Here is a 56819-nt window from a genome sequence, read left to right as displayed (position 1 = left end):
TGTTGCCGAGCCACTCATGAAAACGGATCTTGCCTTCACTGGAATCCTGTTCGAAATCGGGGGCGATATCGCCGAGTTTGAGGCTCATGGGGTGCGGCTCCTGTGCTGTGTTCTGGCCTGGTGAAATTCAATGTGCCTGCATTCGGTTAAAAACAAAAAGAATAAATACTGATTTATTTATAACCTAATAGCATACGAAATCGCAGACACAAAAAAGCCTCGCACTAGGCGAGGCTCCTTGTTCAGCTACGGCTTACAGGAAGTTGTAAGTGTAGTTGAAGATCAGACGGGTCTGATCCTGGTCAGCCAGGGAGCTGGTGCCAGTACCACGGTAGACACCGTGACGCAGGCTGGCGCCCAGGCCCTTGAAGGTGCCTTCCTGGATGACGTAGTCGACGCGGGCGTCACGTTCCCATTCACTGAAGGTACCGTTGCCGTTGGCGTTCTTGCCGTCTTCACCTTTCAGGTAGGAGACCGAGGCTTTCAGGCCTGGCACGCCCAGACGCGCGAAGTCATACGAGTACTGACCGAAGGTGGTGTTTTCACCGGCCTTGGCGAACTGGTTGATCATGCTGTCGGTGAACAGGTAGAAGCTCGAACCACCGGCGCCTTCGTTGCGGCCATTGCCGTCAACCACGTTGCCTTGGTTCAGCCAGACGAAGCCACCGTCGTCATTGACGCGCTGGTGGCCCAGCATCAATGCATGGCCACCCAGGGTGTAGGTGAACATGGCGGTCCAGGTCTTGTTGTCGACCTCGCCAGCGTTCTTGGCATAACCGCCGTTGTTGCTGAAGCGGTAGCCGGCTTCACCGTTCTTGCCGTCGCTGCTGCTGTCGAAGTAGCGCAGGTCGGTCTTGAACGACTGGTCGTCAGCGATCTTGAACACGTGGGTCGCGCCCAGGAAGTGCTGCTTGTAGAAGTCTTCCAGGTTCGAGTAGTAGTACTGCAGGGTCAGGTCTGGAGTGAGCTTGTAGTCCAGGCCGCCGTAGCGGAACTTGTTGCTGTCCTGGGTAGCGCCCGCCACGGACAGGCCGGTACGGTTGCTCGAAGCACGGCCCATGGCGTGGGTCAGCTGACCGGCATTGACGGTCAGGTTGTCGATTTCCTTCGACTGGATGGTGCCACCCTCGAAGGTCTGCGGCAGCAGACGACCATCGTTGGCAACCAGGATCGGCAGGTTCGGCGCCAGGGCGCTTCCGTAGTGAACCTCGGTCTTGGAGAAGCGAGCCTTGGCGTTACCGCCCACGCGCGCCCACTGGCTCACAGCAGAGCCGTCGGTATCGCTGGGGAAGAAGCTGCTGTTGTCAGGGTGCTTGCCGCGGCCGCCATCCAGGTGAATCCCCCACAGGGCCTGGACATCGACGCCGAAACCAACGGTGCCTTCGGTGAAACCGGACAGGTAGTCGAGCTTGAAGCCCTGACCAGACTCGCGGTTGTCAGCACCGCCGTCACGGTTGTCGTTGTTGAAGTACATGGTGCGCGAGCTGAGCGACAGTTTGCTGTCTTCAACGAAACCGGCAGCGCCTGCTTGTTGGGCGAGAACCCCCAGTGCCACGGCCAGAGCCAGGCTGGACTTGTACATGTTTTGCTCCTCTACGTTCTAATTCTTGTGTATCTCTGGCGGCGGGATCTGCTGCCCTGCTCACCGTGGATTGGCGATTTAGTCCCAAAGCGTGACCATAAAGTCAATCGTTTCTAAACGTTTCGCGACTTTGGTCTAAGGCCACCTGCGCTACAGGATAATGACAATCCTATAAATCCAAAATGACCGTTTTATGAATTTGTAAGATTATTCCGGAATATATTAGGAACCTTTACTACCATTTGTTGTAGCCAGGCGTATCAATCATAACTTTCAGTTATTTGCAAACGTTTGCTCATAACCTAATTCCAGCCGGGTCTAAGGGGCAAAGAGCCTAGCAGTCCTCTCGGTTTTCGCCATTGAGACAGGTCACCGGCGATTCCCTGCTCTTGCCGCTCCTGCCTTACAGCAATTGGCTCCTAAGCTAATTCTAAAAAGTTATTTATTTTCTATTTTTTAGATCATTTAGTCTTCTCGCCATCCATCACATCGATTGCCTGACGAGAGGTTCACCATGATCCCGCACGCTCCGCTGCGCCTGTTCGCCGCCCTGACTCTCGCCAGCACCAGCTGGTTGGCCCAGGCTGCTGACCTGACCGTGGCTTACCAGACCACAGTCGACCCGGCCAAAGTGGCCCAGGTTGATGGCGACTACGAAAAAGCCAGCAAGGCCAGCATCGACTGGCGCAAATTCGACAACGGCGCCGATGTGATCACCGCCGTGGCCAGCGGTGACGTGCAAATTGGCTACCTCGGCTCCAGCCCCCTGGCCGCCGCCGCCACCCGCAAGCTGCCGGTCGAAACCTTCCTGATCGCCACCCAGATTGGTGCTGGCGAAGCGCTGGTGGCGCGCGACACCATCAAGACGCCACAAGACCTGATCGGCAAGAAAGTCGCCGTGCCCTTCGTCTCCACCGGCCACTACAGCCTGTTGGCGGCGCTCAAGGCGTGGAACATCGACCCCACCAAGGTGCAGATCCTCAACCTCGCACCACCGGCCATCATTGCGGCCTGGAAGCGCGGTGACATCGACGCCACCTACGTCTGGGACCCGGCCCTGGGCGTGGCCAAGGAAAACGGCAAAGTGCTGATCACCTCGGGTGAACTGGCCGCAAAAGGCGCACCTACCTTCGACGCCTGGATCGTGCGCAAGGACTTCGCCGACAAGCACCCCGACGTGGTCAAGGCCTTCGCCAAGGTCACCCTCGACGCCTACGCCGACTACCGCAAAGACCCGCAAGCCTGGCTGGCCGACAAAGACAACGTGGCCAAGCTGGTCAAGCTGTCCGGCGCCAAGGCCAGCGATATCCCGGTACTGCTGGAAGGCAACGTCTACCCCTTGGCCGCAGACCAGGCCAACGCCCTGGGTGCGCCAACCACCAAAGCACTGACCGACACGGCTAACTTCCTCAAGCAGCAAGGCAAGGTCGACGCCGTGCTGCCGGACTACTCGCCGTACGTCAGCGCCAAGTTCCTGCCTAATTGACCCGGAGCCAGCCATGGCCTTGCTTGAACTGGAGCGCATCAGCGCACAGTACCCCGGCGCCAGCACCCCGGTGCTGGCCGACATCAACCTGAGCCTGGGGCCACGCCAACTGCTGGTGGCCTTGGGGCCGTCCGGCAGCGGCAAGACTTCGCTGCTCAACCTGATCGCCGGCTTCGTGGCCCCCAGCGGCGGGCGCATCAGCCTGGACGGCGTGCCGGTCAAAGGCCCAGGCGCCGAACGCGGCGTGGTGTTCCAGGACGACGCCTTGCTGCCCTGGCAGAACGTGCTGGGCAACGTCGCCTTCGGCCTTGAGCTGGCCGGCGTGCCGCGCGCGCAACGTGAAACCAAGGCCCGCGAGATGCTGGCCCTGGTCGACCTGGAAGGGTTCGCCGAGCGGCGCATCTGGCAATTGTCCGGTGGCCAGAAGCAGCGTGTGGGCCTTGCCCGCGCGCTGGCGGCCGACCCACGGGTACTGCTGATGGACGAACCGTTCGGCGCACTCGACGCGTTCACCCGCGAGCAGATGCAAGAGCTGCTGCTGCAGGTCTGGCAGCGCACCGCCAAGCCGGTGTTCCTGATTACTCACGACATCGAAGAAGCCGTATTCCTCGCCAGCGAGCTGGTGTTGCTGGCCCCCAACCCCGGCCGTGTGGTCGAGCGCCTGCAACTGGACTTCGGCCAGCGCTATGCCGCTGGCGAGTCGGCCCGGGCGATCAAGTCCGACCCACGCTTCATCGAAACCCGCGAGCATGTGCTGGCGCGGGTCTTCTCCCAACGCCAAAGCCTGCAGGAGCGCGCATGAGCAGCCTGGACCTGCCGGTCAACGGCAAGCACGATAGCCACACCCGACCTGGCGAAAAGACACGCCGCCCGCTTTCCACCCGCTGGATCAGCACCCTGACCCTGGCCAGCCTGCTGCTGGTCTGGTGGCTGGTGACGGCAGCTGGCTGGATCGAGCCGCTGTTCCTGCCCTCGCCCGGCGACATCCTGGCCAGGGCCTGGACCCTGCTGACCCAAGGCTACATGGATGCCAGCCTGTGGCAGCACCTGGGCGCCAGCCTGGGCCGCATCGGCCTGGCCCTGGTGGCCGCGACCCTGACCGCCATTCCGGTCGGTATCGCCATCGGTTACAACCGCGTGGCGCGGGGCATTCTCGACCCGCTGATCGAGTTCTACCGCCCTATCCCGCCGCTGGCCTATCTGCCGCTCATCGTCATCTGGTGCGGCATTGGCGAGCTGTCGAAAGTGCTGCTGATCTACCTGGCGATCTTCGCCCCGATTGCCATCGCCACCGCTACCGGCGTGCGCACTGTCGACCCGACCAAGCTGCGCGCTGCGCAGTCGCTGGGCGCCAGCAAGGCGCAGTTGATCCGTCACGTGATCCTGCCCAGCGCATTGCCCGACATCCTCACCGGCATCCGTATCGGCCTGGGCGTGGGCTGGTCGACCCTGGTGGCCGCAGAACTGATCGCCGCCACCAGCGGCCTGGGCTTCATGGTGCAGTCGGCGGCGCAGTTCCTGGTCACCGACGTGGTGGTGCTGGGCATCCTGCTGATCGCCCTGATCGCCTTTGCCCTGGAGATGAGCTTGCGCGCCCTGCAACGCAAACTGGTGCCCTGGCACGGGCAAAGCCACTGACCACGCCGGCATTTCGGCGCCCACAGAACAGATCGAGACCGACATGAGCCTGACCATCACCCCTCTCAGCCCGGCGCTCGGCGCGCAGATCAGCGGCGTGGACATCAGCCGCGCTATCACCGCCGAGCAGCGCGATGCCATCGAACAGGCGTTGCTCAAGCATCAGGTGCTGTTTTTCCGCGAGCAACCGCTCAACCCGGAGCAGCAGGCCAGCTTCGCTGCCCGCTTTGGTGACCTGCACATCCACCCGATCTACCCCAACGTGCCCGAAACCCCGCAGGTGCTGGTACTCGACACGGCGGTCACCGACGTGCGCGACAATGCGGTATGGCACACCGACGTGACCTTTCTGCCGACCCCGGCCCTGGGCGCGGTACTCAGCGCCAAGCAGCTGCCGGCGTATGGCGGCGACACCCTGTGGGCCAGTGGTATTGCCGCGCTGGAAGCCTTGTCGGCGCCGTTGCGCGCGATGCTCGACGGGCTCACCGCTACCCACGACTTCACCAAGTCATTCCCGCTCGAACGGTTTGGCACAACGCCCGAACACCTGGCGCGCTGGGAGGCGACACGGCGCAACAACCCGCCGCTGTCGCACCCGGTGATACGCACCCACCCGGTGAGCGGGCGCAAGGCGCTGTTCGTCAACGAGGGGTTCACCACGCGCATCAACGCGTTGAACGAGTATGAAAGCGAAGCGTTGCTCAAGCTGCTGTTCGCCCATGCGACACGGCCGGAGTTCAGCATTCGCTGGCGCTGGCAGGAAAATGATGTGGCGTTCTGGGACAACCGCGTGACCCAGCATTTTGCGGTGGATGATTACCGGCCTGAGCGGCGGGTGATGCACCGGGCGACGATCCTGGGGGATGCGCCGTTCTGAAAATTGATGGGGCCTGCACCGGCCTCTTCGCGGGGCAAGTCGGATCGCCGCACCGCCGCTCCCACAAGTACCCCGCTGCTCTCAGGCATTGTGCGGAATCTGTGGGAGCGGCCGTTAGGGTCTAGCGGACCAGGTGCAGGTACTGCATGTGCCGCTCGTACTGGTCGAGGATGTCGTTGATGATCTGCTCCTTGCTGTAGCCCACCAGGTCGTAGTTCTGGCTGCCTTCGCTCAGGTGCACCTCCGCCCGGTAATAGCGGCGGTTTTTCAACTCCTGCGTACCCAGCCCACCCAATGCAAACGACGGCGTGAAATAGCCACGCATCTGCACCTGGTAGATGAACGGTTGCTCCTCACCATGGCCGATCTTCAGGCTGACGTTGTCATGGCTGGGGTCGTCCTGGGTAATCAGCACCAGGCCCTTCTGCTCGAACACTTCACGCACATCGGCAATCGCCGGGCGCACCACGTCGTCCATGAAGCGGTACACCTCATCACGCGACGGAAAGTGCACCGCCTGGCTCAGGCGCTGGCGCCAGCCACCACGCCCGCGGCGTGACTGGGCGAACGGGGCCAGCGAATGCATCTGCGCGATCTGCCGCTGGGACTCCAGGTAGAACGCCTTGTGCAGCCCCCACATCATGCACAGCAAGATCAGCGAGAACGGCAGCGAGGTCAGCACCACCGCCGACTTCAGCGAATCGATGCTGCCGGCAAACAGCAGCGCGCTGGTGATCAGCGCGGTCATCGCACCCCAGAAGATCCGCAACCAGTTAGGCCCGTCTTCATCCGGGTCACCGCCCTTGGCCGACAAGGTCGACAACACCACGGTGCCCGAGTCGGCCGAAGTGACGAAGAACACGAAACTGATGAACACCGTCGTCGCGATCACCGCCTTGCTCCAGGGATACGTTTCCAGCAGCAGGTACAGGCTCATCGACGGGTTATCCAGGGCAGACTGGCCAAGCGCGGTCATGCCGTGGTTGATGACCTGGTCCAGGGCGCTGTTGCCGAAGATCGACATCCACGCCAGGGTGAAGCCCAGGGGGATCAGCAACACGCCGAAGACGAATTCGCGGATGGTGCGGCCACGCGAGATGCGCGCAATGAACAAGCCCACGAAGGGCGCCCAGGCAATCCACCAGGCCCAGTAGAACACCGTCCAGCCGCCCAGCCAGTCGCGGTTTTCACCGTAGGCATAGACGTCGAAGCTCTTGCGTGGCAAGGCGCCGAGGTAATCACCCAGGTTTTGGATCAGCGTATTGAACAGGTGCTGGGTGGGGCCGGCGAACAGCACGAACAGCAGCAGGGCGCAGGCCAGGAACAGGTTGATGTCGCTCATCACCCGCACGCCCTTCTCCACCCCGGCGACCGCCACGGCCACCGCCGCCCCCATCATCAAGGTGATCAGGGCCACCTGCACCCACTGGCTGTGGCTGATACCGAACAGGTAGTCGAGGCCGGCGTTCAGGTGCAACACGCCAAAGCCCATGTCGGCGCCCAGGCCAAACACCGTGGCAATGATGCCGAAGCCGTCCACCGCGTAGCCGATCGGCCCGTTGATACGTTTGCCGATCAGCGGGTACAGCGCCGAGCGCAGGGCCAGTGGCAGGTTATGCCGGTAGGCGAAGTAGGCCAGTGCCATGCCGACGAAGGCAAACACACCCCAGCCGTGCAGGCCCCAGTGCAGGAACAGGATCTGCATCGCCTGGCGCCCGGCCTCTGCCGTGCCCGCTTCGCCCTGGGGCGGCTGCAGCATGTGGGTCAGGGGTTCGGACACGCAGAAGAAGAACAGCGTGATGCTGATGCCGGCGGCAAACAGCATGCCGGCCCAGGACAGGTAGCTGAACTCGGGTTCGTCGTGGTCGGCACCGAGTTTGATCTTGCCGTAGCCGGACAAGGCGGTGACCACCACGAAGACCAGGTACAGCGTCATCGCCAGCATGTAGTACCAGCCGACCGTGTTGGCCGCCCAGTTCTGCGCCGCCAGCAACCAGTCGCCGGCAGCTTGAGGGTTGATGATGACCACCAAGCCGAAGAGAAGGATGAAGCTTGCCGCGAAATAGAACACCGGGGGGTTCATGCGGATCTTGCCATTGGCAAGGGATGGGTTCGGTGCACTCATCGGGCATGCACCTCGTCGAGTGACGAAAGGTTCGGAATGAACGGGTTCAGCAAAGGAATCCTCCTGTTGAACACCGGCAGCGGACCAGCGTTTATCATTGAACAAGCGTTCAAGTTAAACATGGATCGGGATTTGATGCGAACCGCGGTGCTGATCGGCACATGGCAGGCCCGGCCCTTTCGCGGGGCCAGGCTGCAAATAGCTTAGGTCAGTTCTTGTCCTGGCAATCGAGCTGCAGGTTCGCCTGGGTAATGTTGCTCTCGGCCGGCACGCTGCGGGTCAGCCACACGTTACCGCCAATGGTCGAGCCCTTGCCGATGGTAATGCGCCCCAGGATCGTCGCCCCCGCATAGATCACCACATCGTCCTCGACGATGGGGTGGCGCGGCAGGCCTTTGTGCAGCGTTCCCGACTCATCGCTGGGGAAGCGCTTGGCGCCCAGGGTCACGGCCTGGTAGATACGCACACGCTCGCCGATGATGGCCGTCTCGCCAATCACCACCCCGGTGCCATGGTCGATGAAGAAGCTCGGCCCGATCTGCGCCCCGGGGTGGATGTCGATACCGGTTGCCGAATGCGCCAGCTCCGAACTGATACGGGCCAGCAGCGGCAGGCCCGCCTGGTACAGATGGTGCGCCAAACGGTGATGGATGATCGCCAGAATGCCGGGGTAGCACAGCAGCACTTCGTCAACACTGCGCGCCGCCGGGTCGCCGTGGTAGGCGGCCAGCACGTCGGTGTCGAGCAGCACGCGCAAGTTGGGCAACGCCGCGGCAAAGGCCTGGATCAGGCGCAGGGCCTGGGCATCGACGGCTGCCAGGTCGCCCTGGCTGTGCCGGGCGGCGTAGCGCAGCTCCAGGCGGGCCTGGGCCAGTAACGCGGTCAAGGCGGCGTCCAGGGTGTGGCCTACGTAGAAATCCTCGCTCTCTTCACGCAGGTCGACCGGCCCCAGCCGCATGGGGAACAGCGCCCCGCACAACTGTTCGAGGACTTGCCGCATGGCCTCGCGAGAAGGCAGTTCGCGCCCACCCTGCTCGCCAATGCTGCGGCCATTGCGGCTGCGCCACTGCTCGCGGGCGCTGCGCAAACCACTGACGATGCTGTGCAGCTGCCAATGGGCGGATGTTGGTTGTTCGCTCACGGTGTTCTCCTGCCTGGGGCCAATCTGTCGTTATGCAATCCACTCTACGGCAAATCCATCCCTTGGAAAAAACAACGCTTTATTCCATCCTGCGCTAAGTAGGGCATAAGCCGCGATGACGGCGCCAGCATCCTGGCCTAACCTCAAAGCTGACCTACCTCGACAGAAAAACAAAAAAGGAATAATAAGATAATTTTTTATTATTTCCTGGCCTAAGCGGCCAACTCTATAGTCGCCACCCACCACTTCCACAACAAGCGCGGGGCCTGACATGTCGAAATTCGCCAAACCGCTACTCAACGCCAGCCTGGCCATCCTGCTGGGTGCCGGCCTGCTCAGCCAGGCGTTCGCCGGCGAGCAATTGAAAACCATCCAGGAAAAGGGCGTGATCAACGTCGGTCTGGAGGGCACCTACCCGCCCTTCAGCTTCCAGGACGAAAACGGCAAGCTGAGCGGCTTCGAAGTCGAGCTTTCCGAGCTGCTGGCCAAGGAGCTGGGGGTCAAGGCCAAGGTTCAACCGACCAAATGGGATGGCATCCTCGCGGCACTGGAGTCCAAGCGGCTGGATGTGGTGATCAACCAGGTGACCATTTCCGAAGAGCGCAAGAAGAAGTACGACTTCTCCGAGCCCTACACCGTCTCTGGCATTCAGGCGCTGATCCTGAAGAAGAAGGCCGAACAGCTGAACATCAAGACCGCGCAGGACCTGGCAGGCAAGAAGGTCGGCGTGGGCCTGGGCACCAACTACGAACAATGGGTGAAGCAGGACGTGCCGAAAGCGGACGTGCGCACCTACGAGGATGACCCGAGCAAGTTCGCCGACCTGCGCAACGGCCGCATCGACGCCATCCTGATCGACCGCCTGGCCGCGTTGGAATACGCGCAAAAAGCCAAGGACACGGAACTGGCCGGTGACGCCTTCTCGCGTCTGGAAAGCGGCGTGGCCCTGCGCAAGGGCGAGCCTGAACTGCTGGCGGCCATCAACAAGGCCATCGACAAGCTCAAAGCCGACGGCACGTTGGCCAAGCTGTCGGAAAAATACTTCGGTGCCGATGTCACCAAATGATCGCTGAAAGCCTGCAACTCGTTGTCGATTCCACGCCCTTCCTGCTGAAGGGCGCGGGTTATACGGTGCTGCTCAGTGTCGGCGGCATGTTCTTCGGCCTGGTGCTGGGCTTTGCCCTGGCCCTGATGCGGCTGTCGAAGATCCTGCCGCTGGACTGGCTGGCACGCATCTACGTGTCGTTCTTCCGGGGCACGCCGCTGCTGGTGCAGCTGTTCGTGATCTACTTCGGCATGCCGCAGATCGGTATCGAACTCGACCCGATCCCGGCCTCGCTGATCGGCCTGTCGCTGAACATGGCCGCCTATATCTGCGAAATCCTGCGGGCGGCGATTTCCTCGATCGACCGTGGCCAGTGGGAGGCCGCCGCCAGCATTGGCATGACCCGCACCCAGGCCATGCGCCGGGCAATCTTGCCGCAGGCTTTGCGCACAGCCTTGCCGCCGCTGGGCAACAGCTTCATCTCGCTAGTCAAGGACACCGCCCTGGCGGCGACCATTCAGGTGCCCGAGCTGTTCCGCCAGGCCCAGCTGATTACTGCGCGCACCTTCGAAGTCTTCACCATGTACCTGGCTGTGGCCGTTATCTACTGGATACTCTGCAGTATCCTCGCGCACTTCCAGAACCGCATGGAAGCGCGGGTCAACCAACATGACCAGGAGCACTGAGCATGATCGTAGTCAAGGGCCTGTCCAAGCAGTTCAAGGGCCAGACCGTGCTCAACGGCATCGACCTTACCGTGCAGCCGGGCGAAGTGGTCGCCATCATCGGCCCCAGCGGCTCTGGCAAGACCACCTTCCTGCGCTGCCTGAACCTGCTGGAAACCCCCGACGCGGGGCAGATCCAGATCGGCGCCATCAGCATCGATGCCAATCGCCCGCTGGGCGGTCAGCAAAGTGCGATCCGCCGGTTGCGCCAGCAGGCCGGGTTCGTGTTCCAGAACTTCAACCTGTTCCCGCACCGCACTGCCCTGGAGAACGTGATCGAGGGGCCGGTGATCGTCAAGAAAACGCCCCGCGACCAAGCCGTGGCACTGGGGCGCAAGCTGTTGGCCAAGGTCGGCCTGGCGGGCAAGGAAGACGCCTACCCCCGGCGCCTGTCCGGTGGCCAGCAGCAGCGGGTAGCCATTGCCCGTGCCCTGGCCATGGAGCCTGAGGTGATCCTGTTCGACGAACCCACCTCGGCGCTCGACCCCGAGCTGGTCGGTGAAGTGCTCGCCACCATCCGCGGCCTCGCCGAAGAGAAGCGCACCATGATCATCGTCACCCACGAGATGAGCTTTGCGCGGGATGTGGCGAACCGGGTGATCTTCTTCGACAAGGGGGTGATCGTCGAGCAGGGCGAGGCCAAGGCGTTGTTTGCCGCGCCCAAGGAAGAACGTACTCGGCAGTTCTTGCGCAAGTTTCTCGGTACTGCGGCTTCCGAGTAAGCCTGCACCGACCTCTTCGCGGGTTTGCCCGCGATAGGGGCCGGCACACCCTGTGTACCTCTCAACTTCTATATATATTCCAAAAGGTTAGTTCATAATCTTTTAATAAGCCATTAGGGTATATACACCGGACCACCGGACCAGCAAACGTCTGTCGCCATCAGCTGAAGCGACACAACTACTTTTGTGAGGTTAGGAATGGTCAGGATCACAATCACCCCAGTGCGTATCGCCAGGGCATTGAGTGCAGCCAAGGAGCGGTACTGATGTCCAGCCAGCCAAATACCCTTTTCCACAGCGACCTCGACAGCTCGCCCCTGCTGCTGCCAGCCAAGGTGCTGCGCAACGACGCCGAAGCCCTGCAAGCTGCTCGCGAGCTGGCCGATGTGGCCCGTGAGCAGGCCGCGCGCCGCGACCAGCAACGCAAGCTGCCATGGGCAGAGATCGAGCAGTTCACCCGCAGCGGCTTGGGCAGCATCAGCGTACCCAAGGCCCACGGCGGACCTGATGTCTCGTTCGAAACCGTCGCCGAAGTATTCCGCCTGATCAGTGCCGCCGACCCGGCCCTGGGGCAGATCCCGCAGAATCAGTTCGGCATGCTGCAGTTGCTGCGCCTGACGGCCACCGAGGCACAGCAGGCGGTGATCTTCCGCAGCGTGCTGGACGGCTGGCGCATCGGCAACGCCGGCCCCGAGCGCGGCACCAAAGACACCCTGAGCCTGAAGGCGAAGATCACCCTCACGGGCGACGGCTATCGCATCAGTGGCGAAAAGTTCTACTCCACCGGTGCCCTGTTCGCCCACTGGGTGGCGGTCAAGGCGCTGGATGACGAGGGCCGCCAGCGCCTGGCCTTCGTCCGCCGTGGCAGCCCGGGCCTGCGCATCGTCGATGACTGGTCCGGGTTCGGCCAACGCACCACTGCCAGCGGCACCGTGCTGCTTGACCAGGTGCCGGTGGACGCGGAACTGGTGATCGACAACTGGCGCCAGCGTGACATCCCCAATATCCAGGGGGCAGCCTCGCAGTTGATCCAGGCCGCCATCGACGCCGGCATCGCCGAAGCAGCCATCGAAGAGGCCATCCGCTTTGTGCGGGAGAAGTCGCGGCCGTGGATCGAGGCCAAGGTCGAGCGCGCCAGCGACGACCCGTATGTGATTGCCGATATCGGCCGCCTCAAGCTTGAGCTGCACGCTGCCGAGGCGCTGCTGCGCAAGGCGGCGCGGGTACTCGATGAGGTCAATGCAGCGCCAGTGGACGCAACCGCTGCGGCCCGCGCTTCGATCGCCGTGGCCGAGGCCAAGGTGTTGACCACCGAAATCAGCCTGCAGGCCAGCGAGAAGCTGTTCGAGCTGGCCGGCAGCCGCGCCACCCTTGCTGAGTTCAACCTCGACCGCCACTGGCGCAATGCCCGGGTGCACACCCTGCATGACCCGGTGCGCTGGAAGTACCACGCGGTGGGGGCCTACCACCTCAACGGCACCCTGCCTGCTCGGCATTCCTGGATCTGATTTTTTGGCCCTGGGGGCTGCTGTGCAGCCCTTTCGCGACGCAAGGCCGCTCCTACAGACAGCCCCCGATCCCTGTAGGAGCGGCCTTGCGTCGCGAAAGGGCCGCGAAGCGGCCCCAAAGGCCCCGGAGAAACACCATGACCACAAACATCATCACCCACGACACCCAAGCCCTGGCCATCGCCGAAGACATCGCCCAGCAACTGCGCCGCGACAGCGCCCTGCGCGACCGCGAGCGCCGCCTGCCCCTCGCCGAGCTCGACCTGTTCACCCGCTCTGGCCTGTGGGCCATCAGCGTACCCAAGGCCTTTGGCGGCGCCGGTGTCTCCAACGTTACCCTGGCCAAGGTCATCGCCCGCATTGCCCAGGCCGACGCCTCGCTCGGGCAAATACCGCAAAACCATTTCTACGCCCTGGAAGTGCTGCGCGTAAACGGCAGCCCCGAGCAGCAACAGCGCCTGTACGCCGAAGTGCTGGCGGGCCGGCGCTTCGGCAATGCCTTGGCCGAGCTGGGCACGAAAACCGCCAACGACCGCACCACCCGCCTGACCCGAGATGGCGACGGCTTTCGTATCAATGGCCGCAAGTTCTACGCCACCGGCGCCCTTTACGCCCAGCGCATCCCCACCTCGGTGATCGACGAAGACGGCGTGCAGCAACTGGCCTTCGTCCCCGCCGACAGCCAGGGCCTGCAGGTGATCGACGACTGGAGCGGTTTTGGCCAGCGCACCACCGGCAGTGGCTCGGTGGTATTCGACAACGTGTGGGTGCGCACCGAAGACGTCGTGCCGTTCCAGAGCGCCTTCGAACGCCCGACCCCGGTCGGCCCACTGGCACAGATCCTCCACGCTGCCATCGACACCGGCATCGCCCGCGCCGCCTACGAGGATGCCCTGCACTTCGTGCGCACCCGCAGCCGCCCCTGGGTCGACTCGGGCCTGGACAAGGCCAGCGAAGACCCACTGACCCTGAAAAGCTTCGGCCAGCTCGCAATCCGCCTGCACGCCACCGAAGCCCTGCTGGAACGCGCGGGCGAATACCTCGACCACGCCCAGCAGGACAGCAGCGCCGACAACGTCGCCGCCGCCTCCATCGCCGTGGCCGAAGCACGCGCCATCAGCACCGAAATCTCCCTTGCCGCCGGTACCACGCTGTTCGAACTGGCCGGCAGCCAGGCCACCCTGGCCGAGCACAACCTCGACCGCCACTGGCGCAACGCCCGGGTGCACACCCTGCACGACCCGGTGCGCTGGAAGTACCACGCCATCGGCAACTACTACCTCAACAACGAAAACCCGCCGCGCCGGGGGACCATCTGATGGCCAAGCAGATGCTGCTCAATGCCTTCAACATGAACTGCATCGGGCATATCAACCATGGCCTGTGGACCCACCCGCGGGACACCTCGACCCAGTACAAGACCCTCGCGTACTGGACCGACCTGGCCCGCCTGCTGGAACGGGGGCTGTTCGACGGGCTGTTCATCGCCGACATCGTCGGCACCTACGATATTTATGGCCAGTCGCTGGAGGTGACCCTCAAGGAGTCGATCCAGCTGCCGGTCAACGACCCCTTGCTGCTGGTTTCGGCCATGGCCGCAGTCACCCGCCACCTGGGCTTCGGCCTTACCGCCAACCTCACGTACGAAGCGCCCTACCTGTTCGCCCGCCGCCTCTCCACCCTCGACCACCTGAGTAATGGCCGGGTCGGCTGGAACATCGTCACCGGCTACCTCGACAGCGCTGCCCGCGCCATGGGCCTGGCGCAGCAACCCGAGCACGACCGCCGCTACGACCAGGCCGACGAATACCTGCAGGTGCTGTACAAACTGCTCGAAGGTAGCTGGGCCGACGATGCCGTGGTCGCCGACCGCGAGCAGCGCATCTACGCCCAGCCCGACAAGGTGCGCAAGGTCAGCCACCACGGCGAGTTCTACAACGTCGAGGGCTACCACCTGAGCGAGCCGTCACCGCAGCGCACACCGGTGCTGTTCCAGGCGGGCAGCTCCACGCGTGGCCTGGCGTTCGCCGGCAACCATGCCGAATGCGTGTTCATCAGCGGCCAGGACAAAACCGCCACCCGCGCCCAGGTCGACAAGGTACGCGCCGCCGCCCAGGCAGCCGGCCGCGACCCGCAGGCCATCAAGGTGTTCATGGGCATCACGGTGATCGTTGCCGCCACCGAGCAACAGGCCCAGGCCAAGCATGCCGAGTACCTGCGTCATGCCAGCCCAGAGGCTGGCGTTGCGCACTTCGCCGCCTCCACCGGCATCGATTTTGCGGCCTTTGGGCTGGACGAGCCGATCGGTTTCAGCAAGGGCAACGCCATTCAGTCGGCCACCCGCCAGCTGCAGGAAAACGCCTGGACCCGCCGCCGTCTGCTTGAGCAACACGCCCTGGGCGGCCGCTACGTGACCTTGGTCGGCACACCCGAGCAGGTCGCCGATGCGTTGATCGCCTGGCTCGACGAAACCGGGCTGGACGGCTTCAACCTGACCCGCACCGTCACCCCGGAAAGCTTTGAAGACTTCATCGACCTGGTCATCCCGCAACTGCAACAGCGTGGCCGTTACAAGACCGCCTACGCCGAAGGCACCCTGCGCGCGAAGCTGTTCGACACCGACCACCCGCACCTGCCCGCCAGCCACCCCGGCTCGGCCTACCGCTTCACCCCAACCCCTGCCCCGATTGGAGCCTTGCACCATGCTTGAGAAACTGTTCCGGCCCGTCGCGGCCATGGCCTTCACCCTCGGCCTGTACGCCAGCGCGATCGCCGCCGAGCCCTTGAAGATCGGCACCACCTCAGCCTTCGCCATCCCACTGGAAGCCGCCGTGGAAGAGGCTCACAAGCAGGGCCTGGAGGTGAAGCTGATCGAGTTCAGCGACTGGATCGCACCCAATGTCAGCCTCAACAGCGGCGACATCGACGTGAACTACTTCCAGCACATCCCGTTCCTGGAAAACGCCAAGGCCGCCGCAGGCTTCAACCTGGTGCCTTACGCGCCGGGCATCATCAACAACGTCGGCTTGTACGCCAAGCGATACAAAAGCTTCGCCGAGCTTCCCGAAGGCGCCAGCGTGGCCATCGCCAACGACCCGATCAACAGCGGCCGTGGCCTGCAGCTGCTGGCCAAGGCCGGGCTGATCACGCTCAAGCCGGGGGTCGGCTACAAGGCCACCGAGGACGACATCGTCGCCAACCCCAAGAAACTGAAGATTCTGCAGGTCGAGGCGGTGCAACTGGTGCGCGCCTATGACGACGCCGACCTGGTCCAGGGCTACCCGGCCTACATCCGCCTGGCCAACACCTTCGACGCCACCTCGGCGCTGCTGTTCGACGGCCTGGAAAACAAGGAGTACGTGATCCAGTTCGTCATCCGTCCGCAAAACAAGGACGACCCCCGCCTGGCCAAGTTCGTCGACATCTACCAGCACTCGCCCGCCGTGCGCGCGGCGTTGAACAAAGCCCACGGCAACCTCTACCAGGCCGGTTGGGAGGGCTGACATGAGCCAGGCCAGCGCACTCAGGGCGCCGACACCACAACCATTGCCGCCAACGGCCAAGGAACAGGCCCTGCGCCCCGACGTCAATGAAGCCCATGTGCGCTTCATCGGCCTGGGCAAGACCTACCCTGGCCAGGCGCAGCCCGCCTTGCACGGCATCGACCTGAACATTCGCCGGGGTGAGATCTTCGGCATCATCGGCCGCAGCGGCGCCGGCAAGTCATCGCTGCTGCGTACCATCAACCGCCTGGAGCAGCCCAGCCAAGGCCGCGTGCTGATCGACCAGGTGGACATCGCGCCATTGGACGAGGACCGCCTGGTCACGCTGCGCCGTCGCATCGGCATGATCTTTCAGCACTTCAACCTGATGTCGGCCAAGACCGTGTGGCAGAACGTCGAGCTGCCGCTGAAGGTGGCCGGGGTGCCCAAGGCCGAACGCCAACGCAAGGTCCGCGAACTGCTGGAGCTGGTTGGCCTGCAGGAAAAGCACCAGGTCTACCCGGCGCAGCTTTCCGGCGGGCAGAAACAGCGGGTCGGTATTGCCCGGGCACTGGTGCACGACCCCGAGATCCTCTTGTGCGACGAGGCCACATCGGCACTGGACCCCGAAACCACGGCCTCGATCCTGGAGCTGCTGCGCGACATCAACCAGCGCCTGGGCCTGACCATCGTACTGATCACCCATGAGATGGCGGTGATCCGCGATATCTGCCACCGCGTGGTAGTACTGGAGCGTGGCGAAGTGGTCGAACAGGGCGAGGTCTGGCGGGTATTCGGGGCGCCACGTCACGAGGTGACCCGCACCTTGCTCGCGCCGTTGCAGGCCAAGCTGCCGGCTAGCTTGCAGGCCAGCCTCAAAGCCAGCCCGGTGAGCTGCGACAGCGCCGTGGTACTCAAGCTGACCCTGCTCGGCGAGCCGGAGCTATCGGCCCTGTTCAACGACCTGGGCGGGCGTGTACGCCTGCTGCAAGGGGGTGTTGAAACCATCGGTGAGCATGCGCTCGGGCAGTTGATCCTGTCGGTGCAGCACTCGCCACACGAAACCCACCAGTTGCTGGCGCGCGCCCGCCGTTGGGCCGAAGACGTGGAGGTATTGGGCCATGTGGTTTGATCGCCTGCTTGAAGGCTTGCTCGATACCCTGCTGATGGTCGGCGTGTCTTCGCTGATCGCCCTGTTGGTCGGGGTACCGATGGCGGTGCTGCTGGTCACCAGCGACAAAGGCGGGATATTCGAGGCGCGCCTGCTTAACCGGGTGTTGGGCGCGTTCGTCAACCTGTTCCGCTCGATCCCGTTTCTGATCCTGATGGTCGCGCTGATACCCTTCACCCGCCTGCTGGTCGGTACTACCTACGGCGTGTGGGCGGCCGTGGTACCGCTGACCATCGCCGCCACACCCTTCTTTGCACGCATTGCCGAAGTGAGCTTGCGCGAAGTCGACCATGGCTTGGTCGAAGCCGCGCAAGCCATGGGCTGCCGGCGCTGGCACATCGTCTGGCATGTGCTGTTGCCCGAAGCGCTGCCGGGCATCGTCGGCGGGTTCACCATCACCCTGGTGACCTTGATCAACTCGTCGGCCATGGCCGGGGCGATTGGCGCCGGTGGGCTGGGGGATATTGCCTATCGCTATGGGTACCAGCGCTTTGACAGCCAGGTCATGCTGACCGTGATTGCCATGCTGGTCGCGCTGGTGGCGGTGATTCAGCTGGGTGGGGATCGGTTGGCGAAGGGGTTGAACAAGCGGTGAGCCATTTGGGGGCCGCTGTGCGGCCCCAAGATCATACGGGCACCACCTCACTCCCAATCCAAATCCCCAGCCGGCATCGGCCGCCCAAACCAGTACCCCTGCCCCAACTGACACTGTTCCTGCAGCAAAAAGCTGGCCTGCTCCTGCTGCTCGATGCCCTCGGCATGCACCTGCATGCCCATGCTGCGGGCCAGGGCGATGATCACCCGCACAATCGCAATGTCATCGTCGTCATGCGGCAACCCGGCGACAAAACCCTGGTCGATCTTCAACTTCTGCACCGGCAAGCGCTTGAGGCGCAGCAGCGACGAATAGCCTGTACCGAAATCGTCGATAGCCAAGGTGACCCCCAGCTCACGCAAGCGATGCAGTTGCTCCAGCGCCACTTCCGGGTCTTCCATCACTGCGCTTTCGGTCACTTCCAGTTCGAGCAACGCCGGGTCAAGGCCGGTTTCGTGCAACACCTCGGCCACCTGCCGATACAGCGCGTGCTGGCCAAACAGGCGGCTTGAGATATTCACCGCCACAAAGGCCATTTGCCGGCCTTCACGCTGCCACTGCACCATCTGCCGACACGCCTGGCGCAGCACCCAGGCGTCGATCTCGGCAATCAGCCCGGTGCGTTCGGCGATCGGGATGAATTCGCTCGGGGGCACAAGGCCGCGTTGCGGATGCTGCCAGCGTACCAGCGTCTCGACCCCAACCCGCTTCGCCGTGGCCAGGTCGTGCACCGGCTGGAAGTACGCCCGCAGTTCGTCCTGCTCCAGCGCCCGGCGCAGCTCCCCGGCGGTTTCCACCCGGTGCTGGGCGTGCGCGGTCAGCTCCTCGGTGTACAGCGCATAGCAGGCGCGCCCGCTGCTCTTGGCCTTGAACAGCGCCGAGTCGGCGTTACGCAGCAGCTGCTCGGCGCTCAAGGCATCGCTGGGGAACAGGCCGATGCCCACGCTGACACTGATGAACAGGCGATGCCCATCAAACACGAACGGCTCGCGCATACGCTCGATGATGCGCTGCGCCAGCTTGCCGGCCTGGCCGACCTGCTGGCAGTTCTCGGCCAGCACACCGAACTCGTCGCCGCCCAGGCGCGCCAGGGTCACACCGCTGCCCACCACCTCACCCAGGCGCTCGCCCACCAGCTTGAGCAACTGATCGCCAATGGTGTGGCCAAGCCCGTCGTTGATGCTCTGGAAATGGTCCAGGTCGAGCAGCAGCAAGCCGCAACCGCGCTTGTTGGCTTGCGCCGTCACCAGTGCCTGTTCGACGCGGTCGGTGAACAGCAAGCGGTTGGGCAGGCCGGTCAGCGGGTCGTGATGCGCCAGGTAGGCCAGCTCTTGCTCGGTATGCTTGATCGCGCTGATGTCGCTGAACACCGCCACGTAATGGCTCAGCTCGCCGGCGTCATCGTGTATGGCACGGATGGTTTGCCATTGCGGGTAGATCTCGCCACTTTTGCGGCGGTTCCAGATCTCGCCGCTCCACTCGCCCTTCTCGGCCAGGGTGGCGAAGATCTGCTGATAGAACGCCACGCCATGGCGGCCCGACTTGAACTTGTTCGGGCGCTGGCCAACGACCTCGTCCTGCTGGTAGCCGGTGATGCGCATGAAGGCGCGGTTGACGTGCACGATCAAGCCTTGGCGGTCGGTCACCAGTACGCCTTCGAGGGTACTGTCGAACACCGCCGCCGCCATGCGCAGCCGCTCGCGGTCCTCGCCGCGCAGACGCACGCCGATGCCGATGAAATTCAGCAGCCGCGCGCGCGAAACGAAGATCAGCACCGCGCTGAACATCACCCAGATAACCACATTGATCTGCTGCCCCACGGTCAGCGCCAGCGGGTCGTCAGTCATCCCCTGCAGCAGCACTTGGGCCAGCACCAGCCAGAGGATCGACAGCACCACGTAGAGCGCTGCCATGCGCAAGGCGTCGCGAACGGAAACAGACATGTCGGGGGGAGTGGCCCTTGAACGAAGATCAGGCATTATAAAGGTTGAAACATGTCGTGACGTCCTATCTGAATGGGTGACTGGTTTTATTTCCCTGCCAAGGGATAATCATGCCCTTCCCCTGTGTTCTCGAGGGTTTTAACACCTATGTGGTACAACGGCCTGCTCGACTTGTCGGCCTGGCAACTGGTCGGCATCACACTGCTGATGACCCATGTGACCATCGTCAGCGTCACGGTTTACCTGCATCGCTACTCCGCGCACCGGGCCTTGGAGCTCAATGGCGCGCTCAAGCACTTCTTCCGCTTCTGGCTGTGGCTGACCACGGCGCAGAACACCCGCGAGTGGACTGCCGTCCACCGCAAGCACCACGCCAAGTGCGAAACCCCGGACGACCCGCACAGCCCGGTACACAAGGGCTTGAGCACGGTCCTGCGCAAAGGCGCCGAACTCTACCGCGAAGAGGCGCGCAACCCCGAAACCTTGCGCATCTACGGCAAGAACTGCCCGGACGACTGGATCGAGCGCAACCTCTACTCGCGCTACAAGCTGGGCGGCATTGCCCTGCTGGCAGTGATCGACCTGCTGCTGTTCGGCACCCTCGGCATCACCGTCTGGGCGGTGCAGATGATGTGGATTCCGTTCTGGGCTGCCGGTGTGGTCAACGGCCTTGGCCATGCGGTGGGCTACCGCAATTTCGAATGCCGTGACGCTGCCACCAACCTGGTGCCGTGGGGCATCGTCATCGGTGGCGAAGAGCTGCACAACAACCACCACACCTACCCCAACTCGGCCAAGCTCTCGGTCAAGCGCTGGGAGTTCGACATGGGCTGGGCCTGGATCCGCCTGTTCTGCATGTTGCGCCTGGCCAAGGTGCAGCGCGTGGCACCGATCGCCCACCGGGTAGAAGGCAAGGCCAACCTGGACATGGACACCGCCATGGCCATCCTCAACAACCGCTTCCAGATCATGGCCCAGTACCGCAAGCTGGTGATCGGCCCGCTGGTCCAGCAGGAACTGGCCAAGGTCGATGCGTCGGTACGCCACCGCTTCCGCCGCGCCAAGCGCCTGCTGTCGCGCGAGACCAGCCTGCTGGAAGACCGCCACCACGTACGCATCGAGTCGCTGCTCGCACACAGCCAGGCACTCAAGGTCATCTACGAAAAGCGCCTGGCCTTGCAGCAAATCTGGGCGCGCACCAGCGCAAATGGCCACGACATGCTCGCCGCCATGAAGGACTGGGTGCACGAGGCCGAAGCCAGCGGTATTCACGCCCTGCACGACTTCGCCGCACAGCTCAAGACCTACTCCCTGCGCCCGACTGGCGCCTGAAGGCCGTTGATCGGCACGCTCTTCTGGCAGGGCGTGCCGCTCGGAACTTCCCCCTCTGGTTTCGACTCCAACCCGGCACATCGCCCGCGTGGCGGGCCTGATGCTGGCCGCACGCTTCCTTGTCGAGACTCGCTCCGTGCACATGGCCAAAAAACTCCCAACATCCCTGCCCGGCACCCCACCTCCAGAAGCCGCCCAAACCTTGCTGGCCTTGCTTCACGCCCAAGGCGAAGTCGCGCGCCTGAGTGAGCGCGAACAGCTGTTCAGTTCATTGCTCGACAGCGTCAACGCCGTGCTTTGGGCGTTCGACTGGGAAGCCCGCCAGGTGCTGTACGTCAGCCCTGCCTACGAACGCATCTTTGGCCGCCCGGCCAGCCTGGTGCTGGCCGACTACAACGAGTGGCGCGACAGCATCTACCCCGACGACCTCGAATACGCCGAGCGCAGCCTGGCCCAGGTGCTGCTCAAAGGTTCGGTGGAAGACCGCGAGTACCGCATCCTCAATGCCGAAGGCCAGGTGCGCTGGCTGAGCGACAAGTGCTACATCAACCAGCAGCGCGAGGGCGAGCAGCGGGTGATCGTTGTCGGCATCGCCGAGGACATCACCGAGAAGAAGCAGCTTGAAGGCGAACTGCATCGCCTGGCCACCACCGACGTGCTGACCCAAAGCAGCAACCGCCGGCACTTCTTCGAATGCGCCCAACAGGCGTTCGACAGCGCCCGCGAGGACGGCACGCCCCTGGCATTCCTGCTGCTGGACATCGACGACTTCAAGCAGGTCAATGACAGTTACGGCCACCAGGAAGGCGACCAGGTACTGCAACGCATCGCTGACAGCGGCAAAGCCGTGCTACGCCGGGGCGACCAGTTCGGGCGTATTGGTGGCGAGGAGTTTGCGGCAGTGTTCCCTGGCTGCAATGCGCAGGTGGCAGAGCAGATTGCCGAGCGTTTGCAACGCGAGATCCAACGGCTGAGCTTCAGCCATGGCGATCACGAATATGGTGTGACCGTGAGCCAGGGGCTGACGGCGTTGAGCGACGAGGACGAGTCCCTGGACAGCCTGTTCGCCCGCGCCGATGCGGCGATGTACCGGGCCAAACGCCAGGGGAAGAACCAGATCGTACGGGGGTAGTTAGGTGAAAACTTTCTCGCCTGCGACACGCTCAGAGTCGCGATTGAAATTCCACAAAACAATACATAGATCGCTGTAGGAAACTTCTGAAAAACCAAGTCTATAAATATAACAACAAAAGTTCTTACAGTGATTCAGCGGTGTCGCGTGGGAAAAATCTAAAATTAATTCCTGAGCACCACTGAGCAAACAACTGCTTAATACCATGTGACATCATCAAGCCTGTCGTAAAGGTCTCTAGGTGACACATGGCTATCAAATTCGAGCCGAGGGTAGGGCAAATACTGGAATGCAATTATGGGGAGCTTCTCGATTATCGTGCCCACGTAGCCCTTAGAGGCACTTAGCGTTTTATTCCCCTTGAGGGACCTGCAAAACCCAGCCTAGGCTGGGTTTTGTCATTTCAGGCAGACCCCGAACGGGTGCAAGCGTGAACCCAGAGGGCGTTTCATGCGGCTTTCTCATGATCTCAGGTATCCGCCCCATTTTCGTTCACAGGTGATTCTTCACCCTGCGGCTTCACCTCAGGGTTTTCCACCTTGCGCAACCGGCTCAGCTCCGGCAAGCCGATCTTCAGCAGCCGCGCAGTCTTGTTACTGGCAACCGACTCCAACCCATGACCCGTCGGCAGCCGCGACAATTGCCCGGCCAGGTTCATCGCCAGGATCTCCCGCGAATACACGCCACCGCCCAGTTGGTAAACCGCCGCGATCAATTCGCGCAGCGCCAGTGGCAAGCGCCAGCGCGTGCGCAATGCCGAACCAAACGCTGCGCCGTACTCATCCAGTGACTGCTGCACCCTGCCCTCGTCCAGCTCCCCACCGGCCAGGCGCCACTCCTGCAGGCAACGCAACACCGCCAGGTCACCCAGGCAGTGCAGCAGCCCCGCGCAGTAGCAACGCCCTTCGTCCAGTTCGAGCATGCGCGCCAGGCTGCGACCGTATTCGGCACAGTGCAGCGAGAGGTTCCAGTAGTGGGCCGCATGCTGCGCCAGCAGCGGGTCACTCAGCCGTGCGCTGCGCTTGAGCGTCATGCCCAGGATCAGGTTCATGCTCTGGGTACTGCCAAGCTTGTTCAACGCCTGTAGCAGGGTCTGCACGGGCGCATCGCGGTGCAGGGCAGCGCTGTTGGCGGCGGCGATCAGCACCGCCGTGACCTGCGGGTCGTTGCGCACTTCCTCTTCGAGCACCTTCAGGTTCAGGCCCTGGGGGTTCAGCGCCCGCTTGATCGCCACCTGCACATCGGCCAGCAGCGGCCCACCATCGGCGGTAGCGCGGCGCTGTTCCAGGTAACCAGGCAGGCTGGCACCCGGCTGCAAGTGCGGCACCGGGCAGGCGATTTCCTCACCCACGGCCAGCAGCAGCTCTTCAAGGCGCTTGCGCAGGTTTTCCAGGTTCAGTGGCTTGCTCAGATAAGCCGTGGGGTGCAACGGCAACGCCTCGCGCACGCTGGCGCTGTCGCTGCGGTTGCTCATCAGAATGAACGGCAACCCAGGGCCCTTGGCGCGCACCTTGCGCAGCAGGTCGAGGCCATCGACGCCGGCCAGCTCACGCGCAGCGATGATCAGGTCGGGCTTGCTCGATAGCGCGGTCAGTGCCTGCGAGCCGTCGGCGCAGACCTGCAGCCGGGCGTCGCAGCGCACGCTGAGCAGCATCTCCTTGAGCATGTCACGCACCCACGGGTCGCCTTCGACTATCAATACGCAAGGTGGGGTGGGGTCTACAGCGCTCATGGCCAACTCCTGAATATCCCTGGCACGCAATCCGTCGCAGCTTCCTCGGCAAGTCCTGCGTCAACCATAGCGCCCCTCAGGTTTTCTGGGCACAAAAAAAACCCGCCGAAGCGGGTTTTTTCAGAAGCGCGTCACATTAGGCCAGTTCAGCGAAGCACTCTTCGATGATGGCCAGGCCTTTGTCCAGCAGCGCGTCTTCGGCGGTCAGCGGGACCAGGATACGCAGGACGTTGCCGTAGGTGCCGCACGACAGCAGGATCAGACCCTTGTCACGTGCCTTGGCAACTACTTGGCCAACAGCAGCGGCATTCGGGGTGTGAGTACCTTTCTCGAAGACTTCGACAGCAATCATCGAGCCCATACCACGGATGTCACCGATGATCGGGTTTTTGTCCTGGATCTTGCGCAGGCCGGCAACCAGGTGCTCGCCAACGGCCTTGCTGCGGTCCAGCAGTTTCTCTTCTTCGAACACTTGGATCACGGCCAGGGCCGCGGCGCAAGCGATCGGCGAACCGGCGTAAGTGCCGCCCAGGCCACCTGGGGCGATGGCGTCCATGTATTCGGCCTTGCCGCACACACCGGCCAGCGGGAAGCCGCCAGCGATCGACTTGGCGAAGGTGGTCAGGTCAGGCGCGACGCCCATCTGCTCCATGGCGAAGAAGGTGCCAGTACGGCCAGCGCCGGTCTGCACTTCGTCGGCGATCAGCAGGATGCCGTGCTGGTCGCAAAGGGCGCGCAGGCGCTGCATCAGCTCTTTCGGCGCCGGCAGGAAGCCACCTTCACCCTGAACAGGCTCCAGGATGATCGCGGCGATGTCCTTAGGCTCGGCATCGTTCTTGAAGATGCGCTCGACCGAAGCAATGGCGTCGTCGACGCTCACACCGTGCAGTTCGTTCGGGAACAGTGCGCGGAAGATGCCGCCTGGCATCAGGCCCATGCCAGCGGAGTACGGCACGACCTTGCCGGTCAGGCCCAGGGTCATCATGGTACGGCCGTGGTAAGCGCCGGTGAAGGCGATCACGCCAGCACGGCCAGTGGCGGCACGGGCGATCTTGACGGCGTTTTCAACGGCTTCGGAGCCGGTGGTGACCAGCAGGGTCTTCTTGTCGAAGTTGCCTGGGACCAGCTTGTTGATCTTCTCGCACAGCTCTACGTAGGGTTCGTAGGCCAGCACCTGGAAGCAGGTGTGGCTGACTTTGGTCAGCTGTTCTTGCACAGCTGCAACCACTTTCGGGTGCAGGTGGCCGGTGTTCAGTACAGCGATGCCGCCGGCGAAGTCGATCAGTTCGCGGCCTTCAACGTCGATCACGGTCGAGTTCTTCGCGGTATCAACGAAGATCGGGTGAATTTGGCCGACGCCACGTGGGACGGCAGCTACACGGCGTTGCATCAAGGATTCGTTGGTCTTGCTCATAATGCCCTCATTGCGCCGATCGGAATGGCGCTTTTATTCGGGGGTGGCTGGGAGTGCTCGCGCACAGTATTCGTTGATCGACTGCCGTGAACGCCCTGGCCACCAGGTACTGCATGTAAAAAAGGCCAGCGAGACGTCGCTCTCGCGCCCCGCTGGCAGAGGTAAAGCCTTTTAACCGGTGATCAGACGCTGATGCACAGGTATTTGATTTCGAGGTAGTCCTCGATACCGTATTTGGAACCTTCGCGGCCCAGGCCCGAAGCCTTGATGCCGCCGAACGGCGCGACTTCGTTGGAGATCAGGCCGGTGTTGATGCCGACCATGCCGTATTCCAGGGCCTCGGCAACACGGAACACACGGCTCATGTCACGGGCGTAGAAGTACGAAGCCAGGCCGAACTCGGTGTCGTTGGACATGGCGATGACTTCGGCTTCGTCCTGGAAGCGGAACAGCGGCGCCAACGGGCCGAAGGTCTCTTCCTTGGCGACAGCAGCAGTCTTCGGCACGTTGACCAGGATGGTCGGCTCGAAGAAGTTGCCTTCGATCAGCTTGCCACCGGCCAGCACCTTGGCGCCTTTGGAGACCGCGTCTTCGATGTGCTCCTGGACCTTGGCGACAGCCTTGCCGTCGATCAGCGGGCCGGTGGTGGTGCCGTCTTCCAGACCGTTACCGATCTTCAGCTTGGCCACTGCGGCGGCCAGCTTCTCGGCGAACGCGTCGTAGACGCCGTCCTGCACGTAGATACGGTTGGCGCAGACGCAGGTCTGGCCGTTGTTACGGTACTTGGAGATGATCGCGCCCTCGACGGCCTTGTCCAGGTCGGCGTCGTCGAACACGATAAACGGGGCGTTGCCGCCCAGCTCCAGGGAAACCTTCTTGATGTCCTTGGCGCATTCTTGCATCAGCTGGCGACCGATTTCGGTCGAGCCGGTGAAGGACAGTTTGCGTACCAGGGAGTTGCCGGTCAGCTCGCCGCCGACTTCGCCAGCGCTGCCGGTGACGACGCTCAGCACGCCAGCCGGAATACCGGCACGGTGAGCCAGCTCGACCAGGGCCAGGGCGGAGTACGGGGTCTGCGAAGCAGGCTTGAGCACCATGGTGCAGCCAGCGGCCAGGGCCGGGCCGGCTTTACGGGTGATCATCGCCGCCGGGAAGTTCCACGGGGTAATGGCCGCGGTAACGCCGATTGGCTGCTTGATGACGATCAGGCGCTTGTCGGGCTGATGGCCCGGGATGGTGTCACCGTAGACGCGCTTGGCTTCTTCGGCGAACCACTCGATGAACGAGGCCGCGTAGGCGATTTCGCCCTTGGCTTCGGCCAGTGGCTTGCCTTGCTCGGTGGTCATCAGGCGAGCCAGGTCATCCTGGTTCTCGATCATCAGTTCGAACCAGCGACGCAGCTTGGCCGAACGCTCTTTGGCGGTCAGGGCACGCCAGGCCGGCAGGGCCTTGTCGGCGGCTTCGATGGCGCGGCGGGTTTCCGCGGTGCCCATCTTCGGCACGGTACCGATGACTTCGCCGGTGGCCGGGTTGGTCACCTTGATGGTCTGGCCATTGTCCGCATCCAGCCACTCACCATTGATATAGGCTTGCTGGCGGAACAACTGAGCGTCTTTGAGCTGCATGTCGGCTTCCCGAATTGTTGATTGTTGAAAAGCGCCCAAAGCAGGGCATCGAGCGTTTGAAATCTCAAACGAATGCTAAGCGGCTGCTGGGGTGTAGGACAATAGGCTGTTCGAAAAAAAGAACGAATGGTTGAACAGCCCATCTGAAATCGCCCGCAGAACGGCCGCTACAGGGTAGACGATCGGGCGGGGAGAAATGTGAAAGGGGGGTGTTTGGCGTGAGATTTTCAGCGCCTGTGAGATCGAGCGCCCCACCTCAAAACCCAAGGCAAGCGCCCGAAAGCCCCCCTGATCACAAAACGATCAAACCTCAAAACGCCGTGGCCAAGTCGATCACCAACGCCCGATACCCCACCTTGGCCTCGTCGACCTTGTATTCCACCGCGCGGCTGTAGTTGCCGGTCAGTTTGGTCGGGGCACAGTCACGCCCCTAACCGTTGTCGAACACGGTCAAGGTGCCTTTGCCGGCCAGCCAGGCCGTGTGCTGGGTCCACGACCAGTCAAAGCCCTCGCTTTCAACCGGCGTCAGCACCTTGTCCCGCAGCCGCTGCGGCCAGTCTTGGGGCGAGGCGAGGATCCCCTTCACCGCCTTGTCGCGGCCAATCTTCACCACCCCTTGATGGCGTGCTGAAACGATAATGCTGTGGTCATCTGCGTCGTAATCGATGGCATTGACGTGCGCCCAGTTGCGCCCGGCACCCACCCCAGCGGTGTCACCCAACGGCAGGTCGCCACGGTACGGGTCGAGGATCTGGTTCAGGCCCCAGAAGTCGAGTACATCCCCCGCCTCGTTGACCTCGATGATGTGCGAGACAGCCCGCCGCCAACCAGGCCGACGTCACTCCGCCGCTGGTCAGCTTCGACGGGGTCGGTAAAGTCTGCGGCAACCGGCGCGCCGGGTCGAAGGGCTGCGGCCTGAACTGATTGCGCTATGAATGGCTAGCGCGCTGCCACAGGATCACCCCGGGGAAAAACAGCCACAGATCAAGGCGATGGACGCAACCGAAACAGATGGGTATCATGCGTGCGCGTTGCACTCGTAGCTCAGCTGGATAGAGTACTGCCCTCCGAAGGCAGGGGTCGTGGGTTCGAATCCCGCCGAGTGCGCCATCTTCGAAAGCCCTGGGATTATTCCCGGGGCTTTTTCGTTTGTGCGACATGTCGCGTTTCTGGTACTCCCGTACCGCAGAGCATTGGTGTTAGCGTGGGCACCTTCCCGTTTTTCGAACGGGTACCTCCCTACAACGATTCGCGAAGGAATGCGCGCACCCATGCACCTGAAAAAACTCACCGCAACCTCACTGCTGCTGGCCAGTATCGGCCTGTTCAGCGTGCCGGCCCAGGCCAACCTCTCCCAGCAACAATCTGCGGCCATCATCAAGGCCTACGACGGCACCGACCCTGCCGACTTCAAGCAGTTCATCGGCAAGCTCAACGGCAGCGACCTGGCCAAGGCCGACAACCTCGGCGAAACGCTGAGCGCCTACCTGGCCAATAAACCCCTGGCCGTCGAACAGCAAAACGAGATCAACCGCCTGCTGGGCCTGTATACCCGCATCAAGTACGGCAAGGCCGCCACCGAAACCCTGCGTGAACTGGTGGCCATCCCCACCGTCAGCGTCGACGGTGTGCCGCAGCACGAGAACCCGCAATTCCTGAAGATCGCCGACAAGATCAAAGCCCTGGCCGAAGGCTTTGGCCTGAACTTCCGCAATGTCGACAACCGGGTCTACGAGATCACCCTCGGCGAAGGCAAGGAAGTGGTCGGCATCCATGCCCACGCCGATGTGGTGCCGGTCAACCCGGACAACTGGAAGCTGGACGATGGCACCCGCCTCGACCCGTTCAAGGTCACCCTGGTAGGTGACCGCATGTACGGCCGTGGCACCGAAGACGACAAGAACGGCATCGTCGTGGCGCTGTATGCACTGAAAGTGGCCAAGGACGAAAACCTGCCGCTGGCCCGGCAGCTGAAACTGCTGGTGGACACCACCGAAGAGACCAGCGGGGATGCCATCCCCTACTACTTCGAGCGCAACCCGACGCCCGACTACAACCTGGCGCTCGATGGCGGCTACCCGGTGGTGATAGCCGAGAAGGGCTACGGCACGGTGATGGCCAGCTTCGACAAACGCGCCGCCAGCGGCCAGGGCGCTGAAATTACTCACCTCACCGGCGGCCTGGCCACCAACCAGATCCCCACCACCTCGGTAGCCACCCTGGCCAGCGACAAGCCGGCTGAACTGGCCGCAAGCCTGAACAAGGCCGGTGCCGAGTATGTGAAGGGCAATGGCGGTGACTTCAAGATCGACGCCAAGGTGGCTGGCAAGGACGTGCTGCTGACCGTCACCGGCGTCTCGGCCCACTCTTCGGAGCCCGAATCTGGGGTCAACCCGGTGGCGCGCATGCTGGTGTTCATCGATGGCCTGGGCCAACAGGTGCCGCTCAAGCACAACCAGTTCACCGACGCCGCTCGCTATGCCAACGACAACTGGGGCCTGGACTACCTGGGCAAGAAGCTGGGCGTAGGCTTCGAAGATGCGTTCATGGGCCCGCTGACCGCCTCGCTGACCTTCGTCGGCGTGGATGACAAGGGGCTGAAACTGGCGGTGAACCTGCGCATCCCGAAAGGCAAGCCGGTCGCCACGATCAAGCAGGAACTGGTAGCCAGACTGGGCAAATGGACCAGCACCAGCCATGTCCCGGTCGCCTTCGACTACAGCCTCGACGAGCCGATGTTCCGCAACCCGGAAGGCGAATGGGTCAAGGCCCTGCTGGCCGTGGCCAGCGAAAACCTGGGCATGAAACATGAGTTCGGCACCTCGGCGGGTGCCACCTCGGTGCATGACCTGCCCAACGGCGTGCAATTCGGCCTGGCCATGCCTGATGTGAAGTACACCGGGCATAACGACAACGAGTTCAAGACCGTGGAGCAGTTCATGCTGGATCTGCAGGTGGTGAGCGAGATGGTCGCGCGCATCGGGCAGATGCCGAAGCTGTAAGCAAGCACACTGGGGCCGCAGCGCGGCCCCAGTGTCTGATTACCGAAGGTCGGTGCTCAGGCTCGGTGTACCAAAGCCTTCCAGCGTCGCGTTGGACGCATTCAGGTACTGCGCCCAGAAGTTGTTCAGCGCATCCATGGTCTTGCCGGAACGGTAGGCATGCTTCACCGCGTCGGTGACCAGGCCTGCGCCAGACACATACACCCGTGCACCCTGCAGGTCCGCATACAGCCCCTTGCTTTGCGCAAGCTTGAGCTCGCTGGCGACATCCAGCTGCTTGATCTGATTGGCGGCGTAGAAGCTGGTGTAGTCGGAATGCTCGAGCATGTCCGAAATCAGGTACACCACCCGCTCCTGGACACCCTGCTCCTTGCCCATGTCGTCACCCACGCGGCGCAGCGTGTTCATGATCTCGCTCTTGGGGATATCCTGGCGGGCTTCACGCAGGCCTTTCACGAACAAGCCGCCAAAGCCTGCCTGAAAGGCTTTTTTCTGGGTCGCCAGGCACTGGTCCAGGCCACGCAGTTTGCGCATGTTCACATCGTCACGCACCTCGCCCTGCAACGGCATGTCCAGCTCGCCGGCATACACCAGGCGCTGATACTCACCCGGCAGGAACGCCGAGAAGGTATACAGCCTGACGCGATCGCCCGGCTGCACGAACCGGTCGATCTGGCCCCAGCTGCTGCGTTGCAGGTCTTCAGGCATCGGGATGGTCTGATCGATGATCACCACCAGCTCGCGGCCGGTCCCTGCTGGCTTGATATCGGCCAGGCCGTTGCGCGTGTAGCAGCTCTGCAGGTCGTTGCGTTCGGCGGCCAGCGCTGCACACGGCAGCGCCAGCGCAAGGATCAGGGCCTTGGCAAGCCTCATGACAGCATGCCCTCCTTGTTCGCCGGGAACAGGCCAAGCGCCTTCAGCGCCTGCTGTTGCTCGCGGATATCACGCAGTTGCGCCTCACTGACATTCAGCGCACGGCTGGCGGCGGCCAGGCTTTCTTCCGGCAGGCCGGTGACATCGTGGAAGTCAGACGCCTTGATAGCGGCCGGCTCGACCGCTGCCGCAACTGGGGCAGCTGGGGCAGCTGGGGCAGCTGGGGCAACGGCAGGCTGGGGCTCGACCGGCGCGGCGGCGGCGGCGACGGCGACCGCAGCTGGCGCTGGCGCAACGGCTTCAACGGGCCGAACTGGCTTTTCCGGCTTCTCCGAGATTTTGTCTGCCTTGTGCTCGACGAAACTCAGGAAATTGCGGCGGGCGGTATTTTCCCCGTCCAGCGCAGTCAGCACGTTGGCATCGGTGTGATCGCGGCTGGACAACAAGGTCTGCAGGCGACGCAGCTTGTCATCGGCATGGCTGGCGATGGCCGAACGCTGCTGATCCATTGCATCGAGCATCTCTTCGGAGGTGGCGTACTTGTGGGTACGCTGCCAGGCGGTATGCGAGTGCGTACCGGCGAAGAAGTAGCGGCTCGCCAACCACAGGCTGATGCCTTGAATCGCCACGTAGATCAGCGACAGCATCACATAGGTGGTCAGGCTGGCCTTGCGGATCGCCTGCATCTTGTCGTCGATGGTGGCGTTATCCGCTTCATCGTTGATGGCCTGGGACTCTGCCGGAAGGTCGAATGGCGAACCTGCAGTGCTGCTTTGCGAGGACGCTTCGGCACGCATGCCGTTGACCATTTCGGTCTCGATGCTGTCCAGGGTGGCCGAACGGATGACGAAGGCGCCGATGGCCATGGCAACCACGAACACACCACAAGTGATCAACCAGAAGAACTTGCGCGTGACGTTGGCGTTTACATCCTTTACGCGGGCCAGCAGCTGCTCGTAGTCAGGCTTGTCCGAGTCGTCGAACGAGTCTTCCAGGTTGATCGCTTTGTTGGACTTCAGGGAGCGGGAGCGCTTGGAGGGCTCTTCACCTTGCCACCAGTGGCGGGCGCGGGCGACCAGGCTGTTGTGGTGCAACGCGTGCCCGGCGGCTTCGGCAAGAAACGCCGAGGCGACGGCCAGCAGGATCGCCACAAAAGCGGTCAGCCAATGACGGTCGTTGGTGGAGGCATCCATGTTCACCCAGCCGGCGACCACATAGGCGAAGCCCATGGCCTCGACCACCACCAACATCAGTACTACCGCCAATACCCACCACGGGCGCGCAGAACGCCCGGCCTCACCAGCCTTGGACAGGTAATCGAGGTAGGCGCTGTAGGCGTTCGCGTCCTTGGCGTACAGCTTGAATTTTTTGTTGTACACGTTCGCCAGGTTGACTTCGTGGTTGATCCAGCCGTCACCGTCGACCGAAGCTGGCTTGCGCGACAAGCGCGCCACCGTGCCGATCAAGGGGAAGCTGTGCCAGACACGGATCAGAAAGTAGGACACCTCTTCCCAGTAGTTACGCACGATCACCGCCGTGATCAGCAGCGAAAGCAGGCCAGCGGAAAGCAACTGATTAGCGAGAATCAGCGATTTGAGTGCAGCAAGCGAAAAGTCTTCCATTCAGGACGTCCTTGACGGGGATTTATTTTTTGGCCGGGATCGGCTTGTAGGAAGCGACATACGCGTCACTGCCGGCGGCATAGAACAAGGCACCCTCGTTGACTTCGGCGTTGCCTTTGCTGAACACGATATCCATGCAGGAAATCGAGGCCTGGGCATCACTGGCGAAGACCCGGTACAGCACTTCGCTTTCGCCTTCATAGGTGTTGGCCACGGCGTTCATCGTCCGCGTCTTGTGCTGGGTGGGCAGCTTGTAGTCTTCGACCAGCTGAAGGATCGGCTGGCGATCGACCCGGGCGTTCTCGCGCAAGATCGAGACCGGCGACACGGTCACCAGGTGCCCGTTGACCAGGTTGGCCCAGACACGGTTGTTGTAGCCCGGCAGATAGTCCTTGGTGGCGCGCCGCTGCAAGGGCTGGTCATTGGCCATGCTCAGCACTTCACCGGCATTGCGTGGCCGGTCGGCTTCGCAGCTGGACATCGGCATCTGCGCCGCGTAGGCGCTGCTGATCAGCGTGAAACCGCTCTGTTTCGGCTTGATGTTCTGGGCCATGGTCCAGTTGTAGCTGGCAACCGGCGTACCCGCGAAATCGACTTGCGGTCGTGCGCCAGCAACGGCCTTGGCAGTGCTGGTGCTGGTGCTGGTGCTGGTGCTGGTCGCGGCAGGCGTACGCTGCGCCGTGGTGGCTTTGGTCGGCGCAGGCTTGCTGCTCGCTTGCGCCGTGGTGGCCGCCTGACGGGGCTTGGCGGCGGTCGAGGTGCCGTAGTGCAGGTAGCGGGTGTTGCTCGCTTCGGCCTGGGCACGCATTACCAGGGCCTGTTCGTTTGCCAGCTCGACGATTTCCACGCGGCGGTTCTTGCCACGTAGCAGCGGGTCGCTGTTGTCGGCGATCGGGCGCGATGCCCCGGCCCCTTGGTAGTAGATCGCGCCGGCCGGGATGCCGGCCTGCAGCATGACCTTGCCGACCGTCTTGGCGCGGCGCTCGGACAGCTTCTGGTTGAACTCGGCATTACCCACCGCATCGCTGTGGCCAACGATCAGCAGGCGACGTGCTTGCGCCTCCTTGGCGGCAGCCTGCTTGTCGCTGGCCGCAGGCTTGGCATACATCTGCGCCAGCTTGGCCACGGCCCGCTGGCCGCTTGCGGTCAGTTGGTCGGAGCCGGTGGCGAACATGCCGGTGTCCTCGATCTGAGTCACCAGGCCTGCCTGTTCAGGCACCGCCGTTACCACGGCGGCCGAGGCGACCGTCAACTGCTCGGTGGTGATCTTCAGGTTTTCTTCCTTGGCGATGCGGTCAAGCTCCTGCAGGCGGGACTGCCACACATAACCGACGACGCAACCCAAGGCGCCGCCAGCTGCGGCGCCCGGCAAGATGCCGTCCTTGCCTTTGAGGGCATAACCGGCAGCCCCCCCGGCCACGGCCCCGACACCACAGAGCACTGGCAGGCCGTAGTCCTTGCCAATGTCTTTCACAGTCTTGGAAATACTCTCCCTCTGTTGGCTGCTGCAACCGGCAGCGATCATGAAGGCGCAGCTTAGCGCTGTAAGGCGAAACATACTTTGCATTGCGGCTCCTTGCCGAACGAGGTCTAGATGATGGCAACTTGACATGCATTGTCACAGATTATTGGGAACATTACCGCCCCCAGGAAGGTCCCCAGCACACTAAATCTGGCCTGCCTCCTGCGCGAAGTACGCAATCGGCTCAACCATGACGTTTTTCAATCGCCTCCATGCCGTTTCCTGCATTGCCGTGCAGAGCGCCGTGCCGGATGCTTTATTTACTTGGAGACAACGCTTTTTCCACCGCAGAGGCCCGTATGAAAAACGTCGAACAAATCCTCAAAACCAAGTCGAAACACCAGACCGTTTACACCATCGGCCCTGACGACTCGGTGCTGGAGGCGCTCAAGCTGCTCGCGGAGAAGAATATCGGCGCACTGCCGGTGGTGGAGAACAACCAGGTGGTGGGCATCGTCAGCGAACGCGATTACGCCCGCAAGCTGGTGCTCAAGGGCCGTTCGTCAGCGGCAACACCGGTGCGCGAGATCATGAGCGCCCCGGTGATCACGGTCGAACCCAAGCACAACCTGGAATACTGCATGAACCAGATGACCAACCTGCATTTGCGTCACCTGCCGGTGGTCAGCAACGGCGAGCTGCTCGGCCTGTTGTCGATCGGCGACCTGGTAAAGGAAACCATTGCCGAGCAGGCCAACCTGATCCTGCAGCTGGAGCAGTACATCCGCGGCGAATGAACCGCGTCAATGGTAGGCGCGCTCCAGTTCGTCCAGTTGATGGTCGAAGCTGCGCAGGCGCGCCGACCAGGTATACACCAGCACTTCAAGGTCGCGATTGAGCACTGCGGTGGTACCGTTGCCGGTACAGGTGGGCTCGCCCAGGTCGAGCTGGTAGCGCTCACGGGCCATGGCCGCCGCCACACTGGACAAGTCCCGCGCGTTGGCCAGCCAATGGTGTTGGTGATCGTGGATTTCGCGGTCAAGCGCCCGGCACTGGCGCTTGAGGGCATCCAGGCTCTGCTCCAGGGGCGTGCCTTTGAGCTCGCCCATGACCTCTTCGAACGTACGCCCGGAATGCCAGTAGCTACCCCAGAAATAGCGGTCGAACACCGTTTCGACCCGGCGCAGGGCCACCTTGGTGTTCCAGATGGTCAGCAACGTTCGCCCCTGAATCACTTCGCGCTTGTTCAGGTGCAAGTGCTGCCAGGCGATCCAGGTCAGCGCCACCAGCGCAACCGCCACGGTGACCGCGGCGGCGGCGTAGAGAAACTGCACCGCCTGGTTCATCTGTTGCGTCTGCCTGATGCCATAGAAGTAACTGGCCGTCAGCGTGCCCAGGATCGTCACGGAGCACCAGAAGCCTGGTGCGTAGGGATCTTTCATCGCGCTATCCCCTTATTGTTTTCCTGAGCATAGCAACGGCCAATCACTCGTCAGGTGCCGCTCGGCGCTTTATTTTCGGGGGCGACGCAACGCTTCGTTGAGTTGGTCGAAGGGCACCGCCCAATCGGCATCTTCATTGATGCTGTCCTTCAGGAAACTGCGCTGGGCGTCGGTCCAGAACGGGGCATCCACCAGCTTGATGTCGTTTTGCAGCGGTGAATGGCTGGTGATGAATTGATCGATACTCAAGGCATCGTCAGGCAAGCCCAGCTGTTTGAAAAGGTCTGCAAATGGGTGGGTAGGTGCTTCCATGGTTCCTCCTGAAAGCCGGCCAGGCCGTCTACGACGCCCGCCCGGCATTGGTTTGAGAACATCAGCACAGCTCACGCACTTCGGCGTGCGGTACCAGCTTCATGAACTGCTCCATGCTCATGTGGATCAGGTGATCGTGGTCACCTGCCTCCAGGTAGACATCACCTTGGCGGGTAAGGGTCGGGTCGAGCATCATTTTTATGGCGTAGGCATCGCCAAGCGCCGGTACCGCGCCCCGTTCGCAATCACCGAACAGGCTCGGCAAGCCGCTTTCGCGGGTCAGTTGCCAGGCGCCGGACATGCGTACCTTGCTCATGTCCAGGTGCCGGTTGGCCGGTAGCACGGCCATGATGTAGTTGCCATGCCGGTCATCGAGCATCACCGACTTGGCGACACGCTCGGCGGGCACGCCGGCCGTGCGGGCCGATTCCAGGCTGGTGGCCGAATGTGGATGGGGAATGATGTCGTAGTCGCAGTTGGCCTTGTCCAGGCGAGCCTGCAGCGTCTTTGCCATGCGCATGATGCACCTCCGCAGTTACCCCCAATCTTCAATTTTAGGCCTTGGGCCGCCAGCCATGACTAAACTTGTGTAATAGAGGCGAACGAGGTGACGACAGGTGGCCGCTCGCTGGTGGCGCTGGCTGTTGCTGTTGATGCTGCTCGGGTTGACGCCGAGCGGCCAGGCCGCGCCCGGAGCGGTCTGGGTGTTGAGCATCGACGATGCCATCGGCCCGGCCAGTGCAGACTACCTGGTGCGCAGCCTGGACCAGGCCCAGGCGCAGGGCGCGGAACTGGTGGTCATTCGCATGGATACGCCCGGCGGCCTGGACAGCGCCATGCGCCAGATGATCAAGGCAATACTCGCCAGCCCCGTGCCAGTTGCAAGCTTCGTCGCCCCCAGCGGGGCGCGGGCTGCCAGTGCCGGCACCTATATCCTCTATGCCAGTCATGTTGCAGCCATGGCCCCAGGGACCAACCTGGGGGCTGCCACACCGGTGCAGATCGGCGGCGCCCCCAAGGACGACAAGGCCAGACCCGGTGACGATGCGCAAACCCTCGCCCGCAAACAGGTCAATGACGCCGCCGCCTACATACGGGGCCTGGCGCAGCTGCGCGGGCGCAATGCCGATTGGGCGGAGAAGGCGGTGCGTGAAGCGGTCAGCCTGTCTGCCAACGAGGCCATGCAACTGAAGGTGATCGACTTGGTGGCGAACAACCTGCCCGACCTGCTGCGCCAGCTTGATGGCAAGACGCTGGAGGTTGCCGGCCAACCACGGCAACTGCACACCCGCGATGCCAGTCTGGTCGAGCACCTGCCGGACTGGCGCACGCGCTTGCTGGCGGTGATCACCAACCCCAGCGTGGCGCTGATGCTGATCATGGTCGGCGTGTACGGCCTGCTGTTCGAGTTCATGAACCCTGGCTCCGCCGTTGGCGGCGTGATCGGCGGCATCTGCCTGCTGTTGGCGCTGTATGCCCTGCAGTTGCTGCCGGTGAGCTACGCCGGAGTCGCGCTGATTTTGCTTGGGCTGGCCTTTATGATCGCCGAAGCGTTCTTGCCCAGCTTCGGCGTGGTCGGTTTTGGCGGCATCGTTGCGTTCGTGGTCGGTGCGGTCATCTTGATGGATACCGATGCCCCCGGCTTTGGCATCCCCTTGGCGTTGATCGCCAGCCTGGCGTTGCTTTCGGCGCTGTTCATCGGTGGCGTGCTGGGCATGGCGCTAAAAGCGCGCAAACGCGCCTTGGTCAGCGGTGATGCCGGCCTGGTCGGCAGCCTGGTCACCGTCACCCAGGTGCTGGCAGACAACCCGTACTGCGGCTCGGTACAGGCGCAGGGCGAACAGTGGCAGGTACAGTGCGCGACGCCACTGCAACCTGGCCAACACGTGCGCGTCATGGCGCGTCGCGGCGTGATGCTGGAGGTAAGCGCCGCTGCACCTTCGGCGCAAGGAGAATGACGATGTTCATGCAATTGGGTTTCGGCGCCCTGCTGATGCTGCTGGGCGTGCTGTTGCTGTCGGCGTTCCGTATCTTGCGAGAGTACGAGCGCGGCGTGGTGTTCCAGCTCGGGCGCTTCTGGCAGGTCAAAGGGCCGGGGCTGATCTTGCTGATCCCGGTCATCCAGCAGATGGTCCGGGTAGACCTGCGCACGGTCGTGCTGGATGTGCCGCCGCAGGATGTGATCACCCGCGACAACGTCTCGGTAAAGGTCAATGCGGTGCTGTACTTCCGCGTGCTCGACCCCCAGAAGGCAATCATTCAGGTCGAGGACTTTCTCGTCGCCACCAGCCAGCTGGCCCAGACCACCTTGCGCGCAGTGCTCGGCAAGCACGAACTGGACGAGCTGCTGGCCGAACGCGAGCAGCTCAACGCCGACATACGCCAAGTGCTGGATGCGCAAACCGATGCCTGGGGCATCAAAGTGGCCAATGTCGAGATCAAGCACGTCGACCTCAATGAATCGATGGTGCGTGCCATCGCACGCCAGGCAGAGGCCGAACGTGAACGGCGGGCCAAGGTGATCCATGCCGAAGGGGAATTGCAGGCGTCCGAGAAACTGATGCAGGCGGCGCAGATGCTCAGCAAGGAGCCGGGAGCCATGCAGTTGCGCTATATGCAGACGCTGGGGGCGATAGCCGGAGACAAGAGCTCGACCATCGTGTTTCCGCTGCCGTTGGATTTGCTCAAGGGGTTTGTGGAAAAACCGAAATAGCGGGGGAGCGGCGGTGCGGCGATCCGACTTGCCCCGCGAACACCGGCGAAGCCGGTGCCATCACTCGCGGGCTTTTTTCAGATAGGCGCGCGGCGCAGGGTCGCCAGGAAGGTCGCCGCGCCGAGGAACAACCCGGCAAAGGTACGGTTCAGCCGCTTCTGCTGCTTGGGCGTACGCAGCAGGCGCAGCACGCGCGAAGCCAGGCCGGTGTAACCCGCCATCACCAGCATGTCGACGGTGATCATGGTCACGGTGATTGCCACGTACTGCGGCAGCAGCGCTTCATGGGGATTGATGAACTGCGGCAGCACCGCCAGCATGAACACCAAGGCCTTGGGGTTGCTGACGTTGACCAGAAAACCACGGAACACCAGGCTCAGCGGTTTGCCGATGGGGCGTACGGCAGGCTCGTCGCTCATGTCCATCGGCAACGCACGCCATTGCTTGTAGGCGAGGTACACCAGGTAGGCGACGCCAAACCACTTGATGATCGTGAAGGCAGTGGCGGACGCAGCAAGGATGGCGCCGACGCCGGCGGCAATGATGGCGATCTGCACAATCAGGCCAATCTGCAGGCCCAGGGCGTTCCAGTAACCGCGCCAGAAACCGTACTGCAGGCCGCTGGACATCGAGGCAATCGCCCCGGCCCCCGGTGAAAGGCTGATCACCCAACACGCAGCAAAGAAGCCCAACCACACTTCCATCGACATCACACACCTCGCTCGAACATATGTTGCAAAACGTTAAGCTAAGGTGTTGGTGAAAAAATAACCAGCGATTTTTTGAGTGTGTGCGGGGGTTGTAGCGGCCTCTTTGCTGGCCAATGTCAGGGGGTCAGTCAGACTCGCTCGACAAGTCCCTGTTCAGGCCCTGCACTTCAGCCCCCCGCCAGCGCCGCACCGACTTCTGGAAGAACTGGCTGTTGGGCACTTGCACCAGCGCCCCGCCCGCCTCGGGCAATTCCATCAGCGTGGTGAACAGCAGGTTGATGGCTATGACCCGGCCTTTGACCCCAGGCTTGTCCAGGGTATCGACCAACTCCACCACATCGCCGATGCGAAACGGCCCGACGGTGAAGATCAACACTGCGCACAGCAGGTTGGAAAGCACGCTCCACATGGCGAAGAAGGCCACCGCGGCCACCGCGACGAAACCGGACAGCGCCGTCCACAGCACCGTCGCAGAAACCCCCATGCGCTCCAGCACGAACAGCAGTGCGCTGCCCATGATCAACCAGCGCAGGCTGCCACGCACCGGCACCAGCAACTCCGGCGGCAATGGATAACGCTGGCCCAGACGGCTGAGGCCACGGGCGATGACGCGCTGCAGCACGAAGGCGGCGGCCAGGATCAGCAGAATCTGCAACCCCAGCCAGAAGGTATCCATCCATTGCCCCGGCAGCAGCGAGCGCAACGCCTCCATCAGGACAGCGCCTCGAGCTCGGCCTGCATGCTTTCGAGGGTTTCCAAGGCTTCCATCCAGCCCTCTTCCAGCTCGCCTTCACGCTGCTTGAGCTTGCTCTGCCGGGCCAGCAGGTCACGCAGTTCATCCTTGCGCGCCGCCTCGTAGACGCCACTGTCGCCCAGCGCGGTCTCGATCTCGGCCAGCTGGCCGTGCACTTGGTTGAGCTCGGCCTCCAGCTTGTCGGCCGCTTTCTTGTGCGGTGCCAACTGCTGACGCAAGGCCGCTGCCGCCTGGCGCTGGGCCTTCTTGTCAGTCTTGTCCGGGTTGGCTGGGGCGCTACTGGCCGGCGCACTGCGCTGACGGTAGTCAAGCAGCCAGCGGCTGTAGTCTTCCAGGTCGCCATCGAAGGTACCGACCTTGCCGTCGGCCACCAGCAGGAAGTCGTCGGTGGTGCTCTTGAGCAGGTGACGGTCGTGGGAAACCACCACCACGGCACCGGCGAACTCCTGCAGGGCCATGGTCAGGGCCAGGCGCATTTCCAGGTCGAGGTGGTTGGTCGGTTCGTCCAGCAGCAACAGGTTCGGCCGCTCCCAGGCGATCAGCGCCAGGGCCAGCCGGGCCTTCTCGCCGCCGGAGAAATTCACCACCGGTTCGTCGACACGGTTGCCATGGAAATCGAAGCCGCCGAGGAAGTCGCGCAACGTCTGCTCGCGCTCTGTGGGGGCAATGCGCTGCAGGTGAAGCAGCGGGCTGGCCTTGTCGTCCAGGGAGTCGAGCTGGTGCTGGGCAAAATAACCCACGGCCAGGTTCTCGCCACGGACCAGGCGCCCCGACAGCGGTGCCAGCTCGCCGGCGAGGTTCTTGATCAGGGTCGACTTGCCCGCACCATTGGGGCCGAGCAGGCCGATGCGCGCGCCCGGCACCAGCTGCAGCTTGACCTTCTCCAGGATGGCTTTGTCGCCATAGCCCAGGCAGCCCTCGGACATGTCCAGCAGCGGGCTGGAGATTTTCTGCGATTCGCGGAAGACGAAATCGAACGGCGAATCGACATGCGCCGCCGACAGTTCTTCCATGCGTTCCAGGGCCTTGATTCGGCTCTGTGCCTGGCGGGCCTTGGTGGCTTGCGCCTTGAAGCGGGCGATGTACTTTTCCATGTGCGCGCGCTGGGCCTGCTGCTTCTCGTAGGCTTGCTGCTGTTGCGCCAGGCGCTCGGCACGGGTGCGCTCGAACGCGCTGTAACCGCCCTTGTACAGGTTGAGCTTGCGCTGCTCGACGTGCAGCACGTGGTCGACCACGGCATCGAGGAAATCGCGGTCGTGGGAAATCAGCAGCAAGGTGCCGGGGTAACCCTTGAGCCAGTCTTCCAGCCAGAGGATCGCATCCAGGTCCAGGTGGTTGGTGGGCTCATCGAGCAGCAGCAGGTCGGACGGGCACATCAGCGCCTGCGCCAGGCTCAGACGCATCCGCCAGCCACCGGAGAAGTCACCGACACGGCGGTCCATCTGCTCGTTGGTGAAACCCAGGCCTGCCAGCAGCTTGCGCGCGCGGGCATCGGCGGTATAGCCGTCGGCACTTTCCAGCTCACTGTGCAGGCGGGCCAGGGCGGTGCCGTCATGCGCCGTTTCGGCCACGGCAAGCTCGGCCTGCACCTTGCGCAGGCGCACGTCGCCATCGAGCACATAGTCCACGGCCAAGCGGTCGAGGGTGTCGACCTCCTGGCGCATGTGGGCTATGCGCCAGTCGCCGGGCAGCTGGCAGTCGCCGGAATCGGGCGAAAGCTCACCGCGCAGCAAGGCGAACAGGCTGGATTTTCCGGCGCCGTTGGCGCCGATCAAACCGGCCTTGTGGCCGGCGTGCAAGGTCATCTCGGCGCCTTCTAGCAAGCGCTGCGGACCACGCTGTAAAGTGAGGTTGGATAGTCTGATCATGATGGTCGCGGAGTCTACCAGCTTCCTCGACCCGTAGCGTGAGTGGAATCATGTGCACCGACCTGTGGAATCACGCCTTGGCCTTGTATGCCAGGCCCGGCGTGGAAGAGGCCTGCCTTGGCGTGCAAGCGCTGGGCGGTGACGTTTGCCTGTTGCTCTGTGCGACCTGGCTGCAAGCACGCGGCGTGGCCGTGACTGAGCAGCGCGCGCAAGCCCTGGTTGATATCGCCCAACCTTGGCAGCATGAGGTGGTAGCCCCGTTACGTGGCCTGCGTCAACAATGGCGCACGGCAGCGCACAACGATGCGCTGTTGGCGGCATTGCGTGAGCAGGTAAAGGGGCTGGAACTGCAGGCCGAGAAGACCTTGCTGGAACGCTTGCAGGCGCTTTCGCAACAGTGGCCCGCAGACTCTCACGAGCCCACGGACGACTGGCTGGCCCGGCTAGCGCCGGACCAGGCCCGAGAACACCGCGCGCTGCATCAATTGCGCGTCGCGGCGGCAGCGCTTCAGGAGGCCGAAGACGGCGCCTGAGCCGGGGTGCTGGCAGGTGCCGAAGCGGCCGGGGCCGGGGCGGCCGAATTGGTCGCGGCAGCAGGCGTGCTGGTGGCAGCCGTGGCCGGCTTGGTTTCGGCTGGCTTGGCGGCCGCTGGCTTGGCTGCAGCTGGCTTGGCGGCTGCTTTCACCGCCGGTTTTGCAGCGGGCTTGGCGGCGGCACGCGCGGGTGCCTTGGTGGCAGCGGCCGGTTTCGCCGCAGGCTTGGCCGCAGGTTTGGCCGCTGCTGTTTTAGCCGGGGCTTTGGCAGCGGCTGGTTTGGCTGCAGGCTTGGCGGCAGCGGCCTTGGCGGGTGCCTTGGCAGCAGCTGGCTTGGCTGCGGGTTTGGCAGCAGCAGCCTTGGCCGGGGCTTTGGCAGCAGCTGGCTTGGCTGCGGGTTTGGCAGCAGCAGCCTTGGCCGGAGCTTTGCCAGCGGCTGGTTTGGCGGCTGGCTTGGCCGCAGGCTTGGCGGCGGCGGTTTTGGCTGGCGCCTTGGCGGCAGCGGGTTTAGCGACAGCTCTGGCTGGCGCCTTGGCAGTGGCGGCTTTGGCGGCTGGCTTGGCGGCGGTGCGAGCGGCTGGCTTGGTAGCGGCGGCTTTCGCCGGGGCTTTGGCAGCGGCCGGTTTTGCAGCCTTGGCGGCTACGGCGCGCTGGTCCAGCGCTTTGCTAGCGGCTTCACGCACCTTGCCCACACCCTGGGCCAGCTTCAGGCTGTCCTGGGCATCACGCTTGAGTTGCTGGATATAGGTGCGGGTCTGGGTCTGGCGGTCCTTGAGCGAGTCGAGCAACCCTTCAAGTTCACCAATGGCTTTCTGGGCCTTGGACTGCGCCTTGGCTTTACCTGCCTTGGCCGCGTCCTGCATTTTCAGGCGACCATTGTGCAGTTTCTCTTGTGCCTTGCCCCGTTGCTTTTCCAACTTGGCCAGCAGTTTTTCCGCATCAGCCAGCGCTTGCGAGCAGGCATCTTCCAAATGTTCGAGCAGGCTGCCCGAAAGTTGCTGGAGCAGGTGCAACGGCGTACTTACTGGCTTCTTTTTGGCCGACATGGTTTACCTCCTGGCTGACGAGATTGCGGCTCATACTATGCTTCTGCTGCTACCGCCGCTAGGGCATGTTGACAGTAATATTTACGCCGCGTTGCATGCCTGGGCAAAGTTGTTATCTTGCAGCTCCGTGAAAGTGTAGTTGCTGAATTAAGCGTTGCTCATATTTGGCAGATACTGGCCCACCCCGATGTTGGCTGTAACGGCCCGCTCATTGCGCAGGAACTGCCCATGCCTCGTTTTCTTGTTTTAGGTTTGTGCCTGGTGGCGCCCTTCGCCCTGGCCAATGCGGATGACCACGACCTGGCCTACAGCCTGGGCGCCAGCCTGGGCGAGCGCTTGCGCACCGAGATGCCTGGCTTGCAACTGGACGCCTTGGTCGAAGGCCTGCGCCAGTCCTATCAAGGGCAGCCGCTGAAGCTCGACAAGGCACGCATGCAGGCCGTGCTGCAGCAGCATGAGGCGCAGGCAGACAGCACGGCGGAGCAGGCCGAGGCAGACAAGCTCAAGGCGGTGGAAACACGCTTCATGGCCAACGAGCGGGCACGGGCCGGTGTGCATGAGCTACCCGAAGGCGTGCTCTACAGCGAACTGCAAAGTGGCGCCGGGGCACAGCCCAAAGCGGGGGGCAAGGTACAGGTTCGTTACGTAGGCAGGTTGCCGGACGGCTCGGTGTTCGATCAGAACCAACAGCCGCAGTGGTTCAGCCTGGGCTCGGTGATCGAGGGGTGGCAGGTGGCCTTGCCTCGGATGCATGCAGGCGCCAAATGGCGCCTGGTGATTCCGTCGGCACAAGCCTACGGCGCAGAGGGCGCGGGTGACCTGATCGCACCCTATACGCCTTTGGTATTCGAGATCGAACTGCTGGCAGTTGGCGACTGACGCCAAGCCTCAGGCTTCGACTGCGCCCTCTTCCTTGTGCGCGTTGTGCAGCACCTCGATCAGGCAATCTTCCAGCTCGAAGCGCTCGTGCAGCAGGCCGCCCAGCTTGGCCAGTTTTTCGGCGAAGCGCTCCGGGTCCTTGCACTCGCCCTTCTCGCAATGGTCATTGAATGCCAGGGCGATCTGGGTACTGTCATCGATACGTGGGTTGATCTGTGTGGCCAGTTCAAGGCCACGCGTATCACCGAAGGCCTTGGCTTCGCTGACCAACTGTTCGCTGACCTCGAAGTGCCAGGCCGACACGTAGTCGACCAGGACCGCACAGAAATCGCGGTTCTTGTCCTTGTCGGCGAAGGCCGGCTTGGCGTCGCGCAACGCGCGGAAAGCCTGCACCAGCTCCTGGCGCTCCAAAAGCCAACGGTCGATCAGCTTATGAACCCCGCCCCAGCGTTCCTGGGCGTTCTGACAACTATCGAGCATGGCGATCTCTTCCCTTCTGGGTAGATGCCGCTGCACCTCGCACCACGACCGCGCAGCACAAAGGTGACATCAGCAGGACGGCATCGAGCAGTTGTATTTTCGGTATGCGTGCTGGGAGATTATTCCCGCGCGTGCTGACCATCAAGGTACTCAGCAGACAAAGTTCATACAAGTGTTTAATACCCCCTGGCAACGCCATTGGTCGCGATGGCGCCCCAGGCGTGCGCCAGGTCAAGTACCGGCCAGGGTGCGGAAACGATACGCCAGCAGGTGGCTCAAGGGCAGCGCAGCCAGCAACAGGAACGCCAACAGGCTCCATTCAGGCAGCGTCAGGTCGAAAAAACTCCAGGTCAGCGAGTGGCAATCCGGCCCACCCAGCAGTAACTGCCGGGCAGCCTCGCGCCAGGATTGCTCGAACACCCGCCAGATCGGCGCCGGGCATACATGAACCGCCCCACTCGCCCCTTGCAGCCAGACATGCCGGGCGGCCAGCAGCGCCCCCGTCAGCGAGCAGGCCAGCAGCGCCCGCGTGTAACCGCGGCTGGTCGAAGGCGCCTGTACCACTGCGCCCAGGCAAAGCATCGCATACAGGCCCAACAGCAGGCGCTGGGTGAAGCACAACGGGCACGGTATCAGCCCCAGCGTATATTCCAGGTAATAGGACCCGACCAGCACCGCCAACGAGGCCAGGCAGGCAGGGACAAAGAAAGTACGTAAACGGGCCGGCAGCATGGGCAATGGTGGTCCCGGGGAATGAAGTGGCTTGAAACGGTAGAGGAAACAACCGCTTTGTTTCAAGGCACTACAGGGACGACAAGTCGCTGAATAGCAAAGGAAGTTTCCATTCTGGAAGTAGGAAACGTCTTAAGAAATGGATTGCAGATCTAACTTACATTGCCAGACAAGTTACCCAGCCCCTGAATCCGCACTTCGGCGCAGGCTCAGGGGTGGTTCAGGCAAAGGTTCAGGCGCGTACGGCTTCTGGCAACGGCAGCGCCAACAGACGCTCATCCAGCAAACCAAGGCCTTCCTGGAACAGCTGGTTGCTGCGCTCGGTCTCGCCAAGGCCGGCGAGCAGGCGGGCCAGCTCGGCGCAGGTTTCCGGGTTGCGTTCCATCCGCAAGCTGCTTTCCAGATAGTCACGCGCCTTGCCCCACAGGCGGTTTTGCAAGCTCAGGCGGCCGAGGGTCAGCAACAGGCTCGGGTCTTGAGGGTTGGCTTTAAGCCAGCCTTCGGCAGCCTGTAGCTGACGTGCCGGGTCATCACCGCGCACCAGGCCATACAAACGGGCCAGGTGGCTTTCGTATTCGCGCTTGAGGGCGGTGCGCAACACCTGCTCCGCCTCGCCCTGGGCGCCCACCTGCCGCAGTTGCTCGGCATAGGCCAGCACCAGTTGCGGTTCCTGGCGCTGGGCGGCGGTAAGCTGTTGCCAGGCGCGCTCCAGGGCCTGACGCGCACTTTGCGCATCTTCGCCCCGGGTCGTCGCCAGGTTCAGGTTCTGGCCCCAGGCGCGTTTTTCCAGTTCGGCGAGCTCATCGGCCGGCAGCACCTTGCCCTTGCGCAGCTCAGGCAGCAGACGAATCAGCGCCGACCAGTCGCCGCGCCCCAGGTGCAGGCGTTGCAGCAGGCGCAGTACCTGGCCGTTTTGCGGGTGTCGCTCGTGCATGGCCAGCAGGGTTTCCAGGGCGCCGTCGGTATCACCGCGGTCCATCTGCAACTGGGCATGGGTCAGGGCAATGGCAAGCTCGGCCTGCGGCTGACGCTCCAGAGCACGCTCGAGCAACTGGTCGCTGTCTGCCGTGCGGCCTTGCTCGTTGGCCGCGCGGGCGGCACCGAGGTAGTACAGCAAGGGTTGGCGCTCGGCTTCGGCGGCGCGGTGCAGATGGCGTTGGGCGCTGGCCCAGCGACCCTCGGCGAGGTCCAACTGGCCTTGCTCGATGGCCACCCGGATGCGACGGCTGCGGTTGCGTCGCGACCACGGGTTGACCACACCACTGGAGGTCAGCACCAGGCCGACCAGGTAGCGCAGCAACCAGAGCACGGCGATTACGGCGATCAGCCCGGCCAATGCCGCCCACAGCCCCGACTGGTAACGGAAGCTGCCATAGGAGATCAACACATAGCCACTGTGCTTGGCCACCGCGATACCCAGCGCAGCGGCGATCACGATCGCCAGCACGGCCAGCAGGTAGACCCGCTTCATGGTTTGCCCCCTTCACCCTCGGCCGGCAGGTGACGGCGCTGGATGTAGGCCTGCACCGAGGCCAGGCTCTCGCTCAGGTCAGGGGTGACGACAGACACCGGCTGCTCGGCCAGGGCGTTGAGGCTGTCGAGCATGGCCTTGCTCTGCGGGTTGTCGGCGTTGAAGTTGGCCAACAGCACAGAGCGCGCATCATCCAGCGCCTGGGTGTAGACCTTGGCCTCGCCGTTGAGCGCCGCCCACTGGGCCTGCTCGATGGTCAGGCTGAGGGCCAGGCGCAACTGGTTGAGCGACTGCCCGGCCAGCAGCGGCCGCACGTTGTCATCGGCGTTGAAGTCGATCTGGAAGTACTTGGAGATTTCCGCCCACCACTGCGACCAGCGGCTGGCGCCATCGCCGTCGGCAGTCAGCGCGCCAAGGGCATCGGCGTTGCTGTCGAACTCGGGCGACTGGGCGCTGAGTTGCTGCACCAGTTCACGTTGCGCGGCCAGCTTGAGGTACAGGCCGGTGCGATCGGGTTGCTGGGTGCTGTTGAGCGTTGCCAGGCTGCGTGCCAACTGCTCGCGGGCGGCGAAGGCGCCTGGGTCGCTCTGCTCGCGCAGGATTTCGTCGGCGCCTTCGACCAGCGCCTTGGCACTGGTGATGTCTTGCAGGGCCGAGAGGCGCAGGGTGGCCAGGCGCAGCAAGTGCTCGGCCTCTGCCAGGCGCCATTCCTTGCGGCTTTCGCCAAGCACGGTTTCCAGGCGCTGGCTGAGGCGCTGCTGGTCGCCTTGCAGCTGCGAGACCAGCCGGCGGCGGTCTTCCAGCTCGCTGGCGGCCGGCAGGCTGGCCAACTGTGCACTGATCTGCTGCTCACGCTGCTGCAGCGCTTCGGCGCGCTGGTTCAGCGCTTCAAGGTGCTGCCCTTGGTTGAACTCGTTGCCTTGCAGTTGACGCACCTGCCAGACACCCCAGCCACCTATTGCGACCCCGGCCGCTCCCAGCAGCAGGGCCAGTGCTGCCAGACCACTGCCGGAGCGCTTGGCAGGTGGGGCGGTGACGGGGTCCGCCGGCGTCTGGGCCGACGGCTGATCATTATTGGACAAGACAGTTTCGCTCACGTATCCATCCTTTGCATGGGGGCGCTTGGCGTTCAGCTTAGCGCCTTAAGAGGCAGGTGCAGCGCTGCGCTGCACGGCTGCCAGCAAGGCCGTGGCACTGGCGCCACGGCAATCCACAACCTGTTGGGCCCCGGCGGCCCTGGCCTGCTCGGCAACCCGCGGGCTCGGCACGAACAGCGGCAGACGCGCGACCTGCGGCCAATCGGCGCCGGCCATCTGCTGCAAGTGTTCAAAGCCCTGCCCACTGCTGACCACCAGGCCATTGAGGCGTTCCGCTTCGATGCGACGCATCAAGGTGCCCACCGGGTATTCCGGCAGGCTGCGACGATACAGTTCCAGATAATCGACACTAGCACCTTGCTCTGCAAGACGCTCTGCCAGCAGTTCGCGACCTCCGACGCCGCGGACGATCAAGACACGCGGCGCAGGCACGCCGATAGCCTCGCGCAGGGCCGCCAGCGCGAGCAAGGCTTCACTGTCGTCACCTTGCGCTGGGCAGGCCACCTCAAGGCCCGCGCCCTGCAGCACCGCTGCGGTCGCCTCGCCCACCGTGAACCAGCCTTGAGCCGGTGGCTGTAGCCCGGCCTGGGCCAGCCGTTCGAGCAGCAACCTGGCTGCCGGCTTGCTGACCACGATGATTGCCTGAAAGCCCTGCAGGCCCGCGAGCAACTGGCGTTGCCGCTCGTCCACGGCGACAGCGTCTATCGCCAGCAGCGGCAGACAACTGCTGGCCACCCCCGCCGCCGCCAGCCGTTGCGCCAGTGCTGTGCAGTCATCGGCAGGCCGGGTCAGCAACAGGCGCCAATCACTCACGGGTGCCCGGCCTCGCCATAGACTTCCTTGAGGATGGCTTCGGCGCCCTGGCCCAGCAGGTCTTCGGCAACCTGCACGCCCAACGCCTCAGCCGCTGCGCGCGGCGCCCGGGCGTCGGCCACCAGCAAGGTGCCACCGCTGGGCTGGCCGACCAGGCCACGCAGCCACAGCTGGTCGCCTTCAAGTACCGCGTAGCAGGCGATCGGCACCTGGCAGCCGCCATTGAGGTGTTTGTTCAATGCCCGTTCGGCCACCACCCGGTCGGCGGTGTCGAGATGGTGCAGTGGCGCCAGCAGCGCATGGATTTCGCGGTCAGCGCTGCGGCATTCGATGCCCACCGCGCCTTGGCCGCCCGCTGGCAGGCTGTCGTCGACGCTGATGCTGGAGGTGATGCGGTCTTCGAAACCGAGGCGGATCAAGCCGGCCGCAGCGAGGATGATCGCGTCATATTCGCCGGCATCGAGCTTGGCCAGGCGGGTATTGACGTTGCCCCGCAGGAAGCGGATTTCGAGGTCCGGGCGGCGCGCCAGCAACTGGGCCTGACGGCGCAGGCTGGAGGTACCGACGATGCTGCCGGCGGGCAAGGCTTCAAGGCTTTCGAAACGGTTGGAAACGAACGCATCGCGCGGGTCTTCGCGCTCGCAGATGCAATACAGGCCCAGGCCTTCGGGGAAGTCCATGGGCACATCCTTCATCGAATGCACGGCGATGTCGGCTTCGTTGTCCAGCAGGGCGGTTTCAAGCTCTTTGACGAACAGGCCCTTACCGCCGATTTTCGCCAGCGGCGCGTCGAGCAGCTTGTCACCGCGGCTGACCATGGGCACCAGGGTCACGATCAGCCCAGGGTGAGCCTGCTCGAGGCGGGCTTTGACGTATTCGGCCTGCCACAGGGCCAAGGCACTTTTACGGGTGGCAATGCGGATTTCGCGAGTGGACATGGAACGCCCCGATGCAGAGAAATACCGCCGATGATAACAGCTCCGATGGCATCGCTAGCAGATACGGGTCAAAGGCGGTGCGGTGGGGGTGGCTGTTGTGCTTGTGCCCACGGATGGCTGTTTGTAGGAGCGGCCTTGCGTCGCGAAAGGGCTGCGCAGCAGCCCCGGCTATCTGTGCGGCGAAGCTGAAAACCTGGGGCTGCTTTGCGAACCCGGCAATCTGTGCGGCGAAGCTGAAAACCTGGGGCCGCTTTGCGAACCCGGCTATCTGTGCGGCGAAGCTGAAAACCTGGGGCCGCTTCGCGAACCCGGCTATCTGTGCGGCGAAGCTGAAAACCTGGGGCCGCTTCGCGGCCCTTTCGCGACGCAAGGCCGCTCCTACAACAGGCAGCGCACAGCGGGTCAGAGCGTCTGCATCATCTTGCGCACGCCAGCCACGTGGCGCCGGCTGACGGTCAGCGCATCACCGTCAAGACCCTTGAGAAACAGCTGAAAATGCCCCAGCGGCGTGCGCTGCAGGCGTTCGATACGTTCGCGGGCCACCAGCGCGTTGCGATGGATGCGCACAAAGCGATCGCCAAATTCATCTTCCAGGGCCTTGAGCGGCTCATCGAGCAGCACTTCCCCGGTCTCGTGGCGCAAGGTCACGTATTTGTGGTCAGCAATGAAATAGATGACCTGGGGCAACGGAATCAGCTCGATGCCTTTTCGCGTTCGCGCGCTGATATGGCTGCGCGGGCCTCCGCCTTCATTGGCAGGCCGGGTAAGCGCCGCCAACTGGGCGCGGTTGGGCTTCTCGGCCTTGCGCAAGGCATCACGCAGCGCCTGGGGCTGGAAGGGTTTGGTCACATGGCTGAGGGTGCTGTCCTTGAAAGCCTCGGTGCCGTATTCGTCGTCACCGGTGCAAAACACCACCGACGGCGGCGCCTCGCGTTCGCACAGGCGAGCGGCAACCTGCAGGCCATCCAGGCCGGGCATGCCGATGTCGAGCAGGACGACATCAGGCTTGAGGCTTTCAATCAGCGCCAGGGCTTCCTCGCCGTTGGTGGCGCTAGGCTCCAGCACGGTGTAACCCTCCAGTTCGCCGAGCAGCCTACTGAGGCGTTCACGGCCTTGGGGTTCGTCATCAACGATCAGGACATTCATAATTGCGCTGGATTCCTGAATGAGTCTCGCACAGGTATAGCGTAGACAGATGTGGTTCGAGCGACACTGCGGTCACGCTCTAGACCGGTGCGATGGCCAAAGATTCACTCGGCCGGCAGATTCACTGCCAGTCCTCTGTCCAACTGTAGACGGTCCATGGAACACTGCCGTTCAATCCTGCAAATCCTTGTGTGCGTGTCTGCCTGCCGTTTTCGGGTCATTTCTCTCGACCGGCGCCCTGCGGCAGCAAGCCCAACCCTGCTATCATCGTTGCCACTTTTTCGTTCACGCCTGCAATGAGTGAATCCATGAGCACCGACAAGACCAATCAGTCCTGGGGCGGCCGCTTCAGTGAGCCCGTCGACGCCTTCGTCGCCCGTTTCACCGCTTCGGTCGATTTCGACAAGCGCCTGTACCGCCACGACATCATGGGTTCGATCGCCCACGCCACCATGTTGGCGCAGGTCGGCGTGCTCAGCGATGCCGAGCGCGACACCATCATCGATGGCCTGAAGACCATTCAGGGCGAGATCGAGGCCGGCAACTTCGACTGGCGCGTCGAGCTTGAAGACGTGCACATGAACATCGAGGCACGCCTGACCGATCGCATCGGCATCACCGGTAAAAAACTGCACACCGGCCGTAGCCGAAACGACCAGGTGGCCACCGACATCCGCCTGTGGCTGCGCGACGAGATCGACCTGATCCTGGCCGAAATCACCCGCTTGCAGAAGGGCCTGCTGGAGCAGGCCGAGCGTGAAGCCGACACCATCATGCCCGGCTTCACCCACCTGCAGACGGCCCAGCCGGTCACCTTCGGCCACCACCTGCTGGCCTGGTTCGAAATGCTCAGCCGCGACTACGAGCGCCTGGTCGACTGCCGCAAGCGCACCAACCGCATGCCCCTGGGCAGCGCCGCGCTGGCAGGCACCACCTACCCGATCGACCGCGAGCTCACCTGCAAGCTGCTGGGCTTCGAGGACGTGTCTGGCAACTCGCTGGACGGCGTTTCCGACCGCGACTTCGCCATCGAATTCTGCGCTGCCGCGAGCATCGCCATGATGCACCTGTCGCGCTTCTCCGAAGAGCTGGTGCTGTGGACCAGCGCGCAGTTCCAGTTCATCGACCTGCCTGATCGCTTCTGCACCGGCAGCTCGATCATGCCGCAGAAAAAGAACCCGGACGTACCGGAGCTGGTACGTGGCAAGAGCGGCCGCGTGTTCGGCGCGCTGACCGGCCTGCTGACCCTGATGAAAGGCCAACCGCTGGCCTACAACAAGGACAACCAGGAAGACAAGGAACCGCTGTTCGACGCCGCCGATACCCTGCGCGACTCGCTGCGTGCCTTTGCCGACATGATCCCCGCGGTCAAGCCCAAGCACGCGATCATGCGCGAAGCGGCCCTGCGTGGCTTCTCGACTGCCACCGACCTTGCCGACTACCTGGTACGCCGTGGCCTGCCGTTCCGTGATTGCCACGAAATCGTCGGCCATGCCGTGAAGTATGGTGTGGACACCGGCAAGGACCTGGCCGAGATGAGCCTGGAAGAACTGCGCCAGTTCAGCGACCAGATCGAGCAGGACGTGTTCGCCGTGCTGACCCTGGAAGGCTCGGTCAATGCCCGTGACCACATTGGTGGTACCGCGCCGGCGCAAGTGCGTGCGGCGGTGGTACGCGGCCAAGCCTTGCTGGCTTCGCGCTAAGGCCATGGCGAGAGCTTTGCCCTCGTTCGCGGGGCAAGCCCTCCCCCACAGAGAAACCGCTAACTCGTTGATTTAACGGAACCCTGTGGGGCAGGCTTGACGCTTGTGCACACCTCAGCGCTTGCCGCTGCGAATCATCTCCATGAAGGCCGGCATCGACGCCTCCTTGTCTGCCAAAATCCGCGCCATGTGCGGGTTCTCGCCCATTCGCTGCAACAATGCCTTGGCCTGCGGGAAATCCGCCAGGAAGTCGACGTTCAGCACCTTCTTGCCCACCGCGTAAGCCAGGTCGACCGAGAAGCAGAACATCAGGTCGGCAATCGTCAGCTGCTCACCCGCCACATACGGCGCGAAGCGACCATTGCGCTTGAGCGTGGCAAAGCCCGCCAACAGGTCGGCCCGCGCGCGCTCCTTGATCAACGGCTCTACCGCCATGCCAAAGAACGACTCGGCGTAGCAGGTGCGTGCCGGCAGCTCGATGTACAACTCGATTTCTTTCAGCAGCTCGCGCACCTTGGCCTGCTCGAACGGGTCCGCAGGCAACAGCGCTTTGCCGCCCTGGGTCTGCTCGATGTAGTCGAGAATCACACTGGTCTCGCTGAGGAAGCCGTGGTCGGTTTCCAGCACCGGCACCTTGCCCCGTGGGCTGACTTCCAGTGCATGCGGCGCCTGGCCGCCATAGAAGGTGACCTCCTCGAAAGGCAGGCCTTTTTCCAGGAGCGCCAGCTTGACCATGTTGTAGTAGTTGCTGACTGAGAATCCGTGAAGCTTGAGCATGGGGTAACAGCCTCCAGGCCGTATGGGGATGGCCCGGCTTTTATAGCCCCTCAGCCTGCGCCTGACCAGCGTCATGCACCCGGTCAATGACCGGACATTGCCGCCACAGGCGTGGCAAACTGTATGCCCAATCACAGGAGTACCGCCATGAGCGAGCCCACCGACATCGACAATGACGACGAAGCCTTCGCCGAGGCAACGCTGACCCAGGCCATCGAGAACCAGATCGAAAGCGACGAGCCGCCAGCGGCCAAGGCCACCTTCAACAAACTCACCCTGGTTGGCTATGCGCGCGAGGATATCCTCAACCTGATGGCCCATGTGCTGGCCTTCGAGATCGACAACATGCTGGTGGAAGACCGCGCGTTCAACAGCGAATGGTATGAAAACGCCCTGCGTGCCCTGCCCGAGCTGCCACCTGAGATGGATCAAGGCGACGACGAATAACCCGACTACACTCGAAGGTCAGGCACCCATGAAGGTGCCGCCATCCTCGTCTGGAAGTCAGGAGTCGCCATGTCCTTTACCCCCGAGCTGATCGATGAACTGGAAGTACTTGCGCTGTTCAAGCACGACAGCAGCCAGGAAGGCATCAAGATAAACAGCCAAGCCCCCACTAAACTCATCGCGGCAGCTAAACGCCTGCACGAAAAAGGGCTGACCGATCAACCCGATGGTGGCTACCTGACCAGCCTGGGTCATGACGCCGTCGAAAGTGTGCAACTGCTGCAGAACATTCTCAAGGCGCCACAACCGGCCTGACAGACTGCCGCAAGCCTTGTAGGAGCGGCCTTGTCGGGGCGCCGGTGCGGTCGGAAAGGGCCGCAACGCGGCCCCGGCAATTTGTGCAGCGCTGCTGAAATCCTGGGGCCGCTTCGCGGCCCGTTCGCGACGCAAGGCCGCTCCTACAGGGGGTTTACACACCTTTGCTAGTTGGCCGCCGCCCTGCGTTTCTCTGCCAGCCACGAGCGCCCGTACAGGAACACGATGGCCAGCAAGGCCACTGCCTGCGCTGCCAGCGAATAGGCATCGGCATGAATGCCCAGCCAGTCGAACTCGAAGAACGCCACCGGCCGCGTGCCCAGCACCCCGGCTTCCTGCAGCGCCTTCACGCCATGCCCGGCGAACACCACCGACAGCGCGCACAGCAGCGCGGCGTTGATGCTGAAGAACAGCGACAGCGGCAGCTTGGCCGAGCCGCGCAGAATCACCCACGCCAACCCCACTAGCAGCACCAACGCCGTGGCGCCCCCCGCCAGCACGGCCTGATGCCCAGCAGGCCCGGCCTGCAGCCACAGGGTCTCGTAGAACAGGATCACTTCGAACAGTTCGCGGTATACCGAGAAGAACGCCAGCATGGCAAAGCCGAAACGCCCGCCACCACTGACCAGGCTGCTTTTGATGTAGTCCTGCCAGGCAGCGGCGTGGCGGCGGTCGTGCATCCACACCCCGAGCCACAGCACCATGACCGCAGCAAACAGCGCTGTGCAGCCTTCCAGCAGCTCGCGCTGGGCACCGCCGACGTCGATCACGTAAGCCGCCAAGGCCCAGGTGGCAAAACCTGCGACCAGCGCCAGGCCCCAACCGACGTTGACGCTGCGCACCGCCGACTGCTGGCCGGTGTTGCGCAGGAAGGCGAGGATCGCCGCCAGCACCAGAATCGCTTCAAGGCCTTCGCGCAGCAGAATCAGCAAACCGGAGATATAGCTCAGCGACCAGCTCAGGCCATCACTGCCCAACAGCTTGGCGGCCTGGTCGAGCTTGGCCTTGGCTTCGGCCAGCCGTTGCTCGGCCTGGGCCACAGGTAAGCCGTCCTGCAGCGACTGGCGGTAAGCCATGAGGGTTTTTTCGGTGTCCTTGCGCGCCTGGGTGTCGATGTTGTCCAGCGAGCTTTCCACCAGCTCGAAGCCTTCCAGGTAAGCGGCTACCGACAGGTCATAGGCCTGGTCGTGATCGCCCTCGCGGTAGGCCGCCAGGCTTTTGTCCAGGGTGCTGGCGGTGTATTCGAGCAACTGCGCCGGGCCGCGTTTGGCTTGCGGCGGCTGGGCACGCTGGGCGCGAAACGCCGCTACTGCATCGGCGCCTTCGTTGGCCGCCACTTCGGCCGGGGTCTGGCGCGCCAGGTCTGCCAGGTTCCAGGCTTTATCGCCCTTGGCCGCCTCGGGGTTGGCAGTGAAGCTGGCCACAAAGGCGGCCACGTCCCAGCGCTGACGCTCGTCGAGCTGGTCGGCGAACGATGGCATCTCGGTACCTTCGATGCCCAGGCCGAGGGTGTTGTACAGGTCGAACAGGCTCAGCTGGTCTAGCCGTTCGACACTGCGCAGGTTGGCCGGCGGCGGCTCCAGGCCAACGCCGGCTAGGCCATCGCCGGCGCCGCTATCGCCATGGCAGATCGCGCAGTTCTGCGCATACAGCGAAGCCCCACGGGCCGGGTCCGGGGTAATCACCGGAGCCTGGCTGACCTCGTAGGCCACCGCCAGGCGTGCGCCCAACTGACGGGCCTGTCGAGCGACAGCGGCGCCGTCCTGACGCTGGTCGATGGCTTGGCGCAACGCCTGCACGCCCTGTACCAGCGCGGCTTGTTCGGCATGCGCCGGCAGGTTCTTGACCAGGTCGGCCAGGACCGCGCTGAACTCCTGTTGCTCGCGGTACTCGCCCTCGTCGATCACCTTGCCTTCGCGCACGGTCGGCGGGTAGTCGGCACCCATGTAGTCGAGCAAGTGCAGGGCCTTGGTAGCCTCGGCAGGGGCTTCGGCCAACGCCAGGGTGCTGCACAGCGCCAGCATTGGGCCCAGCAGTAAAGCAGGCAGCCAGGCAAGCAGACGGGAATGGGTATTCATGGCCAGTCTCGGAGGGAATGCGAAAGAGAACATTGTTCACTTCCACTCTTCTTCTCTCAAGGTTTGTGGGCAGATTTCATGAAAAATCTTGTGACAAAACAGGAGGGGATTGATCGTGAAATGAAAGCGCTTTTTGATCCACCAAGCACTATGCCGTGCTGGAGCATTGGACAATGGCTTACTGCTGCCCATGTCAGGTGTTCGCCGTGAGAGTTTCAGCGCCCTTGAGATCGAGCGCCGCGCGGGCGGCGCTCGATCTCAAAGGCGCCGCGGCTCTGTCGTCAAACCCTACCCACAACCCTCAAGGCTTGCCACCGCCCCCCTTCCACCC

Annotated in this window: 51 protein-coding genes, 1 tRNA gene and 1 pseudogene (1 of these 53 running past the window's edge); 25 read left to right on the top strand and 28 right to left on the bottom strand. The window is 63.2% G+C overall.

The genetic code is table 11. The annotated features are described in order from the left end of the window. Together HU770_RS20230 and HU770_RS20225 are read right to left on the bottom strand one after the other, a co-directional pair. A protein-coding gene (locus HU770_RS20230) for a peroxiredoxin (protein WP_033703245.1) crosses the window boundary here: on the bottom strand, window positions 1-88 show its beginning. Its footprint begins 551 nt before the window's first position; the window shows 88 of its 639 coding nt (coding positions 1-88); it begins with the start codon at window positions 86-88; its stop codon lies beyond the left edge, outside the window. 165 nt (window positions 89-253) lie between these two features. Beyond that, a complete protein-coding gene (locus HU770_RS20225) occupies window positions 254-1582 on the bottom strand; it encodes an OprD family porin (RefSeq protein ID WP_033703246.1) in 1329 nt (442 codons plus the stop codon). A gap of 514 nt (window positions 1583-2096) precedes the next feature. On the opposite strand from HU770_RS20225, the gene tauA reads away from it, so the two are divergent. From tauA to tauD, 4 genes are read left to right on the top strand one after another with little or no spacing between them, the layout of a single operon-like run. Beyond that, window positions 2097-3068, top strand: a complete 972-nt coding sequence (gene tauA, locus HU770_RS20220; RefSeq protein WP_033703247.1) for a taurine ABC transporter substrate-binding protein — start codon at window positions 2097-2099, stop codon at window positions 3066-3068. A 13-nt stretch (window positions 3069-3081) separates the two neighbouring features. After that, window positions 3082-3870, top strand: coding sequence for a taurine ABC transporter ATP-binding subunit (tauB, locus tag HU770_RS20215; protein ID WP_186660459.1), 789 nt, complete (start codon window positions 3082-3084; stop codon window positions 3868-3870). Continuing rightward, window positions 3867-4706 carry a taurine ABC transporter permease TauC gene (gene tauC, locus HU770_RS20210; RefSeq protein ID WP_186665177.1) on the top strand — a complete coding sequence of 280 codons (840 nt, stop codon included), beginning with the start codon at window positions 3867-3869 and terminating at the stop codon, window positions 4704-4706. The genes tauB and tauC overlap by 4 nt, the downstream gene beginning before the upstream one ends. Before the next feature lie 43 nt (window positions 4707-4749). Further along, complete coding sequence (tauD, locus tag HU770_RS20205) at window positions 4750-5583, top strand: taurine dioxygenase (RefSeq protein ID WP_186665175.1); 834 nt, start codon at window positions 4750-4752, stop codon at window positions 5581-5583. 121 nt (window positions 5584-5704) lie between these two features. Here tauD and betT read toward each other — a convergent pair whose 3' ends face one another. Together betT and epsC are read right to left on the bottom strand one after the other, a co-directional pair. Further along, window positions 5705-7666 carry a choline transporter BetT gene (betT, locus tag HU770_RS20200; protein WP_167334472.1) on the bottom strand — a complete coding sequence of 654 codons (1962 nt, stop codon included), beginning with the start codon at window positions 7664-7666 and terminating at the stop codon, window positions 5705-5707. A gap of 250 nt (window positions 7667-7916) precedes the next feature. Next, complete coding sequence (gene epsC, locus HU770_RS20195; protein WP_186660461.1) at window positions 7917-8849, bottom strand: serine O-acetyltransferase EpsC; 933 nt, start codon at window positions 8847-8849, stop codon at window positions 7917-7919. 271 nt (window positions 8850-9120) lie between these two features. Between epsC and tcyJ the strand changes: the two genes are divergently transcribed. The 9 genes from tcyJ to HU770_RS20150 all read left to right on the top strand — a co-directional run bounded on the left by tcyJ (window position 9121) and on the right by HU770_RS20150 (window position 18097). Continuing rightward, complete coding sequence (gene tcyJ / locus HU770_RS20190; protein ID WP_095064963.1) at window positions 9121-9915, top strand: cystine ABC transporter substrate-binding protein; 795 nt, start codon at window positions 9121-9123, stop codon at window positions 9913-9915. Continuing rightward, window positions 9912-10580 carry a cystine ABC transporter permease gene (gene tcyL, locus HU770_RS20185; RefSeq protein WP_033703258.1) on the top strand — a complete coding sequence of 223 codons (669 nt, stop codon included), beginning with the start codon at window positions 9912-9914 and terminating at the stop codon, window positions 10578-10580. Before tcyJ ends, tcyL begins: the two co-directional genes overlap by 4 nt. A gap of 2 nt (window positions 10581-10582) precedes the next feature. Beyond that, a complete protein-coding gene (gene tcyN / locus HU770_RS20180; protein ID WP_186660463.1) occupies window positions 10583-11341 on the top strand; it encodes an L-cystine ABC transporter ATP-binding protein TcyN in 759 nt (252 codons plus the stop codon). Between the two features lie 266 nt (window positions 11342-11607). Further along, entirely contained in the window at window positions 11608-12849 is a 1242-nt protein-coding gene (locus HU770_RS20175) for an SfnB family sulfur acquisition oxidoreductase (RefSeq protein ID WP_186665167.1), read from the top strand. Between the two features lie 137 nt (window positions 12850-12986). Then, complete coding sequence (locus tag HU770_RS20170; protein ID WP_186665158.1) at window positions 12987-14168, top strand: SfnB family sulfur acquisition oxidoreductase; 1182 nt, start codon at window positions 12987-12989, stop codon at window positions 14166-14168. Continuing rightward, complete coding sequence (locus tag HU770_RS20165) at window positions 14168-15559, top strand: LLM class flavin-dependent oxidoreductase (protein ID WP_186665156.1); 1392 nt, start codon at window positions 14168-14170, stop codon at window positions 15557-15559. The genes HU770_RS20170 and HU770_RS20165 overlap by 1 nt, the downstream gene beginning before the upstream one ends. Then, complete coding sequence (locus tag HU770_RS20160) at window positions 15552-16352, top strand: MetQ/NlpA family ABC transporter substrate-binding protein (protein WP_186660471.1); 801 nt, start codon at window positions 15552-15554, stop codon at window positions 16350-16352. The genes HU770_RS20165 and HU770_RS20160 overlap by 8 nt, the downstream gene beginning before the upstream one ends. 1 nt (window position 16353) lies before the next feature. Then, window positions 16354-17463, top strand: a complete 1110-nt coding sequence (locus HU770_RS20155; protein WP_186665154.1) for an ATP-binding cassette domain-containing protein — start codon at window positions 16354-16356, stop codon at window positions 17461-17463. Continuing rightward, window positions 17453-18097, top strand: a complete 645-nt coding sequence (locus HU770_RS20150) for a methionine ABC transporter permease (protein ID WP_186665145.1) — start codon at window positions 17453-17455, stop codon at window positions 18095-18097. The genes HU770_RS20155 and HU770_RS20150 overlap by 11 nt, the downstream gene beginning before the upstream one ends. Window positions 18098-18144: 47 nt before the next feature. Here the strand turns inward: HU770_RS20150 and dibA are convergent, their stop codons facing one another. After that, a complete protein-coding gene (dibA, locus tag HU770_RS20145) occupies window positions 18145-20040 on the bottom strand; it encodes a phosphodiesterase DibA (protein WP_186665143.1) in 1896 nt (631 codons plus the stop codon). 147 nt (window positions 20041-20187) lie between these two features. On the opposite strand from dibA, the gene desA reads away from it, so the two are divergent. Next, on the top strand, window positions 20188-21372 hold the full coding sequence (desA, locus tag HU770_RS20140) for a delta-9 fatty acid desaturase DesA (RefSeq protein WP_047582890.1): 1185 nt from the start codon (window positions 20188-20190) through the stop codon (window positions 21370-21372). A 100-nt stretch (window positions 21373-21472) separates the two neighbouring features. After that, a complete protein-coding gene (locus HU770_RS20135) occupies window positions 21473-22504 on the top strand; it encodes a sensor domain-containing diguanylate cyclase (RefSeq protein WP_186665140.1) in 1032 nt (343 codons plus the stop codon). 469 nt (window positions 22505-22973) lie between these two features. Here HU770_RS20135 and HU770_RS20130 read toward each other — a convergent pair whose 3' ends face one another. The 4 genes and pseudogenes from HU770_RS20130 to HU770_RS27135 all read right to left on the bottom strand — a co-directional run. Then, on the bottom strand, window positions 22974-24236 hold the full coding sequence (locus tag HU770_RS20130) for a response regulator (RefSeq protein ID WP_186665138.1): 1263 nt from the start codon (window positions 24234-24236) through the stop codon (window positions 22974-22976). A gap of 136 nt (window positions 24237-24372) precedes the next feature. Continuing rightward, on the bottom strand, window positions 24373-25650 hold the full coding sequence (gene gabT, locus HU770_RS20125; RefSeq protein WP_033703273.1) for a 4-aminobutyrate--2-oxoglutarate transaminase: 1278 nt from the start codon (window positions 25648-25650) through the stop codon (window positions 24373-24375). 182 nt (window positions 25651-25832) lie between these two features. Beyond that, window positions 25833-27275 carry an NADP-dependent succinate-semialdehyde dehydrogenase gene (gabD, locus tag HU770_RS20120; protein WP_186660500.1) on the bottom strand — a complete coding sequence of 481 codons (1443 nt, stop codon included), beginning with the start codon at window positions 27273-27275 and terminating at the stop codon, window positions 25833-25835. A gap of 310 nt (window positions 27276-27585) precedes the next feature. Then, a pseudogene (locus HU770_RS27135) lies at window positions 27586-28122 on the bottom strand (aryl-sulfate sulfotransferase); the annotation flags it as partial. 186 nt (window positions 28123-28308) lie between these two features. Between HU770_RS27135 and HU770_RS20110 the strand changes: the two are divergent. Beyond that, window positions 28309-28385 (top strand) — tRNA-Arg (locus tag HU770_RS20110). Window positions 28386-28546: 161 nt separating this feature from the next. Next, on the top strand, window positions 28547-30277 hold the full coding sequence (locus tag HU770_RS20105; RefSeq protein ID WP_186660502.1) for a dipeptidase: 1731 nt from the start codon (window positions 28547-28549) through the stop codon (window positions 30275-30277). Between the two features lie 39 nt (window positions 30278-30316). On the opposite strand, the gene HU770_RS20100 is transcribed toward HU770_RS20105, so the two are convergent. From HU770_RS20100 to HU770_RS20090, 3 genes are read right to left on the bottom strand one after another with little or no spacing between them, the layout of a single operon-like run. After that, a complete protein-coding gene (locus tag HU770_RS20100; RefSeq protein ID WP_186660504.1) occupies window positions 30317-31150 on the bottom strand; it encodes a hypothetical protein in 834 nt (277 codons plus the stop codon). Beyond that, window positions 31147-32772: a hypothetical protein gene (locus HU770_RS20095; protein WP_186665136.1), complete on the bottom strand. Its 1626-nt coding sequence runs from the start codon at window positions 32770-32772 to the stop codon at window positions 31147-31149. Before HU770_RS20095 ends, HU770_RS20100 begins: the two co-directional genes overlap by 4 nt. A 22-nt stretch (window positions 32773-32794) precedes the next feature. Beyond that, window positions 32795-34339, bottom strand: a complete 1545-nt coding sequence (locus tag HU770_RS20090) for an OmpA family protein (RefSeq protein WP_095064934.1) — start codon at window positions 34337-34339, stop codon at window positions 32795-32797. A gap of 254 nt (window positions 34340-34593) precedes the next feature. Between HU770_RS20090 and HU770_RS20085 the strand changes: the two genes are divergently transcribed. Then, complete coding sequence (locus HU770_RS20085; RefSeq protein WP_033703285.1) at window positions 34594-35031, top strand: CBS domain-containing protein; 438 nt, start codon at window positions 34594-34596, stop codon at window positions 35029-35031. A 6-nt stretch (window positions 35032-35037) separates the two neighbouring features. Here the strand turns inward: HU770_RS20085 and HU770_RS20080 are convergent, their stop codons facing one another. The 3 genes from HU770_RS20080 to HU770_RS20070 all read right to left on the bottom strand — a co-directional run bounded on the left by HU770_RS20080 (window position 35038) and on the right by HU770_RS20070 (window position 36508). Continuing rightward, window positions 35038-35676 (bottom strand): hypothetical protein, encoded by a 639-nt coding sequence (locus HU770_RS20080; RefSeq protein ID WP_033703287.1) that lies wholly within the window; start codon window positions 35674-35676, stop codon window positions 35038-35040. Window positions 35677-35745: 69 nt separating this feature from the next. Continuing rightward, window positions 35746-35988, bottom strand: a complete 243-nt coding sequence (locus HU770_RS20075; RefSeq protein WP_186665135.1) for a DUF2789 domain-containing protein — start codon at window positions 35986-35988, stop codon at window positions 35746-35748. A gap of 61 nt (window positions 35989-36049) precedes the next feature. After that, entirely contained in the window at window positions 36050-36508 is a 459-nt protein-coding gene (locus HU770_RS20070; RefSeq protein ID WP_033703289.1) for a YbaK/EbsC family protein, read from the bottom strand. A gap of 97 nt (window positions 36509-36605) precedes the next feature. On the opposite strand from HU770_RS20070, the gene HU770_RS20065 reads away from it, so the two are divergent. Both HU770_RS20065 and HU770_RS20060 read left to right on the top strand, forming a co-directional pair. Further along, a complete protein-coding gene (locus tag HU770_RS20065) occupies window positions 36606-37946 on the top strand; it encodes a nodulation protein NfeD (protein WP_186665134.1) in 1341 nt (446 codons plus the stop codon). 2 nt (window positions 37947-37948) lie between these two features. Further along, complete coding sequence (locus HU770_RS20060) at window positions 37949-38701, top strand: slipin family protein (protein ID WP_027595137.1); 753 nt, start codon at window positions 37949-37951, stop codon at window positions 38699-38701. A 77-nt stretch (window positions 38702-38778) separates the two neighbouring features. Here HU770_RS20060 and HU770_RS20055 read toward each other — a convergent pair whose 3' ends face one another. The 3 genes from HU770_RS20055 to abc-f all read right to left on the bottom strand — a co-directional run bounded on the left by HU770_RS20055 (window position 38779) and on the right by abc-f (window position 42033). Then, complete coding sequence (locus tag HU770_RS20055) at window positions 38779-39411, bottom strand: LysE family transporter (protein WP_033703291.1); 633 nt, start codon at window positions 39409-39411, stop codon at window positions 38779-38781. 124 nt (window positions 39412-39535) lie between these two features. After that, complete coding sequence (locus tag HU770_RS20050) at window positions 39536-40123, bottom strand: mechanosensitive ion channel family protein (protein ID WP_186660514.1); 588 nt, start codon at window positions 40121-40123, stop codon at window positions 39536-39538. Then, window positions 40123-42033 (bottom strand): ribosomal protection-like ABC-F family protein, encoded by a 1911-nt coding sequence (gene abc-f, locus HU770_RS20045; RefSeq protein ID WP_186660524.1) that lies wholly within the window; start codon window positions 42031-42033, stop codon window positions 40123-40125. Before abc-f ends, HU770_RS20050 begins: the two co-directional genes overlap by 1 nt. 50 nt (window positions 42034-42083) lie before the next feature. On the opposite strand from abc-f, the gene HU770_RS20040 reads away from it, so the two are divergent. Next, window positions 42084-42566, top strand: a complete 483-nt coding sequence (locus HU770_RS20040; protein WP_186665211.1) for a TIGR02444 family protein — start codon at window positions 42084-42086, stop codon at window positions 42564-42566. Here HU770_RS20040 and HU770_RS20035 read toward each other — a convergent pair. Next, the gene (locus HU770_RS20035) at window positions 42542-43612 is read right to left on the bottom strand and encodes an AlgP family protein (protein ID WP_186665133.1); all 1071 of its coding nucleotides are present in this window, start codon (window positions 43610-43612) and stop codon (window positions 42542-42544) included. The two genes, HU770_RS20040 and HU770_RS20035, sit on opposite strands and share 25 nt — an antisense overlap. A gap of 228 nt (window positions 43613-43840) precedes the next feature. Between HU770_RS20035 and HU770_RS20030 the strand changes: the two genes are divergently transcribed. Next, on the top strand, window positions 43841-44491 hold the full coding sequence (locus HU770_RS20030) for an FKBP-type peptidyl-prolyl cis-trans isomerase (protein ID WP_033703297.1): 651 nt from the start codon (window positions 43841-43843) through the stop codon (window positions 44489-44491). A 9-nt stretch (window positions 44492-44500) separates the two neighbouring features. On the opposite strand, the gene HU770_RS20025 is transcribed toward HU770_RS20030, so the two are convergent. The 7 genes from HU770_RS20025 to HU770_RS19995 all read right to left on the bottom strand — a co-directional run bounded on the left by HU770_RS20025 (window position 44501) and on the right by HU770_RS19995 (window position 51168). Beyond that, window positions 44501-44971 carry an Rsd/AlgQ family anti-sigma factor gene (locus HU770_RS20025; protein WP_033703299.1) on the bottom strand — a complete coding sequence of 157 codons (471 nt, stop codon included), beginning with the start codon at window positions 44969-44971 and terminating at the stop codon, window positions 44501-44503. A 231-nt stretch (window positions 44972-45202) separates the two neighbouring features. Further along, on the bottom strand, window positions 45203-45703 hold the full coding sequence (locus HU770_RS20020; RefSeq protein WP_033703301.1) for a disulfide bond formation protein B: 501 nt from the start codon (window positions 45701-45703) through the stop codon (window positions 45203-45205). Window positions 45704-45935: 232 nt separating this feature from the next. After that, window positions 45936-47174 (bottom strand): heme biosynthesis protein HemY, encoded by a 1239-nt coding sequence (locus HU770_RS20015; RefSeq protein ID WP_186665132.1) that lies wholly within the window; start codon window positions 47172-47174, stop codon window positions 45936-45938. Further along, window positions 47171-48271, bottom strand: coding sequence for a uroporphyrinogen-III C-methyltransferase (locus tag HU770_RS20010; protein WP_047582865.1), 1101 nt, complete (start codon window positions 48269-48271; stop codon window positions 47171-47173). The genes HU770_RS20015 and HU770_RS20010 overlap by 4 nt, the downstream gene beginning before the upstream one ends. A gap of 45 nt (window positions 48272-48316) precedes the next feature. Continuing rightward, window positions 48317-49084, bottom strand: coding sequence for a uroporphyrinogen-III synthase (locus tag HU770_RS20005; RefSeq protein WP_186665131.1), 768 nt, complete (start codon window positions 49082-49084; stop codon window positions 48317-48319). Then, window positions 49081-50022, bottom strand: a complete 942-nt coding sequence (hemC, locus tag HU770_RS20000) for a hydroxymethylbilane synthase (RefSeq protein ID WP_186660532.1) — start codon at window positions 50020-50022, stop codon at window positions 49081-49083. The genes HU770_RS20005 and hemC overlap by 4 nt, the downstream gene beginning before the upstream one ends. A 402-nt stretch (window positions 50023-50424) precedes the next feature. Further along, complete coding sequence (locus HU770_RS19995) at window positions 50425-51168, bottom strand: LytTR family DNA-binding domain-containing protein (protein WP_033703307.1); 744 nt, start codon at window positions 51166-51168, stop codon at window positions 50425-50427. Between the two features lie 308 nt (window positions 51169-51476). Here HU770_RS19995 and argH point away from each other — a divergent pair, with 308 nt between their 5' ends. Further along, on the top strand, window positions 51477-52871 hold the full coding sequence (gene argH / locus HU770_RS19990) for an argininosuccinate lyase (protein ID WP_033703309.1): 1395 nt from the start codon (window positions 51477-51479) through the stop codon (window positions 52869-52871). Between the two features lie 114 nt (window positions 52872-52985). Here the strand turns inward: argH and HU770_RS19985 are convergent, their stop codons facing one another. Beyond that, a complete protein-coding gene (locus HU770_RS19985; RefSeq protein WP_186665130.1) occupies window positions 52986-53648 on the bottom strand; it encodes a glutathione S-transferase in 663 nt (220 codons plus the stop codon). A 147-nt stretch (window positions 53649-53795) separates the two neighbouring features. On the opposite strand from HU770_RS19985, the gene HU770_RS19980 reads away from it, so the two are divergent. Both HU770_RS19980 and HU770_RS19975 read left to right on the top strand, forming a co-directional pair. Beyond that, on the top strand, window positions 53796-54095 hold the full coding sequence (locus tag HU770_RS19980) for a hypothetical protein (RefSeq protein WP_186660536.1): 300 nt from the start codon (window positions 53796-53798) through the stop codon (window positions 54093-54095). 69 nt (window positions 54096-54164) lie between these two features. Further along, window positions 54165-54410, top strand: coding sequence for a TIGR02647 family protein (locus HU770_RS19975; RefSeq protein WP_033703312.1), 246 nt, complete (start codon window positions 54165-54167; stop codon window positions 54408-54410). A gap of 167 nt (window positions 54411-54577) precedes the next feature. Here HU770_RS19975 and HU770_RS19970 read toward each other — a convergent pair whose 3' ends face one another. After that, a complete protein-coding gene (locus tag HU770_RS19970) occupies window positions 54578-56521 on the bottom strand; it encodes an FTR1 family protein (RefSeq protein ID WP_186665129.1) in 1944 nt (647 codons plus the stop codon). Window positions 56522-56819 lie beyond the last annotated feature (298 nt).

Origin of the sequence: Pseudomonas sp. SWRI68 (assembly GCF_014269165.1) — a bacterium.
Taxonomy (GTDB): domain Bacteria; phylum Pseudomonadota; class Gammaproteobacteria; order Pseudomonadales; family Pseudomonadaceae; genus Aquipseudomonas; species Aquipseudomonas capeferrum.
This window is presented reverse-complemented; position numbering and strand designations above follow the sequence as displayed.

Coding starts and splice junctions, on each gene's coding strand:
- gabD (WP_186660500.1), bottom strand. CDS start 27,275: ATGCAGCTCAAAGACGCTCAGTTGTTCCGCCAGCAAGCCTATATCAAT.
- HU770_RS20075 (WP_186665135.1), bottom strand. CDS start 35,988: ATGGAAGCACCTACCCACCCATTTGCAGACCTTTTCAAACAGCTGGGC.
- abc-f (WP_186660524.1), bottom strand. CDS start 42,033: ATGATCAGACTATCCAACCTCACTTTACAGCGTGGTCCGCAGCGCTTG.
- HU770_RS19980 (WP_186660536.1), top strand. CDS start 53,796: ATGAGCGAGCCCACCGACATCGACAATGACGACGAAGCCTTCGCCGAG.
- tauB (WP_186660459.1), top strand. CDS start 3,082: ATGGCCTTGCTTGAACTGGAGCGCATCAGCGCACAGTACCCCGGCGCC.
- tauC (WP_186665177.1), top strand. CDS start 3,867: ATGAGCAGCCTGGACCTGCCGGTCAACGGCAAGCACGATAGCCACACC.
- HU770_RS20050 (WP_186660514.1), bottom strand. CDS start 40,123: ATGGAGGCGTTGCGCTCGCTGCTGCCGGGGCAATGGATGGATACCTTC.
- HU770_RS20150 (WP_186665145.1), top strand. CDS start 17,453: ATGTGGTTTGATCGCCTGCTTGAAGGCTTGCTCGATACCCTGCTGATG.
- HU770_RS20035 (WP_186665133.1), bottom strand. CDS start 43,612: ATGTCGGCCAAAAAGAAGCCAGTAAGTACGCCGTTGCACCTGCTCCAG.
- hemC (WP_186660532.1), bottom strand. CDS start 50,022: ATGTCCACTCGCGAAATCCGCATTGCCACCCGTAAAAGTGCCTTGGCC.
- argH (WP_033703309.1), top strand. CDS start 51,477: ATGAGCACCGACAAGACCAATCAGTCCTGGGGCGGCCGCTTCAGTGAG.
- dibA (WP_186665143.1), bottom strand. CDS start 20,040: ATGTCTGTTTCCGTTCGCGACGCCTTGCGCATGGCAGCGCTCTACGTG.
- HU770_RS20020 (WP_033703301.1), bottom strand. CDS start 45,703: ATGCTGCCGGCCCGTTTACGTACTTTCTTTGTCCCTGCCTGCCTGGCC.
- HU770_RS20015 (WP_186665132.1), bottom strand. CDS start 47,174: ATGAAGCGGGTCTACCTGCTGGCCGTGCTGGCGATCGTGATCGCCGCT.
- HU770_RS20170 (WP_186665158.1), top strand. CDS start 12,987: ATGACCACAAACATCATCACCCACGACACCCAAGCCCTGGCCATCGCC.
- HU770_RS20055 (WP_033703291.1), bottom strand. CDS start 39,411: ATGTCGATGGAAGTGTGGTTGGGCTTCTTTGCTGCGTGTTGGGTGATC.
- HU770_RS20135 (WP_186665140.1), top strand. CDS start 21,473: ATGCTGGCCGCACGCTTCCTTGTCGAGACTCGCTCCGTGCACATGGCC.
- HU770_RS20085 (WP_033703285.1), top strand. CDS start 34,594: ATGAAAAACGTCGAACAAATCCTCAAAACCAAGTCGAAACACCAGACC.
- HU770_RS19970 (WP_186665129.1), bottom strand. CDS start 56,521: ATGTTCTCTTTCGCATTCCCTCCGAGACTGGCCATGAATACCCATTCC.
- tcyN (WP_186660463.1), top strand. CDS start 10,583: ATGATCGTAGTCAAGGGCCTGTCCAAGCAGTTCAAGGGCCAGACCGTG.
- HU770_RS20070 (WP_033703289.1), bottom strand. CDS start 36,508: ATGCGCATGGCAAAGACGCTGCAGGCTCGCCTGGACAAGGCCAACTGC.
- gabT (WP_033703273.1), bottom strand. CDS start 25,650: ATGAGCAAGACCAACGAATCCTTGATGCAACGCCGTGTAGCTGCCGTC.
- HU770_RS20130 (WP_186665138.1), bottom strand. CDS start 24,236: ATGAGCGCTGTAGACCCCACCCCACCTTGCGTATTGATAGTCGAAGGC.
- HU770_RS19975 (WP_033703312.1), top strand. CDS start 54,165: ATGTCCTTTACCCCCGAGCTGATCGATGAACTGGAAGTACTTGCGCTG.
- tauA (WP_033703247.1), top strand. CDS start 2,097: ATGATCCCGCACGCTCCGCTGCGCCTGTTCGCCGCCCTGACTCTCGCC.
- HU770_RS20025 (WP_033703299.1), bottom strand. CDS start 44,971: ATGCTCGATAGTTGTCAGAACGCCCAGGAACGCTGGGGCGGGGTTCAT.
- tcyL (WP_033703258.1), top strand. CDS start 9,912: ATGATCGCTGAAAGCCTGCAACTCGTTGTCGATTCCACGCCCTTCCTG.
- HU770_RS19995 (WP_033703307.1), bottom strand. CDS start 51,168: ATGAATGTCCTGATCGTTGATGACGAACCCCAAGGCCGTGAACGCCTC.
- HU770_RS20155 (WP_186665154.1), top strand. CDS start 16,354: ATGAGCCAGGCCAGCGCACTCAGGGCGCCGACACCACAACCATTGCCG.
- HU770_RS20080 (WP_033703287.1), bottom strand. CDS start 35,676: ATGAAAGATCCCTACGCACCAGGCTTCTGGTGCTCCGTGACGATCCTG.
- HU770_RS20030 (WP_033703297.1), top strand. CDS start 43,841: ATGCCTCGTTTTCTTGTTTTAGGTTTGTGCCTGGTGGCGCCCTTCGCC.
- tcyJ (WP_095064963.1), top strand. CDS start 9,121: ATGTCGAAATTCGCCAAACCGCTACTCAACGCCAGCCTGGCCATCCTG.
- HU770_RS20175 (WP_186665167.1), top strand. CDS start 11,608: ATGTCCAGCCAGCCAAATACCCTTTTCCACAGCGACCTCGACAGCTCG.
- HU770_RS20100 (WP_186660504.1), bottom strand. CDS start 31,150: ATGAGGCTTGCCAAGGCCCTGATCCTTGCGCTGGCGCTGCCGTGTGCA.
- HU770_RS20160 (WP_186660471.1), top strand. CDS start 15,552: ATGCTTGAGAAACTGTTCCGGCCCGTCGCGGCCATGGCCTTCACCCTC.
- HU770_RS20165 (WP_186665156.1), top strand. CDS start 14,168: ATGGCCAAGCAGATGCTGCTCAATGCCTTCAACATGAACTGCATCGGG.
- HU770_RS20225 (WP_033703246.1), bottom strand. CDS start 1,582: ATGTACAAGTCCAGCCTGGCTCTGGCCGTGGCACTGGGGGTTCTCGCC.
- HU770_RS19985 (WP_186665130.1), bottom strand. CDS start 53,648: ATGCTCAAGCTTCACGGATTCTCAGTCAGCAACTACTACAACATGGTC.
- desA (WP_047582890.1), top strand. CDS start 20,188: ATGTGGTACAACGGCCTGCTCGACTTGTCGGCCTGGCAACTGGTCGGC.
- HU770_RS20095 (WP_186665136.1), bottom strand. CDS start 32,772: ATGGAAGACTTTTCGCTTGCTGCACTCAAATCGCTGATTCTCGCTAAT.
- HU770_RS20090 (WP_095064934.1), bottom strand. CDS start 34,339: ATGCAAAGTATGTTTCGCCTTACAGCGCTAAGCTGCGCCTTCATGATC.
- HU770_RS20060 (WP_027595137.1), top strand. CDS start 37,949: ATGTTCATGCAATTGGGTTTCGGCGCCCTGCTGATGCTGCTGGGCGTG.
- HU770_RS20105 (WP_186660502.1), top strand. CDS start 28,547: ATGCACCTGAAAAAACTCACCGCAACCTCACTGCTGCTGGCCAGTATC.
- betT (WP_167334472.1), bottom strand. CDS start 7,666: ATGAACCCCCCGGTGTTCTATTTCGCGGCAAGCTTCATCCTTCTCTTC.
- HU770_RS20040 (WP_186665211.1), top strand. CDS start 42,084: ATGTGCACCGACCTGTGGAATCACGCCTTGGCCTTGTATGCCAGGCCC.
- tauD (WP_186665175.1), top strand. CDS start 4,750: ATGAGCCTGACCATCACCCCTCTCAGCCCGGCGCTCGGCGCGCAGATC.